We start from the raw sequence: 57671 nt of genomic DNA on the forward strand, positions 1-57671 counted from the left end.
AGAAGCTCTTTCACTTAGGGACTTATGGCACAGCCCCTTTTCCATTTATTTTGAATTATGCATATCCAAAGGCAAAGTGTTTGTAATGCTTGTAATTTTGCCAACTATGTCATACTACTTCCTTTTTGTGTTCTAAAAACTTGATATCTTTAGCTGACGAAGAAGTATATAAAATGTTACAATCCAAGATAGATAGGAAAGGGGACGCTAAGATGGCACAGATGTTAGTAGTTACAACTGAGAATATTCCAGGGAAAGAATATACTGTTTTGGGTGAAGTATTTGGGATAACAACACAATCAAAAAATGTTTTTCGTAATATCGGAGCGGGTCTGAAAAATATTGTCGGCGGTGAAATTAAAGACTATACGAAGATGCTTGAGGAATCACGCCAAATTTCTGTGGAACGACTACGTCAAAATGCTGCAGCAATGGGGGCAGATGCAGTGGTAATGATGCGCTTTGATTCAGGTTCAATTGGGCAGGATATGCAGTCAGTTGCTGCTTATGGTACTGCCGTTAAGTACACTGAAGAATAGTATAATATACAGTTTGAAATGAGGGTCAGACCACAATTGATATTTTGGCATGACCATTTTTTGTTAATCATGTATAAGCTTTGCTTGAAGATTTAAAGTTGAGCAAAAAGTTGAGGACCTCCAATATATGGCATAGGCTACTAACTCATTAAGTGTATTTAAGCATTGTATTTGTAGTTATTTACAGATTAGTTTATAAAAAAGACACGAAAAAGCAGCTAGTCAATTCAATTTCAAAGAGTTGAATTGACTAGCTGCTTTTTCTGTTTACTTATTTGATATGAACATTTCTATAGAATAATACTGTACCATATGGTGAGATTTGGAGACCTTTAACTTTATTTTTTAATAAATAAGACATTCCACCTTGATATACCGGTGCAGTAAATGCATCTGTCTTAATTAACTGTTTTTCGGCCTTAATCAAAGTCGACCAGCGTTGCGTAGGATTAGTTGCGTATGTTGTTGCCGCTTGGTTCAATAAATTACGGAAGTTACTATTATTGTAGTCATCGTCTAAATGATATTGTCCACCATCACTAATGAAGTTAACAGGATCGGCATAGTCAGGCTGCCATGTTCCATAAACAATATCAAAGTCATAATCGGTCGTTGCCGCTAAACGAGATTTCAGTGGAATAGAACGAAGACTGACTGATAATCCTGGCAAGTTTGTCTCAAGTTGGCTTTGAAGATATTCGCCAATTTGCTTGGAGTCTGTTGTATCAGAAGTCAATAATTCAATCGAAATTTTTTGCTTACCAAGCTCTTTCTTTGCTTCAGCCCATTGCTTTTTAGCTTCCTTAAGATTGTAAGTCGACATATTGCCAGCATCTTTGCGGTAATCAGCCCCGGTTTTTGTATTAAAAGCGAAATCCTTAGGAACGATCCCATTTAATGCTGAACCTGCATGCAGGATATTTTTAACTAAGGAGTTTTTGTTATAAGCCATTGCAATAGCCTTTCTAAAATGAACATTGGCTGTTGTTTTGCGATGGGTATTGAATGACATGTATCCAATCAATGGAATGGTTTTTGAATGGAAACCGGCCGTTTTTTGATATTGCTTAATATAATCTGTTGTGAGCATTGCATAATCTAACTTATTTGTTTTATACAGATTAGCAGCGGTTGAGGCATCCTTAACAACTTGAACTTTAACTTTTTTTAGTGTAATTGCTTTTTTATCCCAATACTTGCTGTTCTTCACATAATTCCACTTCAAGTTAGTCCCGTTCCAATTAGTTACAACGAAGGGGCCATTAAAGACTGTCTTAGCAGCACTTGTGCCGTACTGGCTGCCATATTTTTTAACAATTTTTTCATCTTGTGGATAGAATGGTGCACCAGTCATAAGTTCTGAGAAGTAACTGATAGGCGACTCAAGTGTAACTTGTAGTTTATAAGTGCTGAGTGCTTTAATCCCCAACTTGTCAGCTGATAGTTTGCCGGCTGCAATCGCATCACCATTCTTAATGGATGCAAAACGTTGTGAATTGGGAGAAGCTGATGAAGGATCCACCATCTTTCTCCATGCAAAGACGTAATCTTGTGCAGTTACGGCGTCACCATTTGACCATTTTGCGTTCTTTCTAAGTGTAAAAGTGTAGGTTTTTTCATCTGAACTGACAGAAACACTTGAAGCCCCAGCAAGGACTGGTTTATTGCTTGAATTAAAGCGATAAAGTCCTTCGAAAGTGTTCTGTAATGCTTCAAGACTAGTAGTATCACTATACTTAGTTGTACTAAGAGTCGCCATTTCGGCATCTGTTGCCACAGTCAAGACCTGTTGCTTTGATGTGTCAGATGATTGCTTATTTCCGCAAGCAGTCAATATAAGTGTTGTAGCTATTACGGTCCCAAATAATACCAAAAGTCCTTTTTTCATGTAATAAACCCCCAATTGATGTAGTTTTATAAAGTGTGTCATAAAGCGGTAAAATTTCGTGTTAGGCGGAAAATTTTGACTTAGACTTATAGAACACATTTATCTGGAATAAAAAAGAAGCCAGGTTAAAATTTAGCTTTTGACCCTGCCCCTCTAGACAATATGAATTAATTAAGTGACGGAGTTTTCTATAATCATGATTGATGGCAAAATAAGTATGGTTGCAGATTTGCAACATCCCTATCTTTTTTGGGCTAAAAATGTCATAGAAAGGTCGCCCCCTTAACGTTCATAGATATGCACTAAGGGTACTTGTTTATTAATGCGCTGTCAATAAACAATATTAAGTTAGTTTTAAAAGTCAAAAATACCCCATAATAATTAGACTTTTGTCTAACGATTATGGAGCACTTCAAAATTTAACTTTTAATTTAGTTTCTCTATATTATTACGAATAAATGTGTTTTGTCTGCCACAATTTATTTTCTAATAACTTTAGCTTTCTTTACATCTTCAATTGTCTTCGTTCCGGCTAATTGCATATCAATCTTTAGCTCATCGTTTAAGTGACTGATTACAGAAGCAACACCTTGAGCGCCACCAAGAGCAAGTCCATAGATAATAGGGCGGGCAAGGGCAACTAGGTCTGCTCCGCTTGCAAGAGCCTTGAAAACATGCGATCCACGACGAACACCACTATCAAAAATAACAGGAACTCGATGGTTAACTGCTTGGGCAACCTCATGCAAAACATCAATCGAAGCAGGTCCACCGTTCAATTGACGACCACCGTGATTTGAAACATAGATTCCTTTGGCACCAGCACCAATTGCAAGCAAAGCGTCTTCTGCACTTTCAATTCCCTTAACTATTACAGGTAAGTTGGTGTATTCTGCAATCCGGCGAACATCATCAGGGCCAATCTTTTGAGCAGCAGCGGCATAAATCTCCATAATTCCTTTTCCCTTGCCATCACCTTCTGAGAACTTAGCTAAGTTCGCCATTGGAATTGGAAATTGGAAGTTGTTAATGATATCAGATTCTCTGTACCCATCTACGGTTGCATCTACTGTAAGAATAATTCCTTTAGCACCAGCCTTTACAGCTTCGTCAAGCAGGCTGTAGTTGAAGTCCCAATCTTTACTCATATATAGTTGGAAGAATTGAGGTGTACCATTACCGGCTGCAGCGGTATCGGCAATTGATGTTGAAGAATAGGTACTTTGAGCCATTAGTCCGCCAACTTTGGTCAAACCTTCCGCCGTTGCTTTCTCACCTCGTGAATGTGCTAAACCTTGTGCAGCAGCAGGAGCCATCATAATAGGTGTTTTTAATTTTAATCCAAAAACTTCAGTAGCAGTGGTAGGTTGCTCAACATTGGTAAGAGCACGAGGAATGATCTGAATATGATTGAATGCACTTGTATTTTCATGTAGTGTCCATTCATCTTCGGAACCACCGCTAATATAACCAAAACCGCCAGCGGGAATAATTTTTTTGGCTTTTTCTTCAAGTGAAGATAAGTTTAAAATATCTAATTTTTGTTCACGATCGCTTTGTTCATATCCATTTATTGTTGTCATAATTAATTTTCTCCTTATTTGTTACTTTTTTTATTACAATTACATCCTAGTTCTTTTATTTTTTATTGTCAATCATTTTTTGAATCTTTTCTTTGAATGGAAATTTAATCGCCGGAACTAAGCAAAAGTCAATATCAAAAATGAATCGCCTGAAAAGTGGATAAGGTATTATTAATTTTTATAAGTGTTACTTTTTATAGTTCAATAATTGGAAATTTAATTTTTAGAAACTTTTTTAAAAAGCACAATTTGCGGATTCAAAAAAATGTGATAGCATTAATTGAAAAAGCTATCATAAAAAGCGAGGTCTAATATTTGGTACTCACAAACAAAACACCTGAAGAAAAAGTTAATTCGTTATTCGATCGTGTTGCTCCAGAATATGATTCGATGAATAATTGGATTAGTATGGGATTACAGAAAAATTGGCGTAGGGAAACTATGAAAAAGCTTGATATAAAGACTAATTCAAAGCTCTTAGATGTTTGTTGTGGAACAGGGGCATGGACCGCTGACATAGCAAGCGAATTGGGTGAGAGCGGACATGTTACAGGGCTTGATTTTAGCAAAGAAATGTTGAGACTTGCTGAAGGTAAAATGCTTAATACAAAACAAAAAGCCAAGATAGATTTAGTGCAGGGAGATGCAATGGAGTTGCCGTTTGCGGATAATTCGTTCGATGGAGCAACAATTGGTTTTGGACTTAGAAATGTTCCTGATGCAAGTCAAGTGCTGAGTGAAATGACGAGAGTTGTGAGACCTGGAGGTTTTGTGGCTTGCTTGGAGACCTCACAGCCGCAAAATGTGGTCGTGAAGAGTGTCTGGAATGTCTTCTTCAAGTTGGTTCCTGTGATTGCCAAGGTGCGGGGAAACAATTATGCAGATTATGATTATTTACAGAAAACGACTAAGGAGTTTGTTTCTGCAAATAGGCTAAAGGAAATGTTTGAAGAGACTGGATTGTGGAAAGTTACTTATCAGCAATTCAGTCTAGGCGCCGTCGTTCTTCATGTTGGATATAAAAAGGAATTATGATATAAGAAGTTGATAGTGTAGTAATTCTCAAAATTTAGCGTTAAACAGAGAATTTTGATTTATGAAACACGTTTATACGGAATAAATAGAGAGAGTGTGCCATGAGTCGGGAAAATTTGAGTACTAACTCGAAATTACGAACATAGCAGGCACTTTGCTATGAGTAATTCGAAGTTAGACGGAGAGTTTTGACTTATGAAACACGTTTATACGGAATAAATAGAAGGCTGGTCAAAAGTTAACTTTTGACCAGCCTTTCTATTTTGTTCTTATTTGGCTAGTGTAGCGTAGAAAATGAAATTAGTGTTATTTTTGATTGACCTTATTTGCCAAATTATCAGAGGTTATATAGCTATTCATTGCCTTTTGCGCTTCAACGAGCGAATTTTTAATATTGCTGCCGTTATAGATTTGTTCCATGGCAGTCTGAGTCAGGGTACGTTCTTGAATCAATCCTTGCATGAAGATACCAGAATTTGTATTATTCGGTTTTGTACGTCGCAACTGTTGTCCTGGAACTTTTGCTTCTGGTTGACTCTTGTATAATTTTTTGAGTACAGGTTCATCTTGCGAATCTTTATTCAAGGCAAGGTATCCAGTCGCAACTTGCCATGTAGCCTGGTTCTTGGCATTCATCAAGAATTTGATAAAGTTCCAAGCACCTTGTTGTACTTCACTGGACTTATCGTTTGAGATCCAGAGTGAAGCTCCACCAATTGAAACGCCATTGGATTTTTGTCCATCAGCATGTGGATAATAGGTGATACCTAGTTTATCTTTTGTACCAGCTGTTAACTGACTAATATCAGCGGATGATTGCAGGAACATTCCAAGCTTGCCTGAAAGAAATGCCGCCATTTCATTGGCAGAGGCGCTTGAACCAGCACCAAAGTTCATGAATGCACCGCTTTTAATATTTTCCTGCAGCCATTTCATTGTTTTTGTTGCCACTGTACCTGAAAAGTTAACAGAAGTTGGCACTCCCGAATGTCCATCTTCATTATTGGCCAATGACTCGCCGCCGTTAGCTAAAAATTGCTCAAAAAGCCAACCGTAGATTTCAACACTCAATCCTTTGACTTTTTTCCCAGATTTCTGATAAAGTTCGGTGGCTACTCTGGTAATATCACTGTAGCTCGGATTGACTGGAGGAGGAGTTATGCCATATTTTTTCAGAAGAGTTGCATTGTAATATAGTACTGGTTGTGAAGTATTGAATGGCATTGAGAGTTGTGTACCATTCTTGGAATAAAATGCACGTGCGACAGCTGAAATTTTGCTTGTGTCATAGCCTTCTTTATCAATGAACTTTTGAACTGGCGTTGTGTAGCCAGAGTTATAAATCTGGCTTGTTGAGATATCCATTGATTGGAAGAGCGCAGGCGAGGTACTGGTTCCATGTGTGTTCAATATTTTTTGTACAGCTTCGTTGTAGTTGCCTTCGAATTGTGGAACAACAACGTATTTGTTTTGTGAATCATTGAATTCTTTGACGAATTTATTTAGTTGAACTTGTCCAGGGCCAGTCATTTCATGCCAAAAGACAATCTTGATACGTGAGTCAGCTTTTGCACTACTTTTTTGTGAAAAAGTAAAGCCGATTATTGCAAGAAAAATAATAACTAGAGCGGCAAATATTGTTCTTTTTCTTTTCATTTAATTGCACCTTCATTAAGTCCGGATTTGAAGTAATGCTGGCCAAAGAATAAAGCGATTAACGTAGGGATTATAATGATTGCTGCACTTGCTTGAATCATCCCCCAATTATTGAATGTTTCCTGTGATTGCAGCTGTCTGAGTCCGTCTTGAACTGGGCGAAAATTATCACTGAAGGTGGTCAGCATTGGCCACAGATTGATTCCAACTGGAAAGAAAGCTGTATGCTGCGAGTGTATAAACGCTGATTTTGGAGTAAGGCATTACAACTTTATAGTAATATTGCCAATGTGATAGTCCTTCGATATCCCCAGCCTCTTTCAATTCTCCTGGAATTTGCAAGAAAGCTTGGCGCAGCATGAATGTACCAAAGGCAGCAGTCAGAAAAGGAATAATCATGACCGCATAATGATTGAGCAGACCTAGGTCACGTACCGTTGTAAAGTTAGGAATCACTTCGGCTTCAAATGGCAGCATCATTGTTGCAAGAAATACATAGAATAATAAGTCTCGTCCTTTGAATTTGAGGAAGACAAAGGAATAGGCGCTCATTGAACAAAAGATGACTTGAGCGAACATTGTTAATAAAGAAATTACAAGGCTATTAAAGAGATAACGAATAATAGGTGTCTGAGTTATCGCAGTCACATAATTATCTAATGAAATATGACTGCTCCAGAGAGCTCCTTTAGAGATATCTGCAGTCGGTAATAGGCTAGTCCAAAGCCCCAATAAAAAAGGAATGATGATAAAAATTGTTAGAATAATCAGCAATGAGTAATGAAGTATATGTTGGATTTTTTTTCTTTTCTTATATTGTGTCATTAGTAGGTCACTCGCTTTTCAAGAACTTTGAATTGAATGAATGTAAAAAGTGCAATAATAACCGCAAGAATGACAGATTCGGTACTTGCTAAGCCATAATTACCATTTAAAAATGCATCTTGATATATCCGATATACAAGTAAATTTGTGGCATTATTGGGTCCTCCTGCAGTCATCAAATCAATTAGACCGAAACTTTTGAATGATTCAATCAATGTGATAATTGAAACAAAGAAAATCGTTGGCGAAATCATTGGCAGTGTGATATGGAAAAATTGATAAGATTTAGAAACACCTTCTATTTGTGCAGCTTCATAAAGTGTGTAAGGCACAGACTGAAGCGCACCGAAGAATATAAGAAAGGTAAAGCCAAGATTCATCCAGACTGTTGAAATTACAATGGCAGTCATTGCCCAGCCTGGCTCAGTCAACCAATTAATTGGTGTCAGGTTCAACGCGGTGAATAATTGACTTAACAAACCAACGGAAGGATTGAAGATAAATAGCCAAAAGATTGCTGCAACTGATACGGAAACACCCATCGTTGCAGAGAAGATGGTTCTAAAGAAGTTGATACCAGCCACTTTTTTGGTAGCCGCCTGTGCCAAGACAAGACCGATTGCAATTGTGAAGATTGAGACTGCAATAACATAGACAAGTGTTGCAATCAGACTGTTGATATAGGCGTTCGAAGAAAATAGCGCGAAATAGTTTTTAAGTCCAACGAAGACAGTGGGTTTTCCAAGATTATTTGTTAAGAAAAAGCTTAGATAGATGGTGCGCAGCATCGGATAGAATACAAAAAGTGCCAGAATTAAAAGCGAAGGTCCTAAAAATAGTACTGCATAAAGTTTATCCTTTGCATAAGGATTGTATCCAAGTGACAGCTCTGCGCTCTTCTTTTTTTTAGATGCTATGTTGAAGTTGGGGTTCTTGGCTTGCGTTTCCATCTGTATATCCTCCATTCGTATTCAACAGCTTTTGACCGTCTTCACTAAAAATGTAATGGTTTCCTGTGACACTTACAGAGACTCGCTCAGTGGTTGATAAGTTACGAGTGCTGCTAACCTCAATTCGAAGTTCCAGTGAATTGTCCAGTTGTGCATGTACAATTGAGTGTGTTCCTAAGTATTCAATATTAGTTACTATGGCATTTGTCTTGGAACTTACTTCGTCAATTGCGAGCGCATTAGGTCTCACACCAACCAGATAGTTTCCTGCCTTTAGACTATTTGTTATAGAGAATTTTAAGTTGGTTTCAACATCAGAGGGTTGCTTATTTTCTTTTAAAATTATGGGCAGCAAGTTCATTTGTGGGGTACCGAAGAAACTTGCAACAAAAGTATTTGAGGGAGTGTCGTAAATATTTGAAGCTGAGTCAATTTGTTGTGCTTTTGCATCATTAAGTACCATAATTCTGTCAGCCATTGTCATTGCTTCAACCTGATCATGAGTGACATAGATGAGTGTTAGACCTAGTTTTTGTTGTAATTCACGAATTTCAGAACGCATTTTATTGCGCAATTGTGCATCTAAGTTTGAGAGAGGTTCGTCCATGAGACAGATTTTTGCATCGCTAGCAATTGCACGAGCTAGGGCCACACGCTGCCTTTGTCCACCTGAGAGTTCACCTGGTTTACGTTCACTAAAATCTGTTAAATTGACTAGTTCAAGTGCATGGTTAACACGAGTATTGATTTCAGAGCTGTTCATCTTACGTGCTTTTAGACCAAAAGCCACGTTGTCTTTGACATTCAAAAAAGGGAAAAGGGCATAGTTTTGAAAAACCATGGTCAATGCTCGTTCCTGTGGAGGCAGGTTGGTAACATCTTTATCGTCGATTTTTAACTGCCCATTTGAAATGGGAATTAATCCTGCAATCATACGTAAAAGCGTACTTTTACCACAACCTGACGGACCTACAATAGCGAAGAATTCCCCCGTTGCAATCTTGACGGAAATATCTGAAAGTATAAAGTCTGAACCATTATATGTTTTTGAAATATTAATTAATTCAATAGACATTGCCTTACTCCTTAGTATTTTTGATTTGAAACAACTCAAGTGTAGTTGTCGCTTGTAAAAGAATTATGTAGTAAATGTAATTGTTTTGTATTTTATATAAATTTAAGCAGAGATATTTGGAAGAAAGAAGGCGATCATGAACAAGATTCAGTGATTTTTGTACAATACAAAAAGAACTAAGTCAAAAGTTAAATTTTGAGCCAGTCCCTTTGTTGATTTCGGATAAATTGTGTTCCACAGGTTATATTTAATTTTAGGTAAAAACATGTAGTTAATAATTATATACTACATCTATCAGTTACGTATTTTGCTAGTTTGCTATTTTTAGTAAGCCTTTTCATTATAACTTTTATTGTTTTTATGGTAAAAAAGAAGATGTAAGAGGTGTAGCAATATTTTTTTGTAAGCGTATTAATAGTATGAAGCTATTTTGAAGGGAAGTAATTGGATGAAAAAGATAATTAATAGTCCTGGAGATGTCGTCCCAGAAATGATCGATGGATTGGTTAGGGCATATCCACAATATGTAGAGCGAATACCTGGGACAGAGGCCGTTGTGAGAAGCAATAAATCTTCAATGGATGGAAAAGTTGGAATCGTGAGTGGAGGTGGGAGTGGGCATGAACCCGCTCATCCCGGCTTTGTAGGTAAGGGAATGCTAAGTGCAGCAGTCGCAGGTCAAGTATTTACCTCACCAACACCGGATCAAATCTATGAGGCAATCAAGGCTGTAAATACTGGCAGAGGAGTATTTTTGGTTATTAAAAATTATTCTGGGGATGTTATGAATTTCGATATGGCAAGTGACATGGCAGAATTAGATGATATTCCTGTTAAATCAATAATAGTTGATGATGATATTGCGGTTGAAAATAGCCTGTATACACAAGGAAGACGTGGAGTTGCTGGGACGGTACTTATGCATAAATTAGTTGGTGCTGCTGCAGACCAGGGGGCTTCCCTAGAAGAAATCGAAGAATTAGCAAACAAGGCATTGCCGCATATTAGTACGATTGCAGTTGCTCTATCAGCAGCTACCGTACCTGAGGTAGGAAAACCCGGATTCGAGCTTGCCGATGATGAAATCGAGTATGGGGTTGGAATCCACAGTGAACCAGGTTATCGGAGGGAAAAGATTAAGACATCCCATGAACTTGCTGAAGAATTGGTTTCTAAAATCGATAGAGAACTAAAGCTAGATGCAACACACAGATATGCTATTTTGGTTAATGGTATGGGTGCTACTCCGTTAATGGAACAATATGTGTTTAGCCATGACTTGTTAGATGAACTTGCTACAAGAAAGATCAAACCGGCTTTTATGAAGGTTGGAAATTATATGACTTCAATTGACATGGCTGGCATATCTTTAACAATTTTTGACTTGATTGACGAAAAATGGCTGGATTATTTGAATTACCCAGTTGAAACGATTGCATGGTAGAAGGAGAGGGAAAATGATAACAGCTGAGATAGTAGATAAATGGATGAAGTTATTTTATTCAAAAATTAGTGAACAGAAAGCATATTTAAGCGAACTTGATACTCCAATAGGTGATGGAGATCATGGCAATAACATGATGAGAGGAATGCAGGGAGTTGAAGATAGTCTAGATAAGCTTTCCAATCCAGACTTAAAGACAATTCTTAAGACAGTTGCGATGGCCTTGATTAGTAAAGTTGGTGGTGCCGCGGGTCCCTTATATGGGACTGCATTCCTAGAAATGGCTAAAAATTGTGAAAAAACACAAGCGCCAGCAGAGTTATTTAAACTAGCATTAGAGGGAATTAAAAAGCGTGGTGGAGCAACAACTGGCGATAAGACAATGATTGATGTATGGGCACCAGCTGTTGCTGCACTAGAAACTGATAGTTTGTCAGTTGAAAAAATTGAAGCAGCAGCTGCTGGAACTAAAGATCTGGTAGCCAAAAAAGGAAGGGCTTCATATTTAGGAGAACGTTCAGTTGGCCATTTGGATCCAGGAGCTGTTTCAAGTCAGTATTTATTTGAGAGTTTCATTGAAGCAGGAGGTATTGAATGACAAAGAAAATTGGAATAGTAATTGTTTCACACGTCCCAGAAGTAGCTATGGGCATTCCTAAGTTATTGGAACAGGTTGCAGCTGATGTATCAATTACATCTGCTGGAGGAACTGATGATAATGAAATAGGTACAAGTGCAGGAAAAATTATGGATGCTTTTGAGCGTAATAAGGCACAGAAATTGCTAGCCTTTTATGATTTGGGAAGCGCTAAGATGAATTTGGAACTAGCTGTCGAAATGTCTGATAAGAAGGTCAATATATATGATGTTGCCTTAGTCGAGGGAGCATATACGGCGGCTACCCTACTAGAGGCTGATGTCACTCTTGAAGATGTTGAAGAGCAATTAGCACCATTAAAAATTAAGTAAGGGGGAAAAATAATGAATGGTTTTTTGGGAGAGTTATTTGGAACAGCCGTTTTAATTGTTTTTGGTGTCGGATGTGGAGCAGGGGTCAATTTAAAAAAATCGTATGCTAATGGACAAAATTGGTGGTATATCTCGATCGCATGGGGCTTAGCAGTAGCTTTTGGTGTGTATGTTGCCGGAGCATTTGGCTCATTAGGTCATCTTAATCCAGCAGTAACGATTGGGTTCGCATTATTTGGATTTTTCCCTTGGAACGAAGTCTTACCATATTTATTAGGTCAATTCATAGGTGCCTTTATAGGAGCAGCTATTGTTATATTGCAATATTACCCTCATTTCAAAGATTCTAAGACAGTTGAGGAAGGAAACACTGTTGGTATTTTTGCCACTGCACCTGCAATTAATAGTCCGGTTTTCAACTTTTTAAGTGAAGTTATCGCGACATTTATTTTCATTTTTACTTTATTAAATCTAGGTAACTTTACTCAAGGGCTCAAGCCTCTAATAGTGGGGTTGCTAATTACTGTTGTCGGTCAAGCGCTAGGTGGAACAACTGGTTTTGCCCTCAATCCTGCACGTGATTGGGGTCCTAGATTGGCATATACTATTTTACCAGTACCGAATAAAACAAACCCTAATTGGACATATGCATGGGTTCCAATGGTTGGTCCAATTTTAGGTGGAATTTTAGCAGCCGGATTAGTAGCGATGGTATAACAATAAGCTTTTTTCGTTATTGAGAAATAAAATAGCAAGGTATAAATATATATAATAATCGGCATAGTCCTTAATATTTTGACAATAATCGTGTTGTTAAAATGGGATTGGCCGGTTTTTTTATTTTCTAAATAATTACAAGATTCATTGCAAAAATCACATTTTGTTAATTATTGAAATGATAATTATAATATTTATTGTTTTCATTTACAAAGAAGGGTCAAATATTATTACATAATTTCTATAATTATCCCGTGTGAATATATTCTATAAGTCAAAACTTCCATCTAATATTGAATTGTTCATAGCAAGATATCCACAATAATTGTTGTGGTGAAGTAGTATTATAATTTTACGGCTTACGTCATACTACTGTTGTTTTTATTCCTAGTTGTTTTGAAAATCATTCTCACTTTTTGTTAATTTGATAATCATTATGTTTATAAATTAAAAAATTACGTAAAAAGTAGTCAAATATGATATGTAAAAACTTGATTATCCTTGAAAATGCGAAGTATAATGTTGATTGTGAGTAATTTATTATAAAAGGGGTAAAAATTGCTTGCTTTTTTGGATTCTATTGATTTGCATAAAAAAGGGGAGAACAAATGTGAGAAAGACAAAATGGTTTGAAAAGATATATTCGGTAATATTATCACTAGTGTTAGTACTACAGATATTTGCTCCAATTATCGAGGCAACAACGACTAATCAAACCAGTGGCAATTCAAGTTCTGTTAGGCTAGTATCTGCACAACAAGATACCAGCAATGAAAAGCAACTTGATTTGAAACTGCAATTAGATAATACAACTGATCAAGAACAAACGACTAAGATAGATGTTAGTTCAAAAGACAATGTGAAGTTGAAGAAGGTTACAAATGCAGCTCTGACTGCTAGCGATAATTCCACTTTGCTTGGACAATATCAAGTTACGGATAGCCAATTGGTTTTGTCAAGCAAAGCTAATGCGACAGGAACCGTAACTCTAAAACTAGATATAGCGGATGATTCATCCTTGACTGGTACATTGCAATTTGAGTTGCAGTCACAAGAGATTACAGCTAGTTTGAAATCGGCATCAAGTTCATCGAGTACATCAAGTTCGATTAGCTCTTCCAGCTCGGATACAAACAGTTCGTCAAGTTCAACCAGCTCTTCCAGTTCAGCTACATCAAGCTCAGCAAGTTCATCATCAAGCAAAGTAACACGCGCAGTGACAGTGCTTGCGGCAACCAGTGGCAATGATATTACACAATATTTGCCAGATACTTCAAACGGGACAATTATTAATGATGCAACACTTGGTTTTACTGACTCAGATGGTAAAGCTGTTGATCCTACTGATGTTACAGACGATACTAATTTGAATTTTAATTATAAGTGGTCGATTCCTAATGATTTGAAGGATAATTATCAGATAAAAGGTGGAGATTACTTTACTTTTAGTCTTCCAGGTGGAATTCAATACAAAGCTGGTACAGGAACGTTAGGAGACTATGGAACTTATGCTATTACCAGTGATGGTAAGGTAACTTTTACCTTCAATGATAATGTTGATAATGTCAACGATATTAGTGGAGATTTTCATTATACTTCAAGTATTTCGAGTGATTCTTCAAGCGGAAAACAAGATATTACAATTGACACGACTGATGGGCCAATAGATATTCCATATGTCGTTAAGCCAACCGGCGGCAGTGATATTGCTAAAGCTGGTACATTAACTGGCGCAAACAGTTCTGGCAATAATCCGACAGGAATTACTTGGGATGTAACAATCAATACAAGTGGTCAAAATCTTAAAAATGCAACTGTGACTGATCCTTTACCAGCAGGCACAAATTTGAGTTCCGATTCAAATGCAATCACTATTTATCCACTGACAGTTGATTTAAAAGGTAAGGTGACGGCTACGGGGACTGCTTTGACTGAAGGAACCGATTATACAGTTGATAAAACAAATGGTAAAATCACGTTTATCGGCAATTATGCAGATACATATCAGGCGTTTAAGATTGAATATAAGACGGATATTGACAGCAGTAGTTCTGTTATTCCTAATAATGGTGGCAAAGTACCTTTTACAAATACGGCAACTTTGACTAACAATGGGAAAGATTCACCAGCATCAGCAACTGTGAATGCTAATTATGGAAAACTGCTTGAAAAATCCTATGATGGACAAGATAAAAATGGTAGTCAGAAATACAACTGGCATATTAATTACAATTATGGCGAAAAGAATTTAACATCTGATCAGGCAACATTGGTCGACACTCTTTCAGATGGTCAAGTCTTTTCTGGTACCCCTACATTAACTTATGAAGATGGTACTGCTGTTCCGTCAGCCGATTATACTGTGAGTTATAGTGCAGACAACTCAACGATGACAATTAAATTTGTTAATGGATTGAAACAAGGTGTTAAGGTTGCATATCAATCGCAAGTGACAGCGGCTATTGATGGTAGTACTACCATCAATAACTCAGTTTCGAGTGATGGGCAAACAACTGATACAGGTGAGAAGACTGTTAGTCAGCAGGGTTTAACCAAGTCTCTGGGGTCTGTTGACTACAATGCAAAAACTGTTACATGGAATTTTGACATTAATATGGCACATCAAGATATGAAGAACTGGTCAATGACGGATCCGGTACCAGATGGATTGACTGTCGACTATAACTCATTTATTTTGAAGGATAAGGATACAAGCGTAACACTGACAAATGGGACTGATTATATAGTTACACCGAATGGTAATGGATTCACAATTGCTTTTAAGGGTAACTTGGCTAACAGTGCCAAGGATGAGTACACACTAAGTTACAAAACCGGTTTTGAAACGCAAAGATTATCGAATAGTGCCAAGTGGACTAACAGTGCAACCACTACCTGGTACGAGCAGTCAGGCACAGAGCATACAAATAATAGCAGTGCTGACTTCACTCCTAAAACCGAATTTAAGAATGATGGCAGCAAATCTGGCAGTTACAATGCCGTCTCAAAAAATATTACGTGGACTGTTGTAACAAACTATAATCAACGAACTTTGACTAATGCCAAGATCGTTGATCCGATTATAGGTGATCAAGATTATGTATCTGACAGTGCTAAATTATATGAAGCAACTATTAATCCTAATGGAACATATACTTTGGGTAATCAAGTTAACACTGGTGTCAGTTATGATAGCAGTTCAAAGACAATTACAGCCAATTTACCAGAAGGCAGTACTAAAGCGTACGTCTTAACATATGATACGACTTTGGCTGATAAGGTTATTGATCAAGCAACATATGATAATTCAGCAACATATACTAATAATAGTATTTCAAGTACTTTGACAGCAAAAGTTACAGTGCCAAATAGTGGGGATGTTGTCGAAAAAACTGGTCAACAGGACCCAACTGATGCAGCATACGCTACTTGGAATATCTGGGTTAATAAAGCACAGTCAACTCTAACGGGTGTTGTTGTTAAGGATGAACCTTCGGATAATCAAATTATTGATCAGGATTCCATTGTAATTTATCCAGGTAAGGTATCAGCCAATGGTAGTTTCACTGAAGATAAGGATAATCCACTACAATTAGGTACGGATTACACAATTGATATGACAACTGATCAATTGACTGGGAAACAAACATTACAGATTATTTTTAAGAACAAAATTACTACGGCATATTCAATCGATTATCGTTCTTTGATTAACTCATCACTTACGAATGATGTTCTTACTAATACAGTTTCTGTAGGTGCTCAAGGTGAAAAAGACGTTTCGGGTAACACAAATGGAACCACAAAGGTAGTAAATAACGGTGGCTCAGCTACAGGAAAAAATACAAATCTAGTAATTACCAAATCAGATGCAGATAGTAAGGATGCAATTGCCGGAGCAACTTTTGAGTTGTATGCAGATGTTTCGGGTAAAAAAGGGCAATTGTTGCGTTCAGGAACAACTGACACTGATGGCCAGTTGCAATGGAATAATTTAAAGTCAGGCAAGTATATTTTAGTTGAGACTTCCGCACCTGATGGATATGTGATCTCATCAGACTTGGCAAATGGTAAGGAAATTAATGTCAACTATAGTGATGCTAATAGTGATAATCAAGTCACGCAGTCGATTACTAATGAAAAAGGGAAGATCACGGTTGAAAAAACTGACAGTGATACTGGACATGCATTAGCCGGAGCAACCTTTGATCTGTACAAGGATGATGGAACACTAGTCAAATCAGGGTTAATGACTGACGAAAATGGTGAGATTAGTTATTCAGGCTTGAACGCTGGTAAATATTATGTGCTCGAGAAAGATGCACCTGCGGGTTATGAATTAGATCGGACCAAGCATGAGTTTACAGTCGATGGTAGTGATATTCAGCAAAAAATTAGCGTTAAAGATGCCGAAACAACTGGATCAGTTATTCTAACCAAGACAGATAGTGATACTGGTAAAGCATTAACTGGGGCGACTTTCGACTTATATAATGCAGATGGAACAAAAGTTGCGAGTGGTTTGACAACTGATAACAAGGGGCAGATCACTTATGATGATTTAAAACCAGGGGACTATTACTTTGTTGAAACCGCAGCTCCTGCTGGATATGATTTCAATAAAGATACGCATTATGATTTCATTGTTGAATTACAAACAACAGCTAAAGTAGCAACCGTTTCAGCAGGAAATGCAGAAACGACAGGCTCAGTTGTTTTGACCAAGACAGATAGTGATACAAATCAACCGTTGGCTGGAGCAATTTTTGATTTATACAAGGCAGATGGAACAAAAGTTGCGAATGATTTGACAACTGACAGCAGTGGGCAGATCACTTATGATAATTTAAAACCAGGAAATTATTACTTTGTTGAAACCGCAGCTCCTGCTGGATACAATCTTGATAGTAGTAAGAAGAACTTTACTGTTGAATTACAGGAAACAGCTAAGGTAGCAACTGTTTCAGCTGCGAATGCAGAAACGACAGGTTCAGTTATTCTAACCAAGACAGATAGTGATACTGGTGAACCATTAGTCGGAGCAATCTTTGATTTGTACAAGAAAGATGGAACCAAGATAGAGAGTGATTTGACAACTGACAATAGTGGGCAAATCAAGGTCAATGGTTTGAAACCAGGAGATTATTACTTTGTAGAGACAAAAGCGCCAGCTGGATATGATCTTGATAACAGTGAAAAGAATTTCACTGTTATATTCCAGTCTACGGCCCAAGTGGCAACCGTTTCAGCGACAAATGCAGAAACAACTGGTTCAGTTGTTTTGAGCAAGACGGATAGTGATACTGGAAAAGCACTTGCTGGAGCAACTTTTGATTTGTACAAAGCAGATGGAACAAAGATAGCGAATGGCTTGACGACAGATGCAAAAGGTCAAATTAAGGTTGATGACCTTAAACCAGGAGATTACTACTTTGTAGAAACCGCAGCACCAGCTGGATATGTACTAGATAGTAGTAAACAAAACTTTACGGTTGAATTACAGAAAACAGTTAAGGTAGCAACTGTTTCAGCGACAAATGCAGAAAAAACAGGCTCAGTTGTTTTGACCAAGACAGATAGCGATACTGGTAAAGCACTTGCCACAGCAACTTTCGACTTATACAAGGCAGACGGAACAAAGATAGCGAGTGGTTTAACTACAGATGCAGAGGGCCAAATTAAGGTAGATAACCTTAAACCAGGAGATTACTACTTCGTAGAGACAAAGGCACCAGCTGGATATGTACTAGATAGTAGTAAGCAAAACTTTACTGTTGAATTACAAACAACGGCCAAGGTGGCAGTCGTTTCAGCAGCAAATGCCGAAACAACTGGTTCAGTTATTCTAACCAAGACAGATAGCGATACTGGAAAAGCACTCGCTGGAGCAACTTTCGACTTATATAAGGCAGACGGAACAAAGATAGCGAGTGGCTTAACTACAGATACAGAGGGCCAAATTAAGGTAGATAATCTTAAACCAGGAAACTACTACTTTGTTGAAACCGCAGCTCCAGCTGGATATGATTTCAATAAAGATACGCATTATGATTTTATTGTTAAATTACAAACAACAGCTAAGGTAGAGACTGTCTCAGCAACAAATGCAGAAAGAACAGGTTCAGTTGTGCTGACCAAGACGGATAGCGATACTGGAAAAGCACTTGCTGGAGCAATCTTTGACTTATATAAAGCAGATGGTACAAAAGTTGCGAGTGGCTTAACTACAGATGCAAAAGGACAAATTAAGGTAGATAACCTTAAACCAGGAGACTATTACTTTGTAGAAACAAAGGCACCAGATGGATATGTACTAGATAGCAGTAAGCAAAACTTTACTGTTGTATTACAGACGGTGGCAACCATAGCAACTGTTTCAGCGACAAACAAGGAAAAAACGGGTTCAGTAGTACTTACAAAAGCTGATGGTAATACCGGCAAAGCACTTGTTGGTGCGGTGTTTGATTTATATAAGGCTAATGGAACAAGGATAGCAAGTGGCATCACAACTAATAATAAAGGACAAATTAAAGTAGATAATCTTAAACCAGGAGACTACTACTTTAAAGAAGTAACTGCACCTAAGGGATATAAGTTAAATTCTGATAAAATAACTTTCACTATTGAACTCCAAAATGTAGAGAAAATAGTTAAGTTAGTGGTAAAAGATTATCCTGAAGATATTCCAGCAAAAGAGCAAAATAATACTAATAGTTCAAATAAAGTAGATAACTCGGATAAGAAACAAAATAATACTGGCTCCAAAGATAAATTTGGATTACCACAAACTGGATCTGAATCTGGAATATGGTTATCTATAATGGGTAGTATTGTAATTGTTTTAGTTGCTTTGTTCGCAGTAATAAGAAGATTTAGAAGCTAGACTTTGAAATAAAAACTGTATATTAAATTTTGTTTTTGAATCATATTAATTTAATATAGAGGATATTTTGGAGCTGGGTCAAAAGTTAGATTTTGAAGAATACCCCCAAAGTTAAAGTAAAAACTTTAACTCTGGAGGTTTTTTTATTTGTCTACTAATTAATGTCTTCCAAACTATAAAAAATTTAGGTTCTACTACACGAAATTGACGCTAATTTAACATCACAATGAATTGTAATTACGAATTCACAAGCATTTTACTTATTTTTTACATTAGCGTTACCTTTTTCAAACAGAATGAATACAAACTAGGATTATCATTAACTAGTAATGAAGGGAGAGATTTAATTGAAGTTTTTAACTCTGTTTAAGAGAGCAGTTGGAGTAGTAGTTTTAATGATGGTGGCAGTATTGTTTGCCGGTTGTTCAAGTGGTAAGGCAGCCTCAAAAAAGGTTGTTCACATTTCCTACTGGCATGTTAATGCACAGACTCAAGGGGGAGCTTCCGTAGATGCGCTTGTAAAGAAGTTTAATAAAACACATAAATACATAAAGGTGACAGCAAAATATAATCCTAATATGTATCAGGGACTAATGCAGAACTTACAATCTGCACAAGCATCAGGTAAAGTACCGGATGTTGTTCAAGTTGGTTGGGCATATATGAATTATTTTGCTGATAATTTTAAATATTTAACACCAACTGATGCGCAAAGTAAGTTTGATGGCAGTAAGACTTTCATTAGTAAGAATTTTACTACCCGAACTTTGTCTTTTGCTAAGGACAGCAAAGGAAAATTGGTTGGATTGCCTTATTCGTTAAGTACACCAGTCTTGTATTATAACAAAACAATGCTTGATAAATATGGTATAAAAGCTAGCAGCCTTTCAACTTGGGAAGGTGTCAGTGCGGCAGCTAAAAAAATTAAAGAAGCAAGTGGAAACTATGGTCTTTATATCCAAGAACCAGCTGATACATGGGCACAGCAAGCTTTACAGTTAAGTAATGGTGCAAAAATCAAAGAGAATGGCAAAGCAGCGTTTGCCAGTGCTGCAGGTGTAAAAGCTTATCAATTCTACCAAGACATGGTTGTCAAAGATAAGACTGCATTACATACACCTTGGGCGCAAGGTGTCGACGATTTTGTGAATGGCAAAGTTGCGATTGCGTACACTACTGTTGCACAGGCATCTCATATTAAACAAAGCGCTAATTTTGATGTGGAAGCAATTACCTCACCTCACTTTAAGGGACATAAGGCAACTGTTCCAGTTGGAGGATCAATGCTTGCTATTACTGCACAAAGTACGGAAAAGCAAAAGGCAGCTTGGACTTTTGAAAAATATCTGTATAAGAATAGTTCTTTGGTAACTTGGAGTAAGGGAACAGGGTATCTACCACCTACTCAAAGTGCATTAAGTTCAAAAGAGTTCAAAAGTTATCTAAGTGAAAACCCAATGTTGAAACCAGCTGCTAGTCAAATCAAGACAGCAGTTGCATGGACATCATTCCCTAAGAATGGTTTACAGGCAGAACAGGCAATGATTGATGCACGTGACAAGATTTTGTCTGGCAGCAATGTGCAAGAAACATTGAAAAGTACACAGGAGAAGATCAATGAACAACAGAAATAAAAAAAATAAGGTTTTAACAATTGCTTATCTTTTTCCAACAGCGCTCATACTGTTGGTTTTTATTATTGCTCCGATAATATATACGTTCTATCTCAGTTTCTTTAATTGGAACTTAATTGCACCAACAAAAGATTTTGTGGGGTTGGAAAATTACCTCAGTATTTTTACAGACCCAGTTAATCGCAAAATTATTTTAAATACAGTTTTCTATATTCTATTATTGCTTGTCTTAAATTTTTTAGTTCCATATTTTATTTCAATAATAGTTAAATTTTTCATTAGTAAGATGCAGACAGCCTATAAAATAATCTTTTTTATTCCTAGTTTATTTTCATTGGTGGTAGGAGCGATGCTTTTTTCTTGGATTATGAATCCAGTCTCAGGACCAGTTGCTTTTTTTATGAGAAATTTGGGTCTCACCTTACCTAACTGGACTAATTCAGGAGCAATGGCCGTTGTAGTAATTTGTTTGATAACTAATTGGAAAGTCTTTGGTTACAATTTTGTCCTATTACTGACAGGTCTCGGGAGTGTACCACAAAACATTATTGATGCAACTAAGATGGATAGTATTCCCAAGTGGAGAATGATTTGGGACATTGTTTTTCCATTAAATAAAAGTATTGCCTTCTATGTTCTAATTCTGACAATTGTTCAGGGACTACAATACGTTTTTACACCGATCAGTGTTATTACTCAAGGAGGACCATATTATGGATCATCCAATGCTTTGTATCATACTTATTTGAATGCTTTCGTTCTTTACAAAACAGGGAATGCATCAGCATTAGCTATAGTTACATTTGTTATCTTTCTAGTACTTCTTTATTTGGAGATAAAATTTGTTGAAGGGAGAACGAGCAGATATGAATAAACTTAAAGAGAGTGGTTGGCATTTTCTATTGATAGTAATCTGTTTAGTTTTATTGCTACCAGTTCTTTTCATGATTTCCAATTCTTTTAAGACATTGCAAGATTCTTATCATTCTATGCTGCAACTTATTCCGACACATCCAACTTTCAGCAACTATTTGACTTTGGATAAACAAATCAACCTTTTTAGAATAGTTTGGAATACATTTTTTATGGCAACAATTGTAACATTGGGAAAAATTATTACTGGTTTATTAGCAGCATATGCATTTAAATATTTTTCATTCAAAGGCAAAAAATTTTTTTACTTTGCTTTCATTTCCACGATTTTTGTTCCGTTTACAGTAGTAATGATTCCAAACTTTTTAGTGATTTTTAAGCTTAATCTATTGAACACAGCTCTAGGGGTGGCCCTGCCGCAACTTTGTGATGCCACAGGTATTATGCTCTTTCTCAAAGCAATGGATAAAATTCCGAATAGTTTGATAGAGAGTGTGCGAATTGATGATATTCCATCATACAAGATTTTGAAGGACATTGTGGTTCCTATTTTACGACCGAATATTATCAGTATAGGAGCGATTTTCTTTATTAATTCTTGGAATGAGTATGTTTGGCCAACATTAATTTTGAAAGACAAGAATAGTTTTACATTGCCATTAGCATTACAAAACTATATTTCTAGCGAGGGGGGAACCAATTTTCCTCTAGCTATGGCATTATCAACTATTATGATTATTGTGCCATTGCTGATTTATTTGATTTTTCAACGCTATATTTTAAATAGTATTAGCAGTTCAGGATTAAAATAAGGTGGTTAATTATGAGTAATAAAGTAATTTTAGAATTAAATGATGTTACGAAAAATTATAAAAAAACTAATATAATACGTAAAATGAATTTACAAGTTAAAGAGGGGGAGTTTCTAGTAATGCTAGGTCCATCAGGTTGTGGTAAGTCGACTACTTTGCGGATGATTGCAGGGTTAGAAGCTCCAAGTACTGGGGAAATTCTAATAGATGGTCGAAATTCAGAAAAAATCTCAAGCTTTGAGCGCAACATTGCGATGGTTTTTCAAGACTATGCATTGTATCCCAATATGACGGTCTATCAAAATTTGGAATACTCATTAAAAGTGCACAAAGTTAAAAAAGAAGAACGACAAAAACGGCTGGAAGCAATTCTTGAAACACTTAATTTAACCGCATATCGTGATCGTCTACCTGGACAACTTTCTGGAGGGCAGAAGCAGCGAGTAGCACTTGGAAGAGGAATGGTTAAGCAAAGTAAGATATTTCTTTTGGATGAACCTCTTTCGAATATTGATGTACAGTTACGTGAAAAGGCACGTGACGAAATTCAAGCGTTGCATGAAAAAAACCATCAGACAATTGTTTATGTGACCCATGATCAGTTAGAGGCCATGGCTCTGGGAGATCGAATTGCAATTATCAATGACGGGATTATTCAGATGATAGATACCCCAGATAATATTTATAATCATCCAACAAATCTTTTCGTCGCACAATTTATTGGTACTCCAAAAATTAATACATTAGAAGTTACCTATGACCAAGGAAAGTTGCTTTTCAATGAAGAAGTTGTACTTTCGAATACAGAACGATTGAGAAAATTGGCTTTAGCAAGCAATCGACTTTGTTTAGGAATTAGGCCAGAACATGTAATTGTAAAGAAAGAACGGACAGATTTATTGGATTTACCTGCCCAGGTTGAAACGGTTGTTGATTATGGTCGCTATCAGCAGTTGACGTTGAATATAAAAGGAAATCAGTCCATCAAAGCAATCATCACCAATAGTGTTTTTGTTAGTGGTGATAAAGTCTATTTTTCGTTTGTTGCAGAGAAAATTTTATTATTTGATTATGAGAATAAAAAGAATCTTGAAAACTGAAGAGGGAGTTTAAAATGAATGATATAACAATTATCCAAATTTCAGATATACACTTGAGTCCAACTGGTAAGCAACCATCTTTTAACCAACAGTTGGATCCATATGTTAAATTAAATATGGTGTTTGATGATATAAAAAAAATAGCTGTGAAACCTGAATTTATTGTTCTAACAGGAGATCTTATTCATGAAGGAGTAGCAAGTGATTATGTCCATCTGAAAGAAATTCTAGCGGAAAAAGAACAACAGCTTGGAATTCCTATTCAAGTTATCTTAGGTAATCATGATAGAACCGAAGCCTTTTATGAAGGCTTTTTGCAGGAGAAACCACGAGATAAGTACTATTATAAGAAAACTTTTTCCGGTATAGATAGTTATTTTCTAGATACTACATTTGGAAATATAGAACAAGGATATCTCGATGAGAAACAATTGAAGTGGTTAAAAGAAAGTTTGCTTCAAAGTCAGGAAAGACCTGCATTGATTTTTATGCATCATCCGATAGCCGGTGCGTCATTACATTACATGCGCTTTAGTGTTTTACAAAACGGGGATGACTTATTAGAAGTATGCAATAATGGGAATGTTAAAGGAATCTTTGCAGGGCATATTCACTTTGCAACAACTTATACAACAGATAATATATTAAATGGTGTTGCAGAGTCGACAGCTTACCATATTGATTGTCGTAATCATAAAATACATTATGTTAGTGACGCAGTTGGGTATAATATTATTACACTTTCTGCAGCATGTGAAGTTGGTATTGAAAATCAACTTTTGCTTTGGAGTCCTAAAATTGTAAAGGAAATTCCAATTGAACAAACTGATTTTATAGACATGACAAAGTTAAAGAAATACTGAAATACTTTCACGAATAATTAAGCAGTTTTTTGGTAATGGAGTTTTCTGGAACATGGCTATTTGAAACAAGTGGAGGGGGCTAGGGCGAAAATTAAATTTTGACCTAGCCCTTTTGAGTCTATAAATTGATTCATACAGCAAAGAGTATCTAGCTGCTACTTTAATGACGAAAACAAATTGTAATAATGAGTTGTATCGTATAAGGTATTCTGAATTCTATTGTATAATTAATGTATAGAAATTGAGAGAGTGGGAAGTACTAATGAGTATTTATGATGATATTGTTCAAGATGAGCAGAACAAGAGTTATACTACTGCGGGACTATATCCAATTTTCTCAGTACCAAAATCGGCTAGGATATTAATTATCGGTCAGGCACCGGGAAAAAGAGTTCAAGATACTGGCATCATGTGGAACGATGCTTCTGGGGACCGGCTGCGTGAGTGGTTGGGAGTTGATAGGTCAATATTTTATGATTCTGGAAAAATTGCAGTTATTCCAATGGATTTTTATTATCCTGGGAAAGCTAAATCTGGCGATAAGCCACCAAGAAGGGGAATTGCAGAGAAATGGCATCCTAAATTGCGAGCGCAAATGCCAAATATTCAACTGACAATTCTGATAGGTGCTTATGCACAGCGATATTATTTAAATCTGGCTCCTAAGACAACAATAACAAGTACAGTTCAAAATTTTGCAGAATATTTACCTGAATTTTTCCCTATTGTCCATCCGTCGCCGCGTAATAATATTTGGTTAAAGAAAAATCCTTGGTTCTTAATAGATGTTATTCCAAAATTACAAAAGCAAATCGCAGAGATTATCCAAGTGTAGAGTAGAACTATCTCAAGGAGGAATTGAATAATGGTAGATAAGTTATTTAAGACACTGATAGTTAATAAGAGTGAGGATATGCCAAAAGTGCAGTCAGAGATGAAAAAGATAACTCTTGCTGATTTATCTGAAGGTGATGTGGTAGTAAAGATTGCGTATTCTTCATTAAATTATAAGGATGTTTTGGCTTTTCAGAATAACTCAGGGGTAATTAGAAAGTATCCTATGATTCCAGGAGTGGATTTCTGCGGAACAGTTATTGAGACGAGCAATCCTCGATTCACTACAGGTGAAAATGTGTTGTGCACTGGCTATGATGTGGGTGTCTCACACACTGGCGGCTTATCTGAATATGCAAGGGTACCTGCAGAATGGTTAATAAGATTAGACAAAAATGTGCCACTAGAATATGTTATGGCACTTGGCACCGCTGGCTTGACAGCCGCTCTTTCGGTAAATGAAATAGTTTCATTTGGGGCCAAGAGGGATTCTGAAATACTTGTTACAGGTGTTACTGGTGGTGTGGGAAGTATTGTTGTTGCCATTTTAAAGAAGTTAAAAATGAGAAATATTTCAGTTCTTGTTAGAAATAAGGACCAGCGACATAGTTATTGCAATGAGTTTAAGAATGTATACTTACGTGATGATCTTGAAACTAAGAAACTTATTGCACATCAAAAATTTGATTATGTGGTAGATTGTGTCGGAGGAACTGTTTTGGAGGCTGTATTACCTTGGGTTAGTTACAAAGGGGTAGTTACAGTATGCGGGAATATCGCTGGTAATCAGTTAAAGACTAATATGCTTCCCTTTATTTTACGCGGTATCCGATTGATGGGGATTGACTCAGTAAATATAAAACTTGAAGAAAAAGAAAAAATGTGGCAGCAGTTATTAACAGATTGGAACATCAATGGTGCATTTTCAGTGAGAATTTTTCCTTTGGATAAAGTTAAATATGTGGTTGATAACTGGGTTGAGGTAAGAAATAAAAGCAGAATTGTAATTAGTGTCCCAGATACTAAGAATGTTGAAAAAATAAGCAGATAGTATGCTTGTTTTGTTAAGTTATATGAACTTATTGCCGAGTTCTTCATATATAAATCTGCATTTTTTATAATTTTAAGTAGACGTTGGTAGAAAAAGTCACCATTGAGAAATATTTTTTATGGTTAGCCTAAAAAAAAGTTCAAATTAAGCGAACTAGGGTGTATAATACACCTTGGTTCTACTTAATAATTGAAAGGTGGTAAGTTAATTTGAGCAATAACAATACTCATGGGAAAAAGCATAAATTAGTTGAATATGCTAATGGCCCCTCGCTCGAAGAAATAAATAGTACTGTTGAAGTACCAAAAGGTAAGGGGTTCATTAGGACATTGTTTGCATACTCTGGTCCTGGAGCATTAGTTGCTGTTGGATACATGGATCCGGGTAACTGGTCAACATCTATTACTGGTGGACAAAATTTTCAGTATTTATTAATTTCCGTTATCTTAATCTCAAGTTTGATCGCGATGTTACTGCAATACATGGCTGCCAAACTTGGAATTGTGAGCCAGATGGATTTGGCACAAGCAATTCGTGCACGTACAAGTAAGTCATTAGGGATTGTTTTATGGCTCTTAACAGAGTTAGCTATTATGGCAACTGATATAGCCGAAGTTATTGGCGCTGCGATTGCCTTATATCTTCTATTCCATATACCATTAGTTATAGCTGTATTTATTACTGTTTTTGATGTTTTGTTATTATTACTTTTGACTAAGATTGGTTTTAGAAAGATTGAAGCAATTGTTGTATGTTTGATTTTTGTTATTTTATTTGTTTTTGTTTATCAAGTAGCACTTTCAAACCCATCATGGGGTGATATTTTTAAAGGCTTTATACCAACAACAAAGACATTTGCTACTTCACCCAGCGTTGGTGGACAGACACCATTAACTGGAGCACTTGGCATTATTGGAGCAACTGTTATGCCACATAATCTATATCTGCATTCAGCTGTTTCACAAACAAGAAAAATTGATCATGAGAATAACGAAGAGATTGCACAAGCTGTTAGGTTTTCTGCATGGGATTCAAATATTCAATTATCTCTTGCTTTTATTGTTAATTCACTCCTTCTAATCATGGGTGTTGCCGTATTTAAGACGGGTGCTGTAAAGGATCCTTCATTCTTTGGACTTTTTCAAGCTCTTTCTGATACTTCAACTCTAAGTAATGGACTGTTGGCTGAGGTAGCTCGCTCAGGAGTTTTATCGGTTCTGTTTGCGGTTGCCCTGTTAGCTTCAGGTCAAAATTCAACAATTACGGGAACATTAACTGGACAAGTTATCATGGAAGGCTTTGTTCATTTAAGAATGCCATTATGGTTGCGTAGATTAGTTACACGTCTTATCTCAGTTGTTCCTGTTTTGATTTGTGTTATCTTGACAAGTGGTAAGAGTGAGATTGCTGAACATGAGGCCTTGAATACATTAATGAACAATTCGCAGGTCTTCCTTGCCTTTGCCTTACCATTCTCAATGTTACCGTTATTGATGTTAACCGATAGTAATGCCGAGATGGGTAAGAGATTTAAGAATACAACTTTGATTAAAGTTCTGGGATGGATCTCTGTATTAGGATTAACGTTTCTTAACATCATTGGTTTACCTGGACAAGTAAAAGATTTCTTTGGTGATAATGCTTCGGCAACCCAATTAACAATCGCCAATTGCATTGCATATGCATTGATTGCTGGAATATTAGTATTGCTGTCATGGACGGTTTATGATCTCTACAAGGGAAATAAGGAATTTGCTGCAAAAGCAAATCTTGAGGGAGAATAACAAGATTGTTTGGTAATTGTCATGAAAGGTAGTGGCGAGATGAAAAAAATAGAAAAAATATTAGTTGGGGTTGATGACTCAGCAGATGCACTTTTAGCGTTTGACTATGCGATAGAAAGAGCAATTGCAGAAAAAGCAGAACTTATAATCACATCTGTACTTGAAAGTGATGAATTAAGTATTTTTCAAGCAATGGATAAAGATTTTATTCATGGTGAGAGATCCGCATTAGAAAAACATATTTTGGAATATCGTGATAAGGCACTTGACAGGGGGGTCAAGGATGTTAGAACGATTATTGCAGAAGGTGACGCGGGCGAATCAATTGTTAAGAAGGTTATTCCTAAGGCAAATCCTGATTTATTAATAATTGGTTCAGAATCGAAGAAGGGTATTAAGGGGCGTTTTGGTAGTCAAGCAGCATATATGGCCAAAAATGCACCAATATCAGTTTTAGTAGTCAGATAGAAATCGTAATTGTTTGAGGGAAATTTAAAGACAGGGGGGCAGGTCAAAGTTGAGGTTTGACCTGCCCCCCTGTCTTTATCTGGATAAATGTGTTTCATAAGTCAAGATTCTCCGTCTAGTTTCGAATTACTTATTGATGAGGTACTTGCTACGTTCACAAATGCACGCTAGTATCCAAATTTTACCGACTTATGTCATATCTTTTCTGATGTTTATACAGTAAAAATAACTTTTGAAGAAAGAAACAGTTTACTCACCATGCCTTTTCCCGCGAATAACGTGGTCAGCATGTGCAAGTGTTTCATTAACTACATCAAGAATATGCGGATCATCAAGCCGATAATAGTTTGACTTACCCTTCCTAGTTGCAGTTACTAGCTGATACTTGCGCAGTACTGCCAGCTGGTGGGAGACGACGGATTGCTCTATATTTAGTAATTCAACTAGGTCGCTGACATTAAGAGACTGTTGTTCTAAAATCTTTAATAGTTGAAGTCGTATGGGATTACCAAGTATTTTGAATATTTTTTGTGACTCCACGAGATGAGCGGAATCAAGTAACTGAATTTTCACTTTGCTTTTTGGATTCATCTAGCGCAGCTCCTCTTAGAATTTTATGATTATCAGGATATTTTCATTATATGATAAAATACGGCACTATATCTAGGAAATGAAGCAACTAAAAAATCTAAATTCACATCTACAAATTACTAACAACAGTTTCTGAGTAGTTCCTTATCTAGGAAAACTTCAGAGATGTTAATTGTATTAATTTGTGAGGATGTCAATTTAGATTTTTTAAAATAAGCATGAAGTTTTACAGTAAGATCCCTATGCTATAGTGAATGATCATTGTCAAAATACCAACAAGAAGATTACGCATAATTGCAATTTTAACTAGACCATTTCCTAACTTGGCACCGAGATATCCGGTTAAGGAGACCGAGACGCAAACGGCTAGGATGGTTGCTGGCCATTGAAGACCAGTTGGACATAATGTCATTGCGGCTAATGGAAAAATTCCACCTGCAGTTGCTGAAAATAGTGATGAAAAAGCAGCTGCCCAAGGGTTCATATAATGCCCCAGCTTTAAGTTATATTTAATATCAACTAGTGTTTCAAGTGGTTTTTTAGCTATCAAATCTTCAGCAATCTCTGATGCAGTTGCAGACGTAACTCCTTTTTCTTCATAGAATAAAGCAATGCGTCTTTTTTCAGTATCAAAATCATTGCTTAGTAGCAGCTTTTCTTTTGAAACTACAGACTTTTCAGTATCTTTTTGTGTACTTACTGATGCGTATTCACCAGCTGCCATTGAAAAAGCACATGCAATTAAATCGGCGAGACCAGCAATAAAAATTGTAAATTGATTTGTTGTTGCGACTGCGACACTAAACAAAACTCCAACAACGGTTAGAATTCCATCATTTGATCCAAGAACTCCGGCACGCAGAGTGTTTAACTTTTCATCAATTGTCATCTTTGATTTGTTGGTGTTCTTTTCAATGCTTTTATTAATATTCTTACTAATGCTCTTATTTTTTTTCAAAATATCTGGATTCATCTAAAATCACCTTCCTATCAGGATACCAATGCCATATGTTACAAGCATCGTTAATATACCAGAAACAGTATTGCGCATAACACTATTTCTACGATTTGAATTTCCGAGAACAGCAGCAATAAATCCCGTAATGGCAAGTGCGATCACAACGGAGATAAAAGTTGCAAACACCTTTATTGATTCGGGCAATAATGTGATTGCTAATAAAGGCAAAATTGAACCTAAGGGAAAAGATATCATTGACGATAGTGCTGCAGCATATGGACTCGTAAATTCATTGATATCAAAGCCAAAACGCTCACGTACAGATGTTAACAATGCATTTTTTTTCATCATCTCGGAAGCTGCTCTAGCAGCAAGTTCCGGCTGAATTCCCTTCGACATATATTTATTTTTGACATATGCTACTTCTCCGCTATAATTCAGCGAAAGTGCAGATTCTTGTTGAATAATTGCTTTTTTTTGTGCATCCTTCTGTGCATTTACGGATACATATTCACCCATGGCCATTGATACAGTACCGGCCAGCATACCGGCAATACCAGCTAGAAAAATAGCATAGTTGTTATCAGTTGCTCCGGCCACCCCAATAACAATACCAGCGACGGACAAAATACCATCGTTGGCCCCCATAACAGCGGCTCGCATAATGTTAATTTTTTGTGCAAGACTCCTCTTCTTCTCCAATGTTAATCCCTCCAATTGGTTTAGAATTATTCTAAACTAGTAATTATTATAGTATACATATTGAAAAATGTAAATTGATAACGAATGAGTGTTGATGTGAAAAGAAGTAATCATAAATTTTTACTTTTAATCAGTTAGTACTTATGCTAGAATTAAAAAAAATAATTGAGAATGTTTATCAATTAACTATTCTTTAGTTTTTTTATGAAAGACAGCTTAAGAAGGGTGAGAAAAATGAAAAAAGGTGTTTTATTAATTAACTTAGGAACTCCAAAAACTCCTACTCCAGCTGATGTACGTGTTTACTTAAAAAAATTTTTAAGTGATCCACGTGTGATTGATATGCCAGCATGGAAATGGAATCCAATCTTAAACTTGGCAATCTTACCACATAGGCCTGAGAAGTCCGCTAAATTATATCAGGCAATATGGTCGGAGGAACATGGCTCGCCTCTGCTTTATTACACACAACGGCAAACAGAGATGCTGCAAGAAGAATTACCAGACTATATTGTCCGTTATGCTATGAGTTATAGTGAACCCGAAATTGCACAGGTGCTCCTTGAGATGGAACAATTGGAAGTCGACAAATTGACAATTATTCCGTTATATCCGCAATATTCCACAACAACAGTTGGCTCAGTGTTAGATGATATTAATCGCTTTTATATGGGGAGAATAAAGATCCCTAGTCTAAAGATAGTCACAGACTTTTGTGATTTTGCTCCGTATATCGATGCACTGGCAGACAAAATAAAAAGGGCGATTGATGAATTTCAACCAGACAAATTATTGTTTTCTTATCATGGTATTCCTGTTAGTTATGTTGAGAAGGGTGATCCGTATGCAGAGCGGTGTAAGTTAACAACGAAACTGATAATGGAAAGATTGGGGAACGTTTCATATACTGAAACATTCCAGTCTAGATTTGGACCGGACACGTGGTTAACACCTGCGACGGATGATACATTGAGGGAATTGCCTAAAGAAGGAGTTAAACGTGTATTAGTAGTTGCTCCAAGCTTTGTTTCAGACTGTCTTGAAACACTTCATGAACTTGAGATTGAGAATAAAGAATACTTCATGCAAAGTGGTGGTACGGAGTTTAAGATGGTTCCAGCACTTAATGATGACTATTCTTTTACCCAAGTACTTAAGAGCCTTGTATTGAACCAAGATATTGGAATTGCTTCGGAATCTGATAAAAAGACTGGAAGCATACAATAGGAAGCCTTATCAATAGATTTCGAACACTATCTTACTCTATAATGTACTTAAGGGATTGCAAAGGCTTTTCTTTGTATGGGGGTGAAGGTGTGAAAAAACTAGGTTCTGGAATAGGTTTTTGGTCGAAGCTATCGCTTGTTTTGGCTCTAGCCCAATTATTAATGGCAATTTACAAAGAAATACAAGTAGCAAAAGGTGAAAAAGTCAATAATAGGAGGCAAAAATGATGGATTTAATTAAAGGATTATTTAAGTTCGTACTTGCAGTAGGTTTGATTGTCGGCGGTGTTTTAGTTGGTGGAACTATTTTTGCTTCTAAAAAGATTGATGATTTAGGTGATAAGTTACAAGAAAAAATTCATGGGAAGTAAGAACTATTCTATTAATTGAGAAGATGTAATTAGCGTATTGTGCTATGAGTACTCCAAAACAAGAGAAGAGGGCTGGGTCAAAAGTTAAATTTTGACCTGGTCCTTTTATTTATTTTCAGATAAATGTGTTTCATAAGTAAAAATTCTCCATTTAACTTCGAATTACTCATAACAAAGGACTCTTTATGTTCATAATTTCGAGTTAGTACTCAAATTTTATTGGCTCATGTTATATTCCCATTTTTAATTATATTAGGGGAAACCGTTGCTGAGTTTTTACATAAGTTTGACGTACTTTTTACAAGAATGAAACACTTAGTGTCCATTTTTTATGTAGAATCAGGTTAGTTATCCGGAAGGGAGAAAACTTTTGAAATTTACTAAGGAAGAAAAAAGCTGGATTTTATACGATTGTGCTAATTCGGCCTACTCATTGATTATTGTAACTGCAATTTTACCGGTCTACTTCAAATTTGTTGCGGGGAATGCTCATGTACCAGCAAGCGATACTACGGCATATTGGGGGTATGTGAGTTCGTTTTCTACTCTGATCATCTCGATACTTGCACCTTTTCTGGGTACATTAGGTGATTATCTTGGCAACAAAAAGCGCTTTTTTCGATATTCATTATTTATGGGTGTTATAATGACGGGAGCATTATTTTTTGTTCCTACAGATCAATGGCAGCTGTTACTTGTTGTGTATACTTTTTCACATATTGGATATCAGGCAGCAAATTTATTTTACGATGCATTCATTACGGATGTAACTAAAAATGAACGGAACAATTTAGTTTCATCCTATGGTTTTGGAATTGGTTATATTGGAAGTGCACTGCTTTTCATGGTTGCTATGCTACTAATTAATACTTCTACATTTGGTTTAATTTCTTCCACTCAGACAATCAGATTAGTTTTTATGATGACAACACTCTGGTGGCTGGGATTTTCCATCCCCATGCTGCGTAATGTCGATCAGCAGTATGGATTAGTTAAACCTCGTTCGCCCCTAAAGGAAAGCTACCATAGGATGTTGGCAACATTGAAGAAGATTCGCAACTATAAGCAAGTAACCGGTTTCATGATTGCCTATTTTTTCTTTATAGACGGTGTTGATACAATTGTAACTATGGCAACTGCATTTGGAGTTGACATGGGGGTAAAAACAAGTACACTGCTGCTTGTATTGCTAGTTCTGAATATTGTGGCTTTCCCTTGTACATTGGTTTATGGCTGGCTAGCCCAAAAATATGGAACGAAAATAATGTTGTTAGTAGCCATTGTTATTTATTTTTGTATCTGTTTTTATGCTCTTTTCATGAAAACAGTTCTTGATTTTTGGATTCTAGGACTTTTGGTAGGATCCTCTCAAGGAGGAATTCAGGCACTCAGCCGTGCGTACTTTGCACGTATCATTCCAAAAAAGCAGGCGAATGAATTTTTCGGCTTTTATAATATTTTTGGCAAATTTTCGACCGTTTTAGGTCCAGTTTTATTTTCGATAACCACTCAGTTGACTGGACATTCTCAGTTGGGTATTGCCAGTTTAGCACTGTTGTTTCTTTTAGGGGGCTTTTTCATGTTCCGTTTAAAGGAGGTGCCACTCACGCAAGATACAAGGGAGTAATGCTTTTGTATCAAGGAGGAAAAAATAATGAGTAAAGATTACATTAAAATGATCAGAGGTTTAGTTGGACATACACCGATTATTTTGAATACAGCTGCAGGTATTGTGCTTAATGATAAGCAGGAAGTTCTCTTGAATCTCAGGGCAGATACGCATAACTGGAGTTTGCCAGGTGGTTTTCTTGAATATGGTGAAACATATGCACAGGCTTGTGTTCGAGAAGTTAAAGAAGACAGTGGGCTGGATGTAAAAGTGGAGTTGATGTTAAAAACTTTTGACCGCGGAACGGTGGAGTACCCAAATGGTGATGTTGCTCAAACAATTACACAGTTGTTTTTGGTTAAACCTATTGGAGGAGCGCTGCTAGAAAATCAGACCGATGAAACATTAGGACTTGAATACTTTTCCTTTGATGAGTTGCCGGAACTGCTTAACAGACAAACTGAAGAAATGATTGCATTTGCGGGTAAATGGGTAAAAGAAAATTATGATTTATGAAACTATTAAAAATATTTGAACTTTAATTTTATCATTTGGTTGCTTACAAATGGATTCTATAAGCCAAATTCATAGTCTGATCCAGAACATATTTTTTTATAAAACCCTCTTGACTTTCAAAAATTAAAAATCCATAATTACATTAAAATCAAAAGATGAGTAAATTAATCTTGAATTAAGAGAGCTGTTGTTTTGCTGGGAAATAGTTGAAAGATTGATTGAAGATGGTCTTTGTTAAGATGATGAATTGGCGAACAAGATTAAACTGATTACGGAAATGCCCGTTATTGCATTAGAGAGGACTTAGCAATTTAAGTTTATCAAGGTGGTACCGCGGCGAGAGTCGTCCTTCATGTAAGAAGGACGACTCTTTTTATTCATAGGAAGGAAGTTAAAATATGACATTTGATATAAGCAAATTACAATTATCTACAGGAGAAATAGTGAGCGATGAAAAAATACTGGAGAACTATGGCCAGAATAAATTCACGCAAGAGATAATCACGGGGAGTAAACCTGCTGTATTGATAAATGCTAAGAGTATTGCAGATGTGCAGGAGACAGTTAGATTTGCTAACCAAGAAAAAATTGCGGTCACAGTCTATGGTGGTGGGACTTCCATTGTTAATGGCTCAGCTGGTGAAAATGGTGGAATTGTCTTGAATTTAGCAAAACTGGACAAAATTATCGAAATTAATACAGCGGATCAAACTGCCGTAGTAGAAGCTGGAGTTCTGAATGGAACTTTGGATGAAGAAGTCCGCAAACAAGGATATTTTTTTGCACCAGATCCTGGTTCAAAACCAATAAGTACAGTTGGGGGAAACATTGCAACTAATGCTGGCGGTATGAGTTCCTTAAAGTACGGAACGACAAAGCAATCAGTACTGGGATTGAAGATTGTACTGGCTGATGGAACAGTAGTAGAAACTGGTGGACGCTGCTTTAAAAATAATGCGGGATATGATCTGACAGATTTATTTGTTGGTTCGGAGGGAACGCTTGGCGTTGTAGTGGAAGCAACAGTTCGAATTTTGCCTATTCCCTTTGGTAATTCAACAACAGGTTTGGCAACATTTGCCGATATGAAGGCATTAAGTATTGCGGTTGAGAAGATATCGGCTAGTGGTTTGAACCCGTCAATGATGGAAGCATTAAATAAAACTTCAATAGAAGCACTTGATTCGCTTGAGGGAACAGATATGGGCAAAGAAGGCGCAGAAGCTTTATTGATTTTTCAATTGGATGTAACCCCAGTTGGCGCTTTAGAGGCGCTTAAGAAGACGCTGGAGCAGAATAACGCTTTGCATGTTTCAGTAACAGATGACCCTGAATATGCAAAAGAGATTGTTAAAATACGACAGGATTATTACAAAGCAGAAGCAGCTTACGGGAGACTAGTGGTCGAAGACGTTGCAGTACCACTTTCTAAGTTGCCTGAACTTGCGGAATTTGTAGATAATCTTAGTTTTACATCACCAGTAAAGGTTTTCTTAGGTGGTCATGCAGGTGATGGTAATTTCCATCCAAATATTGCAATTTCCAGAGATTTGGATACAATTCCAGAAGATGTGAAAAGCGCAATTGAGAAGATTTTTGCTTTTGCACAATCATTAGGTGGAACAATCTCAGCAGAACATGGAATTGGCGATCTCAAATATGGATGGATTGTTTCACAATTGGGCCAAGAAGTTGTTGACTTACAGCGTAAGGTTAAACAAACATTCGATCCTAATAATATTTTAAATCCTGGACGCAAGATTTAAAAAGTGGTCGTCGTTGTGATTAATAGAAAACCTTATGTATAAAATGTAGTTTTTCTGATATGTATATATAATCAGCAAGGAGCTAGGTCAAATTTTATGACCTAGCTCCTTCTATTTATTCTGGGTAAACATGTTCCATGAGCCAAAATTTTCCGTCATAGTACTTGTTGTGCTCATAATTTCGTGTTTGTACTCAAATTTTTCTGATTTATACTACATTTTTACTGGTTTACCCTGCTGAATTGTACAGGTACGTCTATAATATTTTTATTCAAAGTATTCTTCAGGAATGAACGGATGTCCTAATGTTGCAGCCATAATTGATTTGATTGCATGCATACGGTTAGCTGCTTCTTGGAATACAACCGAATTACTGCTCTTGAAGACCTCATCTGTGATCTCAAGCGACTCCAAATTGTATTGGTCCGCTAACTTTTTTCCAATGGTCGTCTTTTTATCATGAAATGCAGGTAAGCAATGCAGGATGATTGTATTCTCTTTACCAGTCTTTTCTAACAATTCACCATTTATCTGATAGGGAAGAAGCAGTTTAATTCTCTCACCGTAATCAACATCTTCGCCCATCGATACCCAAACATCCGTATAAAGGGCATCGGCATTCGCTGCTGCTTTTTGAACATCATCAGTTATCAGCAGTTCTGCACCACTTTTTTTTGCTTCTTCAAATGCTAGGTCTTGAACTTCTTTTGAAGGTTGAAGAGATCCAGGTGAGCCAATGTGAATATTTACGCCAAGGATTGCACCTGTCATCAAGAGACTATTGGCCATATTGTTGCGGCCATCGCCTACATAAGTAAGTGTCAGCCCTTTGAGTTTTCCAAAATGTTCCTTGAGTGTCATGAAATCGGCTATCATTTGTGTTGGATGCCAATCATCCGTTAAACCATTCCAGACTGGGACACCGCTTTTTGCTGCCAATTCTGTTACAATTTCTTGTGAAAAACCACGAAATTCGATTCCATCAAACATACTGCCGAGCACGACCGCAGTGTCCGCAACGGATTCTTTATTTCCAAACTGAATGTCGTTTTTACCCAAGAATTCAGGATGTGCGCCTAAATCTGTTGCAGCAACAGTGAATGCTGAACGGGTTCTCGTAGATGATTTTTCAAACAAAAGCGCAATATTTTTCCCAGCGAGATACTGATGGGAAATATTTTGCTTTTTTAATTCTTTTAAGTGAATTGCAAAATTAATTAAGAAATTAAGTTCCTTAGCAGAAAAATCGTTTTCTTTAAGGAAAGGTTTACCAAAAAAGTGATTCATATTGCGCCTCCTATAAGCTCACAGTTGCATTTTGTAGGACTTCTTTTATTTTTTTAACACCCTCCAATAATTCAGAGCTCATAATTGTCAAAGGTGGAAGAAGACGAAGAGTATTGCCTCTGGATGAAAGAGTCAGCACACCAACTTTGTGTAATTCATTGATTACCTGATTAACAGGAATAGAAGAATTAATATGGATACCAATCATTAACCCCTTGCCAGAAATTGAGTCAACACCTTCTAAAGAAGAAATTTCTTTTTCAAGGAAGTACCAGAGAAAACTAGCTTTCTGTTGGACATCGTCTAAAAAAGCATTATCTAGTGTTTCTAATACAGCACTTGCAGCACTCATTGCAAGCGGATTGCCACCAAAAGTTGAACCATGAGAGCCGGGGCCAAAAGAATCGGCTAATTCGGCTTTTCCAATCATTGCACCGACTGGAATACCATTTGCAAGGCCCTTTGCTGCAGTTATAATGTCAGGATCTAAGTCATAATTTTCATAGGCAAAGAGCTTACCTGTTCTTCCCATCCCTGTTTGAACCTCATCAATAATCAGCAATACATTAGTTTCCTTGCATTTAGCTTCGACAGCTTGCAGCCAGTCGTAATTTCCAACTACGATGCCGCCTTCTCCTTGAATTACTTCCAAGATAACAGCAGCAAATGAATTATCAATTTTTTCAATAGAATCAAAATTATTGTATGTTTCAAATTCAATATCAGATAAGAATGGACCAAATCCTTCTTTTATCTTATCGTTGCCAGTTAGCGAAAGAGAGCCATAACTTCTACCATGGAAGGAGTGATCAAAGGCCATCATTTTACTTTTCCCAGTTGCCTTACGAGCTAACTTCAATGCTGCTTCATTAGCTTCTGTTCCTGAATTACAGAAGTATACTTTTTTGTCGGCACCTTTAATTAATAATTCCGCAACGTTTTCTTGCAACTGACTCTCATAGAGATTTGAAGTGTGCCAGACTTTGTCTAACTGTGCACTCACGGCATTCTTGACTTTTTTTGAACTGTATCCCAAGTTGCAAACCCCAATTCCACTGGTTAAATCAAGATATTTTTTCCCCGTTTCGTCAAATAGAGTGACACCCTCACCTTTAACTATTTCAAAGGGAAATCTGTTATATGTTTTAAAAATAGACTGCATTTTCATTAGCTCCTTCCTGGATAATAGTTGTTCCTAAAGTAGTAAGTTGATTAGTAATTTGAACGCTTGGGACACCAAGATTTAATGCACTAAAGGCTGCTTTTATCTTTGGCTGCATTCCCATAGTTATAATTTTTTGTTCTTGTAGTTTTGCTGCAGTGCTAGGTGAGAGACTTCGGACGATTTCTCCCTCATGGAGAACTCCAGGAACATCCGTCATCAGATACAGTTTTTCTGCTTTTAGAAGGCCTGCTATCTTTGAAGCTGCGGTATCTGCATTGACATTTAGCCATTGTTGCTCATCTGTTAAAACCATTGGAGCCAAAACTGCGATATGCTTATCTAAGACCTCACTGAGTAATGTGTCGTCAACTTTATCAATTTTACCGACTAGGCCGTATTTTTTTTTGTTAAGAAAGGATCCATTCAAGATGGATTCATCCGCTGCGTTCAAACCAATCGCAGGGATTTCGGCTTTCGTTAATTTCATTAATAATTGTGGTTGTGTTTGACCTAGTAATACCATTCGTGTTAATTCAAGTGTTGCCGTATCCGTGACTCGCATACCGTCAATTTTTTTAACAGGAATCTTAAGCTTGTCAGATAATTCTGAAATTTTGCTGCCACCGCCGTGGATTATTAAAATATGTTTTTTTGCCAGCATCCACTGACGAATTTGTGAGAAAAAACTTGTGGTCAATGTTTCAATCGAATTTCCACCAATTTTAATTACAATTAAGTTCTCCATCTTGAACCCTCCTTTCCTAATGATCAACTACTGTATGTTGCATTGATTTTTACATATTTATAAGTTAAGTCACAGCCCCATGCTTGACCATCATATTGCCCATCATGTAGGTCAACAGTTAAAGTGATCACATCTTGCTTGAGGCTATCGCTGACTTCTTCTTTATCAAAATCAACGGCTAGACTTTGCTTAACGACTAAGAATTCATTGATTTTAATATCAATTGTTTCGGGATTGTATGTTGCTGGAGTTGCCCCAATGGTACTGATAATTCTTCCCCAATTAGGATCTGCTCCAAAAAGTGCTGCTTTAACAAGACTTGAGCCAACAATTGCTTTAGAAATTGCTTGTGCATCCATTTTACTTTGTGCTTCCAAGACATTTGCTTCAACTAATTTGGTTGCTCCCTCACCATCAGCAGCGATCTTTTGCGCTAATTTCTGTAAAACAAAGTGGAGTGCTTCTTTGAATACCTGATAATCTGGACTTTCATTAGTTAATGGCTCATTATTTGCCATCCCATTGGCTAGTGTAAGAACCATATCATTTGTTGAAGTATCACCATCAACTGTAATTTGATTGAAGGTAACATCGGTTAATTCGTTAAGTAATGGCTGTAAAGTATCATCGCCTACTGCAACATCTGTTGTGATAAAGGCAAGCATTGTTGCCATTTTGGGATGAATCATCCCAGATCCTTTAGCAAAGCCAGACATTTTACAAGTAATTCCTTGTATTTTGAAAGTAATACTAATGATTTTTTGTTTTGTATCGGTTGTCAAAATTGCCTTTGTAAGGTCAGTACTGGAAGTTAATGATAATCCGTCAATGCCTTTTTTGATCTTTTTCATTGGTAAACATGTCCCAATCAGTCCAGTTGAGGCAACACCTACAAGGTAAGGCTCAATATTTAATTTTTCAGCAACTAATGTCTGTTCTGTGAGAACGTCTTTTTCTCCTTGAAGTCCTGTGCAAGAATTTGCAATGGCACTATTAGCAATAATTGCTTGGAGCTTGTGGTTTTGACTGACGATCTCTTTTGTTTTAGCCGTTGGAGCTGCACAAAACTTGTTAGTTGTGTAGACTCCAGCTGCAGCAGCTGGTACTTCGGAATACAACCAGCCAAAATCTAATTTCTCATGTTTGAGACCTATATGCTTTGCATCACTATAGAATCCTGTTGGCCATTCAAAATCTGTTTCAATAAAATTATTAGTATTTATCATTTTTGATACTCCCTTTAGATTTATGTGCTAAGGAAAAACTGGTAATTGTGGTAGACCGCTAGTGGGTTCTAAGCTACAAAGAATATTGAAATTCTGAATAGCTTGTCCAGCTGCGCCTTTCATCAAATTGTCGATTACAGAAACAATGGTAATCGTATTGGTGATTGGATTGTAGTTGATTCCAATATCACAGAAGTTAGAACCGGTGACCTCTTTAATAGTTGGTAGATCATTTTCTCTGAAACGAATAAAAGGTGCATCATCATAGAATTGGTGAAAACATTCTAACAATTGTTCATTAGTGTATTTTTTAAGTGGCTTAAGATAGATTGTTGCCATAATTCCACGAGTAACAGGAATTAGAGTTGTTGAAAATTGAATAGCCGGAATATGAGAATCCCATTCATTTAATTTTTGCATAATTTCTGGAATATGCTGATGCTTATTCATTTTGTATAGCCATACATTTTCATTTATAAAATTATATTGACTACTTGAACTTAACTTTCTCCCTGAACCCGAAACACCTGATTTTGCATCAACTATAATCGAATCTTTTTGAATCATATGTTTAATGACTAAGGGTGCTAACCCGAGCAATGTAGCAGTTGCATAACATCCAGGATTGGCAATATACTTGCCAGCTTTCTCTTCCGGAAATTCAGCTAAACCATAAACAGCTTTTTCTAATAAGTCCACAGGTGCAGCTTCTTTGTGATACCACTTCTCATAGGTAGCAGGGTCTGTTAAACGAAAGTCACCTGATAAGTCAATTACCGGAAAATCGGCTGATATAAAGGGTTCCATTAAGTCTTTAGTAATTCCAGCAGGGGTCGCACAGAAAAGCAAATCATTATTTGCCATGATTTCTTTGGGGTCGAACGGCAAGATAGCTATATGAGCTGAAAAAAAAGCCGGAACTTCATTATCTAGGAAGCGAGAACTCTTGCCCCCTTCATGACCATATAGATTTATTGTTTCAACATTAGGATGCTGTGACAATAAATTATAGAGAACATTGCCGCTATATCCAGTTGCTCCTAAAATTGCGACGTGCATGAAATCACTCCTTTAAATTCATTTTTTATGAATAACAATTCATTTTGATGATGATAACTATAGCTCATTTTATTTTGCATTTCAATAGTTTTTTAATAAAAAACCAATTATTTCTTAATTTAATGAATAAATATTTTTTTATTAGCAAAAAAGTGCATAAAGCTTTTAATGACAGATGTGTAATGAATGTTTTTAATTGTTTAAAAAAAAGAAAAAAAGAAACCAGAATAAATTTTTGGAGCGATATAATTACTGTATGTTCAAGATAAATAAAAATTGGTTTAACAATTTTGTATAACTTTTGAAACTAATTTGATATAATTGAGAAAAATGAAGTCAAATACTAGCTTTTTGAGTAAAGGTGTACAAATTATGGAATTTTTGAATGTCTTGAATGATTTTGAACGTGACAAAATTGACCTATTTACAGCAATTTTGGATAATCCCAACAGTGAAATTGAACTTAAAAGTTTGCAAGAGAGCATGAATATGTCTCGTTACAAAATTGCGAATCTATTGGAGAGCCTAAATTATGATATTAAGCTATTGACGGAGTATCCAGGTATGGTTATTAATACACACACAGTTATTCCTGCCAAGAATTTTTCGCGTCATACATTAAGTATGATAAAAAAGTATTATTTTGAATTATCACCAATTCGAATTCTGATGGTAGAGATTCTTAGTGGGGGAGATTTTCCGAGCTTTCAGAAGATAGAAATAAAATATTCGTGGCCAAAAACCTTTTTCTACCAACAAAAAAATAAGTATGACAAATTGTATGAGGAATTTTCGCTCACTCGTTATGCAGATGAAGAAGCTAGTTTACGGTATTTCATCTATAATTCTTTTGTCTTTTTTGGTGCTTTTCCCCAGAAACTTGAACGATTAAGTATGAGAAATTTTAATGTTTCGCAAACTATTTCAAATATACAAAAGTTTAAGGCGGAATTAATGCTTTGGATTATAGAGAAGAGAGTACTGAACAAGAAGTTTATTTCAGATAGCAGTTTGGTTATTGCTAATGAATTAGCTGAACCTTCATTATTAAGTTTCTTACCAATATCAAGGAAAAAATTATTGAGGGAATCACTATTCATTATTCAATTTTATTATTATACGGGAATATTTAACGTTGAGAAATTAACGATAAATTCGTTTAAGAAGGAAGAACGCGAAAAATTCAGAAAAATATCGCTAGTACTTTTAAATGGCATAAAAGATTTAATTAGTGAGAATGATAGTTATCAGGACGAGGAAGCAAAACTTTGCAATGAGATTAGTTCACAAGTAATTTTGGATAAGATTTGTTTTATCCAGACGGATCAGTTTAGTTTAAACATTCAGTATTTTGCAGATGTTTATCCATTTTTAGATAACAAGGTAAGAAGAGTAGTCGATGGGATAGCCCAGCACTGGGTACTTCCCGATAAAAAAAGGGCATATTTTAACATAATGACTTTGATGCTTACCTCTAAAATTCCTTTTTCAAAGAGGGATCGAGTAACACTATGTATAGATTTTTCGGGTGGCCCATATGTAAATTCTTATATTCTGAGTCTTTTTAAGAGTTACGTGAATATTAATGTGAGTGTTTCAAATGTATTGACAAGTGAAACAGATTTATATCTAAGTGACCAGTATATTGAGTATCATCTGTTTAACCAAGTTATTTGGCTAAAGCCGCCAACACCACTTGATTGGGCTGAACTGGGCGAGAAGATAGTGGAAATAAAGCAACGTAAGTATCGATCAAGTAAAACAAATTAAGAAAACTATTATTACTGGCGTGGGGAGGGAAGCGCATGAGAAAAAAAGCTAGAATAATAAGGAAGAAAAATACTTTGGTTCTCACAAGTTTAGTCACAGGGGCCCTAATTTCTGTTCCTATTACTTCTAATATTAATGCGGCTACTCCTGAAATAAGTACAGAGGAAACAAATCCAGCAGCAGATCAATCTAATACTGATGCGTATACGACAATTTCAAAAGATGATTTCCTGAATTATTTTACACAAAATGGGAATGCGGTTAATAATTACGATAGTTCAACTGGCATACAAGTTTTTACTACAACTACCAGCCAAGCAGGAAACATTACTTTTAAAGGATTAATTAATTTAAACAATTCTTTTGAAATAAAAGGTGCAATCAATGTTGGAAAGAGTACAGCCGCAAATAAGGTTGCTGATGGCATTGGCTTTGCCTTTTACCAAGGCGATAGAAGCCAATATAGCAGCAGTAATAATATTTATGGAGGAAATGTTGGAATATATGGTGTTCCAAGTGTGTTTGGTTGGAAGCTTGACACATATGCGAATTATGGTGGGGTAGATGGTGATTCAGATGAAGGATTGCCAACACCATATGGAGCATTTGTATCAACAGATTCAACTGGAAGAGGAACAATTGATCAACAATCTGTACAAGGGATGGGATCAGATTTTGAGGATGGTCAATTGCACGATCTGGATATAAAGTACGATTCAGCAACTAAAATACTTAGTGTTGTGCTAGATAATACAACTTTCAGTGAGAGCTTAGCTAGTAAGATAAATTCCCAAAATCCACAGTATTCATTCTCAATTGCTGCTTCAACGGGCGCATTTTCGGCTGAACAAACATTTAGATTTGATTATATGAAGTATGTAGCTTCACAGAATGCGACAATCAATTATATAGATGAGAATACAGGTAAAATACTGGACTCAAGTAGTATTAGCGGAAATTCTAATTCAATAATCAAATATCCTGATGCAAAGATAGAAGATTATAAGAATGAGGGATATGAAATTGACACTACTAAAACAGATTTGACGAGTTCCTCTCGCTTTGATGTTGATGATACAAAAGATCAGACCTTTTCGGTGTATTTGAAACACAAAACAACTAAGACGAATACAGAGAAAACTGTACAGCAAAAGATCAGTTATGAGTATGAGGACGGAGAAAAAGTAGCTGCTGATAGCATTCAAAAATTGGTATTTACTAATGAAGTTATAAAAGATGAAGTGACAGGTGAAACAACGAGCACATGGACACCAGAGAATGGAACCACTTTTGGCGAAGTTGTTTCACCAGAAATTAAGGGATATACTGCAGACCAGGCAACGATTCCGGAGACTGACAATATAAGCCAAGACAGCAGCGATACAGACTATGTTGTTAAGTATTCACCAAAAGATGAGCAAATTATAATACGGTTTATTGATAGTTCGACGGGTAATGTGATTCTTGAAAAACAACTTAATGGTAAGTTTGGGACAACTTCAAGCTATAAATTAACAGATGATATAGCATTAATTGAAAATCAGGGATACTTTGTTAAGTCTAGCACCCTACCAACAGATGGCATTGAATTTGCTCAAGATGGACAACCTACAGTTTATGAAGTCAACTTATTACCAATTGAAATAAATCCTAATCCGGTGCCTGTTCCTGATTCAAGTTCAGAATCGAACTCGGAAACAAGTTCAGATTCAAGTTCAGAATCAAATTCAGAATCGAGCTCGGAATCAAGTTCGGAGTCGAATTCGGAAACAAGTTCAGAATCAGATCAAAAAGTATATCCGCAAGTTCCAATGATGAGTGATATTGACGGCTTGGATGAAACTGATGAAGATGAAGTGAGCTCAGTTGAAAAACAACAAATTGAGGATGAAACAGTAAGTTATGTTTACTTTATTAATCAAGATACAGGTAAAATTGTAAAGGCTGATATATTACCGAAACAAGATGGCTTTTATCCAATCAATGTTGTGGCCTCCACCATGCAAAAATATGGTTATCAGCTGCAAAATAATTGGAATGGAATTTATAACAATTCGGATGGAAACCAGAAAGATATTAAGGTATATGTCTCAAAGAAAACAAAATTTCAAAATTTTGTTAAACCGGCAATAGAAGATTATTATACGCAGGGAAGTAACTACAGTTTCAGGGATAATATGAGTCAAAGCCATAATGCATTACTCAATCAGTTTTTTAGTTCTTCAAGTAGTGCAGTTGATGTCAATCATACGCTGATCCCCAAAGTTGGCGGTGGCGGTGCAGGAACCGGACATGAAGTTGCTAAGATTCTTGCAGTTTTGGCGTATTCTGTCAACTTTAGCAGACGATGATGCCAATATGAAAATAATTTTTTATTAGAGTTGAGTGCCATGCTGGTTTAAGGAACGTGGTTATCCAGAATAAGTAGAGGAGCCAAGTCAAAATTTAACCTTTGACTTAGCTCCTTTTTTATCAAGTATAAACGTATTTGAGAATCACTCGTTAATATTTAAAACAATTTGGAAGATTTTGCAATTATTGTTATTCAGCATCCGCAATTGCTTTAGCTATATCATCTTTTGAGAAGTCATGACTCATGAATTCTTTATTGTCAACTGGTAAGTGCTGCTCAAGAGTATCAAATTGCTGTACTGAAACAGCTCCTTCTGCAATCTTGAAATCTAGGATGTGGCCTCCAAATAAATGATCATCAGCTAAGAAATGATTATGGAATCCTGCAACGGCTGCACCGTGAAACAGGGCTGGGGAATAGTAGCTCAGCATTGTTCCCTTGACATTTTCTGTTTCAAATATGCTCTGATTCTTTGCAGTCTCAGCGAGCGTTGAGAAAGGTCTTGATGATTTGACAACGGCTCTAGTCTTCATGTAGCTGAAGGTTCCCTTAACTAGGACTGAAAAGAAAGTATTTGAATTTGGTTTGCCTTCGAGTGCGGTTTTTTCAAAATCAGCCGATGTAGCATTGCTAATTGTACCAAGTTCAGTATAGTTAGCAAAATGGCTGTTAGCGAATGGCATGATAAAGTCATCTTTAAGTACGTTGGCACTTCCATGACTGTCCACTTGGTAGGGAATACCATTCAAAATAATGAGTTCACCGTCAAGGCCTTCACCAGTTCCAATACCAGTGTCGCCGTGAGTAAGTAACTCACCCATAGTGATTGTCCCAGTGAGAAGACCCGGAACAAGTAATGCAAGAGTTCCATGTTGGTAAAGTGTTTTTGAATTTTTTGTCATTATAATTAATAATCTCCTTATAAAAAAATCATAATATAGTCCAAAATGTCAATGACATCTCAACATTAAAATAATAACATAGATATTTTAAAATGGATTGCTTTGCGCACAAGATATTAATTTATGAATTTTTTGTGAATACCTTGAGAAATTACAAGACATATATGTGTTAAATCTTGATTTTAAGGAATTCTTTAGATACGATAGCCTTGTAGTTTGCTACAATTGACTTATAAAGTATGGTACTTTTACCATATGGTGCTTTGTAAGAATACATAACAAGGCATGGAAACTTTAATCTTATATCTGAGAGGTAAATATTATGAAAATATTAGTTGTAGATGATGATAAAGATATTGTAGAACTTTTGAGTATTTATATTGAAAATGAAGGTTACGAAGTTGAGAAGGCATATAATGGCAAGGAAGCAATTACAAAGTTAAATACTAATCCAGAAATCGGTTTGATGATTTTAGATATTATGATGCCGCAAATGGATGGCAGCGAGGTTATTAAGGAAGTTCGTAAAGATTCACAAATTCCCGTCTTAATGCTTTCTGCAAAGGCAAGCGACATGGATAAAATTCAAGGCTTGATTCAAGGCGCAGACGACTATGTAACGAAGCCTTTTAATCCGTTAGAAGTCATGGCACGTGTTAAATCATTACTACGACGTGCAGAACACATGGTTAAGAATGAGACACCGGATATTTTAAAAGTTGGACCATTAGTGATCAAGAAAGACTCACATGAAGTTGAGACAACGGATGGTACATTAATTCAACTTACAGCTTTAGAATTTGGAATTTTATATTTATTGGCTAGTCATCCAAATCGTGTTTTTTCAGCAGATGATATTTTTGAGCGCGTTTGGCAGCAGGAATCTGTTGTTTCAGCAAAGACAGTGATGGTTCATGTTAGTCATTTACGTGATAAAATTGAAGAGGCCACTAATGGCGAGAAAGTTGTTCAAACCGTATGGGGTGTCGGTTATAAAGTAGAAACACATTAGAATGGAGCTGGTTAAGTGAAACTCACCGCACGTGAAAAGAGTGAATTGTTCGGTGAAGGAGTCGTAACCATTATTTTGCTCTTACTACTTAATTTATCGATATATGTGTTGTTGGATCAATTAATAGAGTCAAATCCAGAACTTGCTAACGGAATTTTTCAAATAAAGATGTCATTAGCATTTGGTCCAAACCATATTCAATTTTGGAGTTGGGGTTGGGTCTTTTTGACAGCAATGTTGATAATAGACGTGTTTATTGTTTATTGGCGTCTACTAAGAAGATATCGCCAAATGCAGTTACAGCACGTCATATTTGAGTTACACTATATTGCTGATGGGCACTTGGATCATCGAATCCCTTTCCGATTACAAGGAGATATGCAGCGTGTTATTTCAAGTATTAACGCACTCGTTGATAGTTCATTGCGGGCAATGGAAGAAGAGCGCAAGATCGAGCGGTCAAAGGATGAGCTTGTAACGAATGTTAGCCATGATATTAGGACACCTCTGACCTCGATAATTGGATACTTAGGATTGATTGAGGAAAAACAATATCATTCTGAAAAAGATATCTTGAAGTATACGCACACGGCCTATGTTAAGGCAAAACAAATGAAATTACTGGTAGAAGATTTATTTGAATATACAAAGGTAAGGCAGACGTCTACGCCACTTAAGTTGAGTCAGATTGATTTGGGACAGTTGCTTGAACAATTGGCTATATCTTTTGAGCTAGAGGCAAAAAAGAAGAATGTGGTTATCCAGACTGGAAAAGTAGAAAGCAAATTATTAATGGATGCGGATGCAGAAAAGTTGGTACGTGTATTTAATAATTTGATTACTAATGCTTTGAAGTATGGAGCGGGTGCCAAAACAATTTGTATTGATGCAAAGAAAGTATCCGAGAAAGAAATTGTTGTCAGTATATCTAATGATGGTAAGGCAATTCCTAAGAAGGCCTTGGCACAACTTTTTGATCGCTTTTATCGGGTAGAAAGTTCGCGTTCTAAGGAAACCGGTGGGAGTGGCTTAGGACTTGCGATTGCCTTGAGCATTGTTGAATTGCATCATGGGTATATTTATGCTGAATCAGATGATAAGTTAACAAGCTTTATTATGCATTTTCCAGTTAACCAGGAGATCGAGTTGCAGCGGGAAAAAGTTGAAGAAAAGGACTAATCGTTATTGTCACATTGGTCTTTTTTGGGTATTCTAGAATAGATCTAAAATTTGAAAGGACAGAAAAAAATGTTATTTAAAAGAACAAAAAATTTTTTCCTAGGCTTAGTAGTTGCAACTACGGCCTTTGCTGCAAGCGCAGGAATATTTGGTGTACCACAAGTTAGTGCGGATAGTACCAATGTACAGGATTTGAATTTGGACGTTAAGTCTGCAATTGCTGTGGATGCAAAGACTGGCCAGATTCTGTATGCAAAAAATGAAAATCAGGCTCTGCCAATTGCATCTATGAGTAAATTGATTTCAATTTATTTGGTATTACAGGCAATTAAAGAAGGAAAACTATCATGGAATCAGAAGGTCTCGGTTGATAGTGATTCTTATGAGGTGAGTCAAGATACGACAATGTCAAATGTGCCATTATTGAAAAATCATACATATACAGTTAAACAGCTTTATCAAGCAAGTTTGATTTATTCGGCTAACGGTGCAGTCATGACACTTGCCAATGCGGTGTCCGGATCACAAAAGAAGTTTGTTGATAAGATGAGGTCTTTAGTTAAGAGCTGGGGTATTAAAGATGCTGAATTATATACTTCATCGGGGCTCGATAATGATCAAGTAGGCAATGCTAAGTATCCAGGTGCTTCATCGGATGCAGTTAATAAGTTGTCTGCAAAGGATATGGCACTTGTAGCAGAGAAAATCCTGAAGTATTATCCGGACATCTTAAAAACGACAAGTATCACAAAAATGAAGTTCAATAATGGTACTAGTGAAACTGAAATGGAAAACTGGAACTGGATGTTGAAGGGATTATCGAGTGCGTACACTGAATTGCCAGTTGACGGATTGAAGACAGGAACGTCAGATTCCGCCGGAGCCGATTTTACCGGAACGGTTCACAAAGATGGCCACCGGATAATAACTGTTGTAATGGGTGCTCAACATACGAGCGATACAGATATGTCCAGATTTACCCAAACACAAAAATTGATGTCGTATGTGTATAACAACTTTACTTATACGAAGATTGCTGCTAATCAGACATTTAAGAAAGCAAGTTCTTTACCTACATTCCATGGTAAAAAATTAACTGCTAAGGTTGTTAACCAGAAGTCTACTAATATTTGGCTTAAGAATGGTGTATCATCCAAGAACATCTCAGCGAAGTTAGCCGCGAATAAGAAATTATATAAGAACGGTGGTTTAGAAGCACCTTTGGCGAAGGGTAAGAATGTAGGTACTTTATCGCTTAGTGTTAAAGGACAGCAACTAAGTTTCTTAAACGGTTCAACCAAATTGAAGCTAGCAGCGGTGAATACACAAAAGATAGAGAAAGCAAATATCTTTGTTATCATGGGTCGCTCAATTAAAAACTTTTTCAGTAATTTGTTCTAAATAGTTTATATACATTGAAAGCTAGCCTTATAAAGAGGCTAGTTTTTTTGTGCATTTCAATTGATATTGCTAATTTATTAAGAAATTCATAAGGTTAATTAATGAAAAGGACAAGTACATGGTATTCTTGTTTTTCGTGGATGTTGAGTGTATATTATAGATTGTTGAAGTAGATGATTAAAAAATGTAGAGGTGAGAGAAAAGTGAATATGATTAAAGAAGAGTTCAAAAATATTTTGAATCACAAGTTGCTTATTGCTACCATTTCAGCAATTATGTTCATACCATTTTTGTACTCAGTATTCTTCTTGAAATCAGTATGGGATCCTTATGGCAATGCTGGGGACTTGCCTGTTGCTGTGGTCAATGAAGATCAGGCGGTCTCATACAACGGAAAGAAAATGCAAGTTGGGGACAAACTAGTTAAGGAATTAAAGAAAAATGACTCTTTGCAGTGGCATTTTGTATCTGCAAAGAAGGCTTTGGATGGGATGAAAAACAAGAAGTACTATACAATTATTACTATTCCAAAGAATTTTTCGAAAAATGCAACAACTGTCTTGAATAAGAATCCTAAGAAAATGAGATTAACTTATAAGACAAATGACTCTCTCAACTATATAGGTAAGGTTATTAGTGAAGAGGGGGCAAAGCAGCTTAACACTAAAATCAATGCGACTGTGACGAAGGCTTATGCAAAGACAATGTTTGCAACAATCAAGAAGGTTGGAACAGGTTTTACAACAGCTTCCAAAGGAGCTAATAAGCTAAAGAAAGGTTCAACGACATTATCAGATGGAATTAACACATATACTGCAGGTGTTAAGAAGATTAATGATGGTGTGATAGAGCTGCAAACAGGTGTCGTACCACTGAGCCAAGGTGTGATTAAGTTAACAACTGGGGCAACTGCGTTACAAAGTGGTGTATCAGAATACACAGCTGGTGTGGCTAAAGTTAATGATGGGACACAGAAACTGAATAACAGCACGGGTACACTTGCAAGTGGTGTCAGCAAATTAGCAACAGGTTCAAACACGTTAGCAAGTGGAATTTATTCATATACAAGCGGAGTTACCAAAGTTAACAATGGTGTCCAAACTTTGAATGGAAGTACAGGTACACTTGCAAGTGGTGTTGGTAAGTTAGCTACAGGTTCAAATACGTTGGCAAGTGGATTAGGGACCTATACGAGCGGTGTTGGTACACTATCAAGTGGATTAAGTAAACTTTCTAGTAATTCAGATACACTTAATAGTGGGATGCAGTCTTTAGCAAGTTCGACTTCACAACTACCAACAGCGGCTGCAGGTTTTTATGTCATGAATAATGTGTTGGCTCAGGATATTGATCAGATAAATAGTGCTCTTCAAGCAAATAAAGACAGTGTTTCCACTATGGCCAGTTCAATGGCTAAGGTAAATGAAGAGATGAATAGTACTGAATTTCAGACGCAGTTAGCTACATTGAAGGATTTGGCGGGGCAGACAAGTAATATTAAGTCTATGCTCGCAGAGTTACAAACGACATTGTCAACTGTAGCGGCTGCAAAGACAGAATTTAGTACTAGTTTAACAGCCAGCTTAAAGCAAATTGCAACTAATTCATCAACTGTCTCTGCACTTGCTAAAAGTATGCAGTCTGAAAGTAATATGACGGATGCAGATAAAGCAAAATTAGCACAAATTATAGCTTTGTCTGGTAGTGCATCGGATAGTAGTGCAAATACAAGCACTACAAGTAATATTGCTGAAATTAGTAATATTCAAGCAGCTGCGACAACATTAAGTGAAAAGACAGATTTATCATCACTTTCTGGTAAATTAGAACCAATGAATAAATTGGTATCAAAGATGGAGTCGTTGAGTACGGCTGTGGATAGTTTAGATAATCTAGTGACAACAAGCAATAGTTTAACGGATAGTGATGCACAAACAATGGTTAAATCAATTTTAACCTTAACTGATAAAGTAGCCGAACTAAAGGATCTATCAGATACCGCTGCAAGCAGTGCAAATACATTCAACTCAGAAATTAATGCAAGTAGTCCAAGTATTGATGCAACATCTTTAACTTCATCAAATGCTATTCAAAGCAAAGTTGCATCAATTGCAAGTACTTCCACTTTAAGTTCTGAGATTTCAAAATTAGTTAGTGGTGTATCAACTTATACAGCTGGGACTGATCAGGCAAGTTCGGGTGCAAGTAAATTGAGGGCTAATAATTCATCTCTTACGAGTGGAGCATCACAGCTTTCAACAGGTTTAGGAACGTTAAACAGCAATGTTCCAACTCTTGTCTCAGGAGTTAGTCAGCTCGCTTCTGGAACAGGTCAATTAGTTGCCAATAACAGTTCTCTTACAGGTGGAGCATCACAACTTGCAACAGGTTTAGGTACACTTAACAGCAATGTTCCAAATCTTGTTTCAGGTGTAAGTCAACTAGCAAGTGGGACAAGCCAGCTAAATAGCAATAGTGCTACTTTGAATAGCGGAACAGCACAGCTTGCAAGTGGTTTGAATCAACTTAATAGTAAAGTTCCAACACTTTCTTCTGGTGTTAACCAATTAGCAAGTGGGACAAGTCAGCTCAATGATAATTCTTCAAAATTGATACAAGGCTCATTGAAGTTAACTGATGGTAACAAGGCTCTTGCTAAGGCATTGGGAAAAGGTGCTAAGAAGGTAAATGCAGTTAAGACATCTAACAAGACAGCAAACATGTTTGCTACACCATCTAAACTGGCTCATAAGAATTATAGTACTGTTCCAAACTATGGGTACGCACTTGCACCATATATGCTTTCAGTTGCATTATATGTTGGTGCCCTAGTATTTAACTTAGTATATCCAATTCGTCGCCTGTCAACACCAGATGGTACAGGAACTGATTGGTTCTTGAGCAAGATTAGTATCGGTGCAGTGGTTGCTGTTGGGACAGCACTGGTTGAAACCTTGTTGATGATAGCAGTAGGGCTTGTACCTGACCATCCTGTACAAATGATTCTAAATGCAATAGTATTCTCGCTAACTGCGATGTACTTGATAATGTTCCTATCGATAGCAGGTGGAAATCCTGGGCGATTTGTTGCAATGATTCTCTTAGTCATTCAACTTGGGGGCTCAGGAGGATCGTTCCCAATTAATATTACAAATGGGATGGATGGATTCTTCCAGGCAATTAATCCATATCTGCCAATGACTTACTCAATTCTTGGGTTCCGTGAGGCTTTGACCTCTGGATTAGGTTCTGGTCAAGTTGTATTCTCGATTGGAATAATGTTTATTTTCATAGTGGTCTCATTATTATTACTATGGATAACAATGGTTACAAAAAGAAAGAATGGTTCGGTTAGTTATGCGGAACCAGCAACAGATGAAAAAGAATAACACAGATAATGGCCCCACTATTAGTAAGACACAAAGTGGGATAAAAAGAGTCTCTTCGGAGCTCTTTTTTTTTACAATAATAACAGTAATTTAAAAGCCTGGCGTCAGCTATGAACTATAAAAAAGTATCAGTTAGTGGTGTGATCATTAAGATACACTAAAAAATCAAACTTCAATAGAATATGTGAAGTTTGATTCGATAACAGTTATATTTTTAACAAATTTATAATATAAAATAAAATTGTAGAAGCATTTTACTACTTTATATGCCGATTTCTTGTTTATTCAGAAAAATCAACATCTTTTGTCTCTTTTACTGTCAGAAGTGAAATCAGGCAGGCAACAGCCATTATACCAAGGTAAAGCCCAACAAATTTTATTCCCCAATTAGCTGCTAACCAGGTTGCAATGGTAGGTGTAAATGCTGCCCCGACTATCGCTGCTAGATTGTAGGAAATCCCAGCACCAGAGTAGCGAACTTCTGTCTTGAATAGTTCGGGCAATAAAGCTCCAACTGGTCCAAAGGCAACTCCCATCAGGGTAAAACCAACGACCAAAAAGATAACAGCACCAGCAAAGTTACGCTGTCCTTGTAAGAGGTAGGGAAAGAGTAGAGAAAAGACAATCAACGCACTTGAAGAGGCTAACAAAACTCGACGGCGGCCGAAGACGTCAGCTAGTTTGGAAGCATATACGATTAAAAGCGCAAAGACAATAATAGCACCCATCAATAAAAATAAATATTCACGATTAGAAAAACCTAAATTGGTTATTGCATAAGTTAAAGACCAAGTTGCTAATGTATAGAATAATGTGTATGTCACTGCAACGATCAGAGTACCCTGAATAATTTGACGCCAAGATTTTTTAAACACGAGTACCAAAGGAGATTTAGAAGTTAGTTGTTTAGCTTGTGCTTGTCTAAATAAAGGAGTTTCTTGCATTTTTGTTCTGACCCAGAAACCAACAATTACTAGGACTGCGGAGGCGAGAAAAGGTACGCGCCATCCGAATGCAAGCATCTGACTAGGAGTTAAGAAAGACTCAAGCAGGAAGAACAAACCATTGCTTAAAAAGAAACCAAGTGGAGCTCCTAGTTCGGGGAAAGCACCATAGAGTGCACGTTTATCTTCTGGTGCATTTTCTGTAGCAACGAGTGCAGCACCCGACCATTCGCCTCCAAGTCCGATTCCTTGAATGAATCGACAAACACAGAGTAGGATAACAGCAAGTAATCCAAGAGTATTGTAATCAGGCAGCAGTCCAATTAATACAGTCGAACCACCCATGAGCAGTAACGAAACAACTAATGTCTTTTTGCGTCCAACCTTGTCTCCAAAATGACCAAAGACAAATGATCCGAGCGGTCGTGCAACAAAGGCTACACCGAATGTTAGCAAGCTTAGCAGTGTGGCAATTGTAGTTGTTACTTCAGGAAAGAAAACTTTTGGAAAGTATGTAGCAGCTGCTGTTCCATAAGCATAAAAATCAAAGAATTCAATTGCAGTGCCAATCATTGAAGCTAGGATTACTGTTTTGACAGAATCACGTGCCAAGGTTGGATGATTGAGATTTGGTAAGGTAACACTTGTTTTTGTAGCAGTAGTCATTATAAATATCCTCCTAAAATTATGATTTGAGTAATCACTGTTTTTTTATTTAACAATTTATTATGACATTTTAAATTCCCCCTTTTTAGAACAAAGAAAAAAGCCAAGAGCTTAAACAGCTCTTGGCTTGACCGAGGCTGTCCGCATTTGCGGACAACAAAAAGCAGCCCGCATTAGTTGATAATAATCGTGCTGATAATAATTAAAATTGTAATGTAAGCTGTCTCAGTCATTTTTAATCCTTCTTCTTTTTTTATTAATTGTGAATATACACACAAAAAACTTTTTTGTCAAACTTTTTTACAAAAATAATCAGATTATAAATTTAAGAAAATTAAAAATACCCTTGTTATAGGGTTTTAAGACTTAAAAGAATAATAAAATAAAATTGTTTAGAAACTTTTTTTGATTTTTATGAAAAAAGTGGGTTGACTAAAAAAAAGAAGGCGCGTAGTATAACTCTCGTGAAATGAATTTATACTCAGGTAGTTTTAATTATTAGCTTAGAATTTATTTAAGTAACAGTTGTCTTAACTTGTATGCAACATGTCACTTTTACTCTAACTTAGTTAGTGGTTGGGGGGATGTTCATGGAGTTAAAGTACGAGATGCAGGTATGTTGTAATTGTGGCATGGTCGTACCACAAGGTAATTATTGTGTTGAATGTGGCAAAAAATTTGTAAATACTTTAGACAAAAGAGAAGAAATTGCAGTTGGAATTTGTGTTAATTGCGGTTCTTTAACGCCTAATAGAGAGTATTGTTCAGCATGTGGGTATGACAAGGATTATACACAATTATTTTAATTAATATAGAATTTTAATTTGTAAGGAGGTTGAATCACATGAGCATGGGAAAAATGAATAGAAGTTACCTAGTGAACATTATTATTATTAGCTTAGTCATTATTAACACATGCGATTGTGATTTGATGTCTAGGTAATTTTTAGTTGCCTAAGAAATTAGAAATCCATCGCATGAACTAATGTAGTGTGATGGGTAAGAAGGAAACATCCATCACGGAAAATGATGGATGTTTTTTTATGTAAAAAAGATGATAAAGGGAGGTGATTCAAGGTTTTTCATAATCAATTTTAAGTGGAGGTGATGATTTGTTAGGACAGCTAAGAAGAAATTCTACAGCAAATTCTACTAAGAAAATGGGTGCCGACCTACTTTTGGATGAACTTGTGAAACAAAAAGTAAAAGTTGTGTTTGGTTATCCAGGTGGTGCGGTTTTGCCCCTCTATGATGCGATCTACCGAAATTCATTTCACAATATTCTAGTGCGTCACGAACAAGGTGCGGTTCACGCTGCAGAAGGTTTTGCAAAGTCAACGGGTGAGGTTGGGGTTGCTTTTTTAACATCAGGACCGGGAGCAACAAACGCAATTACAGGAATTGCAGATGCAAAAAGTGATTCTGTTCCGCTTGTAGTATTTACTGGACAAGTTGCGACTACTGCTCTAGGAACAGATGCCTTTCAAGAAGCCAAGATTATTGAGATAACAAGGCCTATCACGAAAAGAAGTTGGCAAGTTACAACTGCCAAAGAATTGCCTGAAGTAGTCCGCGAAGCATTTAAGTTAGCTGCAAGTGGAAGACCTGGTCCAGTTGTTGTGGATTTGCCAAAAAATGTTATGAAGGAATTTGCCAGCACTTCAACTAGTTTAGCGAAAACAGGCAAGGATTCATTAAAGATGGGTAGAGTAGCAAGAGAAAAATTAGTTGAGAAATTACGGAAGTCTAAGAAGCCGCTTTTGCTTATAGGAGGAGGAATTGTCAGTGCCAATGCAAGTCAGGAAGTTAGGAGATTTGTAGAAAAACACCAGATTCCTGTTGTTTCAACAA

At 36.5% G+C, this 57671-nt stretch carries 45 protein-coding genes, 1 pseudogene and 1 other annotated feature (1 of these 47 running past the window's edge); of the genes and pseudogenes, 30 read left to right on the top strand and 16 right to left on the bottom strand.

Going from position 1 to position 57671, the window contains the following annotated elements:
* The first annotated feature begins 212 nt into the window (after positions 1 to 212).
* Positions 213 to 539 carry a heavy metal-binding domain-containing protein gene (locus tag GSM_RS08575; RefSeq protein ID WP_003689166.1) on the top strand — a complete coding sequence of 109 codons (327 nt, stop codon included), beginning with the start codon at positions 213 to 215 and terminating at the stop codon, positions 537 to 539.
* A gap of 271 nt (positions 540 to 810) precedes the next feature.
* Here GSM_RS08575 and GSM_RS08580 read toward each other — a convergent pair whose 3' ends face one another.
* Together GSM_RS08580 and GSM_RS08585 are read right to left on the bottom strand one after the other, a co-directional pair.
* Positions 811 to 2427 carry a peptide ABC transporter substrate-binding protein gene (locus tag GSM_RS08580; RefSeq protein ID WP_010078125.1) on the bottom strand — a complete coding sequence of 539 codons (1617 nt, stop codon included), beginning with the start codon at positions 2425 to 2427 and terminating at the stop codon, positions 811 to 813.
* A gap of 479 nt (positions 2428 to 2906) precedes the next feature.
* A complete protein-coding gene (locus GSM_RS08585) occupies positions 2907 to 4010 on the bottom strand; it encodes a lactate oxidase (RefSeq protein WP_004563414.1) in 1104 nt (367 codons plus the stop codon).
* A 315-nt stretch (positions 4011 to 4325) separates the two neighbouring features.
* Here GSM_RS08585 and GSM_RS08590 point away from each other — a divergent pair, with 315 nt between their 5' ends.
* On the top strand, positions 4326 to 5045 hold the full coding sequence (locus GSM_RS08590) for a demethylmenaquinone methyltransferase (protein ID WP_004563413.1): 720 nt from the start codon (positions 4326 to 4328) through the stop codon (positions 5043 to 5045).
* A gap of 306 nt (positions 5046 to 5351) precedes the next feature.
* Here GSM_RS08590 and GSM_RS08595 read toward each other — a convergent pair whose 3' ends face one another.
* The 4 genes and pseudogenes from GSM_RS08595 to GSM_RS08610 form a co-directional block, all read right to left on the bottom strand.
* Positions 5352 to 6701 carry an ABC transporter substrate-binding protein gene (locus tag GSM_RS08595; protein ID WP_004563412.1) on the bottom strand — a complete coding sequence of 450 codons (1350 nt, stop codon included), beginning with the start codon at positions 6699 to 6701 and terminating at the stop codon, positions 5352 to 5354.
* Positions 6698 to 7526: pseudogene (locus GSM_RS14200) on the bottom strand (carbohydrate ABC transporter permease). The gene GSM_RS08595 and the pseudogene GSM_RS14200 overlap by 4 nt, the downstream one beginning before the upstream one ends.
* Positions 7526 to 8476 carry a carbohydrate ABC transporter permease gene (locus GSM_RS08605; protein ID WP_004563411.1) on the bottom strand — a complete coding sequence of 317 codons (951 nt, stop codon included), beginning with the start codon at positions 8474 to 8476 and terminating at the stop codon, positions 7526 to 7528. Before GSM_RS08605 ends, GSM_RS14200 begins: the two are co-directional and overlap by 1 nt.
* Positions 8433 to 9551, bottom strand: a complete 1119-nt coding sequence (locus GSM_RS08610; RefSeq protein WP_004563410.1) for an ABC transporter ATP-binding protein — start codon at positions 9549 to 9551, stop codon at positions 8433 to 8435. The genes GSM_RS08605 and GSM_RS08610 overlap by 44 nt, the downstream gene beginning before the upstream one ends.
* A 448-nt stretch (positions 9552 to 9999) precedes the next feature.
* On the opposite strand from GSM_RS08610, the gene dhaK reads away from it, so the two are divergent.
* From dhaK to GSM_RS08680, 14 genes are all read left to right on the top strand, one after another.
* Complete coding sequence (gene dhaK / locus GSM_RS08615) at positions 10000 to 10995, top strand: dihydroxyacetone kinase subunit DhaK (protein WP_004563409.1); 996 nt, start codon at positions 10000 to 10002, stop codon at positions 10993 to 10995.
* Positions 10996 to 11008: 13 nt separating this feature from the next.
* Complete coding sequence (gene dhaL / locus GSM_RS08620) at positions 11009 to 11593, top strand: dihydroxyacetone kinase subunit DhaL (protein ID WP_004563408.1); 585 nt, start codon at positions 11009 to 11011, stop codon at positions 11591 to 11593.
* Positions 11590 to 11964: a dihydroxyacetone kinase phosphoryl donor subunit DhaM gene (dhaM, locus tag GSM_RS08625; RefSeq protein WP_004563407.1), complete on the top strand. Its 375-nt coding sequence runs from the start codon at positions 11590 to 11592 to the stop codon at positions 11962 to 11964. The genes dhaL and dhaM overlap by 4 nt, the downstream gene beginning before the upstream one ends.
* A 12-nt stretch (positions 11965 to 11976) precedes the next feature.
* On the top strand, positions 11977 to 12681 hold the full coding sequence (locus GSM_RS08630) for an MIP/aquaporin family protein (RefSeq protein ID WP_004563406.1): 705 nt from the start codon (positions 11977 to 11979) through the stop codon (positions 12679 to 12681).
* A gap of 610 nt (positions 12682 to 13291) precedes the next feature.
* Complete coding sequence (locus tag GSM_RS08635; protein ID WP_010078126.1) at positions 13292 to 19564, top strand: SpaA isopeptide-forming pilin-related protein; 6273 nt, start codon at positions 13292 to 13294, stop codon at positions 19562 to 19564.
* Between the two features lie 347 nt (positions 19565 to 19911).
* Positions 19912 to 21198 (top strand): ABC transporter substrate-binding protein, encoded by a 1287-nt coding sequence (locus GSM_RS08640; protein ID WP_004563403.1) that lies wholly within the window; start codon positions 19912 to 19914, stop codon positions 21196 to 21198.
* Complete coding sequence (locus GSM_RS08645) at positions 21182 to 22072, top strand: carbohydrate ABC transporter permease (RefSeq protein ID WP_004563402.1); 891 nt, start codon at positions 21182 to 21184, stop codon at positions 22070 to 22072. Before GSM_RS08640 ends, GSM_RS08645 begins: the two co-directional genes overlap by 17 nt.
* Positions 22065 to 22883, top strand: a complete 819-nt coding sequence (locus tag GSM_RS08650; protein WP_004563401.1) for a carbohydrate ABC transporter permease — start codon at positions 22065 to 22067, stop codon at positions 22881 to 22883. The genes GSM_RS08645 and GSM_RS08650 overlap by 8 nt, the downstream gene beginning before the upstream one ends.
* An 11-nt stretch (positions 22884 to 22894) precedes the next feature.
* Positions 22895 to 23983: an ABC transporter ATP-binding protein gene (locus GSM_RS08655; RefSeq protein WP_004563400.1), complete on the top strand. Its 1089-nt coding sequence runs from the start codon at positions 22895 to 22897 to the stop codon at positions 23981 to 23983.
* Positions 23984 to 23997: 14 nt separating this feature from the next.
* Complete coding sequence (locus GSM_RS08660) at positions 23998 to 24846, top strand: metallophosphoesterase (protein ID WP_004563399.1); 849 nt, start codon at positions 23998 to 24000, stop codon at positions 24844 to 24846.
* A gap of 262 nt (positions 24847 to 25108) precedes the next feature.
* Positions 25109 to 25681, top strand: a complete 573-nt coding sequence (locus GSM_RS08665) for a uracil-DNA glycosylase family protein (RefSeq protein WP_004563398.1) — start codon at positions 25109 to 25111, stop codon at positions 25679 to 25681.
* Between the two features lie 30 nt (positions 25682 to 25711).
* On the top strand, positions 25712 to 26731 hold the full coding sequence (locus GSM_RS08670) for a YhdH/YhfP family quinone oxidoreductase (RefSeq protein ID WP_004563397.1): 1020 nt from the start codon (positions 25712 to 25714) through the stop codon (positions 26729 to 26731).
* A gap of 209 nt (positions 26732 to 26940) precedes the next feature.
* On the top strand, positions 26941 to 28515 hold the full coding sequence (locus tag GSM_RS08675; RefSeq protein ID WP_004563396.1) for an Nramp family divalent metal transporter: 1575 nt from the start codon (positions 26941 to 26943) through the stop codon (positions 28513 to 28515).
* 39 nt (positions 28516 to 28554) lie between these two features.
* Positions 28555 to 28983: a universal stress protein gene (locus GSM_RS08680; RefSeq protein ID WP_034541876.1), complete on the top strand. Its 429-nt coding sequence runs from the start codon at positions 28555 to 28557 to the stop codon at positions 28981 to 28983.
* Between the two features lie 249 nt (positions 28984 to 29232).
* Here the strand turns inward: GSM_RS08680 and GSM_RS08685 are convergent, their stop codons facing one another.
* From GSM_RS08685 to GSM_RS08695, 3 genes are all read right to left on the bottom strand, one after another.
* Positions 29233 to 29574, bottom strand: coding sequence for an ArsR/SmtB family transcription factor (locus tag GSM_RS08685; protein WP_010078127.1), 342 nt, complete (start codon positions 29572 to 29574; stop codon positions 29233 to 29235).
* Positions 29575 to 29800: 226 nt separating this feature from the next.
* Positions 29801 to 30463: a VIT1/CCC1 transporter family protein gene (locus tag GSM_RS08690; RefSeq protein WP_050901469.1), complete on the bottom strand. Its 663-nt coding sequence runs from the start codon at positions 30461 to 30463 to the stop codon at positions 29801 to 29803.
* Between the two features lie 90 nt (positions 30464 to 30553).
* A complete protein-coding gene (locus GSM_RS08695; RefSeq protein ID WP_010078129.1) occupies positions 30554 to 31234 on the bottom strand; it encodes a VIT1/CCC1 transporter family protein in 681 nt (226 codons plus the stop codon).
* Between the two features lie 234 nt (positions 31235 to 31468).
* Here GSM_RS08695 and hemH point away from each other — a divergent pair, with 234 nt between their 5' ends.
* The 6 genes from hemH to GSM_RS08725 all read left to right on the top strand — a co-directional run bounded on the left by hemH (position 31469) and on the right by GSM_RS08725 (position 36722).
* Complete coding sequence (gene hemH / locus GSM_RS08700; protein ID WP_010078130.1) at positions 31469 to 32461, top strand: ferrochelatase; 993 nt, start codon at positions 31469 to 31471, stop codon at positions 32459 to 32461.
* An 89-nt stretch (positions 32462 to 32550) separates the two neighbouring features.
* Positions 32551 to 32688 carry a hypothetical protein gene (locus tag GSM_RS15285; RefSeq protein ID WP_169790342.1) on the top strand — a complete coding sequence of 46 codons (138 nt, stop codon included), beginning with the start codon at positions 32551 to 32553 and terminating at the stop codon, positions 32686 to 32688.
* Positions 32685 to 32831 (top strand): hypothetical protein, encoded by a 147-nt coding sequence (locus GSM_RS15210; protein WP_162097658.1) that lies wholly within the window; start codon positions 32685 to 32687, stop codon positions 32829 to 32831. The genes GSM_RS15285 and GSM_RS15210 overlap by 4 nt, the downstream gene beginning before the upstream one ends.
* Before the next feature lie 370 nt (positions 32832 to 33201).
* Positions 33202 to 34458 carry an MFS transporter gene (locus tag GSM_RS14205; RefSeq protein ID WP_010078132.1) on the top strand — a complete coding sequence of 419 codons (1257 nt, stop codon included), beginning with the start codon at positions 33202 to 33204 and terminating at the stop codon, positions 34456 to 34458.
* 27 nt (positions 34459 to 34485) lie between these two features.
* Positions 34486 to 34956 carry an NUDIX hydrolase gene (locus tag GSM_RS08720; RefSeq protein ID WP_003689157.1) on the top strand — a complete coding sequence of 157 codons (471 nt, stop codon included), beginning with the start codon at positions 34486 to 34488 and terminating at the stop codon, positions 34954 to 34956.
* A 138-nt stretch (positions 34957 to 35094) separates the two neighbouring features.
* Positions 35095 to 35310: a binding site (T-box leader), on the top strand.
* 44 nt (positions 35311 to 35354) lie between these two features.
* Complete coding sequence (locus GSM_RS08725) at positions 35355 to 36722, top strand: FAD-binding oxidoreductase (RefSeq protein WP_003689155.1); 1368 nt, start codon at positions 35355 to 35357, stop codon at positions 36720 to 36722.
* A 267-nt stretch (positions 36723 to 36989) separates the two neighbouring features.
* On the opposite strand, the gene argF is transcribed toward GSM_RS08725, so the two are convergent.
* Genes argF through argC form a run of 5 tightly spaced genes read right to left on the bottom strand, consistent with a single transcriptional unit; the run spans position 36990 to position 42204 of the window.
* On the bottom strand, positions 36990 to 38009 hold the full coding sequence (gene argF, locus GSM_RS08730) for an ornithine carbamoyltransferase (RefSeq protein ID WP_003689153.1): 1020 nt from the start codon (positions 38007 to 38009) through the stop codon (positions 36990 to 36992).
* 10 nt (positions 38010 to 38019) lie between these two features.
* Positions 38020 to 39171 carry an acetylornithine transaminase gene (argD, locus tag GSM_RS08735; RefSeq protein WP_003689152.1) on the bottom strand — a complete coding sequence of 384 codons (1152 nt, stop codon included), beginning with the start codon at positions 39169 to 39171 and terminating at the stop codon, positions 38020 to 38022.
* Positions 39155 to 39919, bottom strand: coding sequence for an acetylglutamate kinase (gene argB, locus GSM_RS08740; protein WP_003689151.1), 765 nt, complete (start codon positions 39917 to 39919; stop codon positions 39155 to 39157). Before argB ends, argD begins: the two co-directional genes overlap by 17 nt.
* Positions 39920 to 39942: 23 nt before the next feature.
* Positions 39943 to 41145 carry a bifunctional glutamate N-acetyltransferase/amino-acid acetyltransferase ArgJ gene (argJ, locus tag GSM_RS08745; RefSeq protein WP_003689150.1) on the bottom strand — a complete coding sequence of 401 codons (1203 nt, stop codon included), beginning with the start codon at positions 41143 to 41145 and terminating at the stop codon, positions 39943 to 39945.
* A 27-nt stretch (positions 41146 to 41172) separates the two neighbouring features.
* A complete protein-coding gene (gene argC, locus GSM_RS08750; protein WP_003689149.1) occupies positions 41173 to 42204 on the bottom strand; it encodes an N-acetyl-gamma-glutamyl-phosphate reductase in 1032 nt (343 codons plus the stop codon).
* Positions 42205 to 42576: 372 nt separating this feature from the next.
* On the opposite strand from argC, the gene GSM_RS08755 reads away from it, so the two are divergent.
* Together GSM_RS08755 and GSM_RS08760 are read left to right on the top strand one after the other, a co-directional pair.
* The gene (locus tag GSM_RS08755; RefSeq protein WP_003689148.1) at positions 42577 to 43974 is read left to right on the top strand and encodes a hypothetical protein; all 1398 of its coding nucleotides are present in this window, start codon (positions 42577 to 42579) and stop codon (positions 43972 to 43974) included.
* Between the two features lie 35 nt (positions 43975 to 44009).
* Entirely contained in the window at positions 44010 to 46325 is a 2316-nt protein-coding gene (locus tag GSM_RS08760; RefSeq protein WP_003689147.1) for a lectin-like domain-containing protein, read from the top strand.
* Positions 46326 to 46515: 190 nt separating this feature from the next.
* Here GSM_RS08760 and budA read toward each other — a convergent pair whose 3' ends face one another.
* Complete coding sequence (gene budA, locus GSM_RS08765; protein WP_003689145.1) at positions 46516 to 47229, bottom strand: acetolactate decarboxylase; 714 nt, start codon at positions 47227 to 47229, stop codon at positions 46516 to 46518.
* 322 nt (positions 47230 to 47551) lie between these two features.
* Here budA and croR point away from each other — a divergent pair, with 322 nt between their 5' ends.
* The 4 genes from croR (at position 47552) to GSM_RS08785 (ending at position 54210) form a co-directional block, all read left to right on the top strand.
* Positions 47552 to 48241: a response regulator transcription factor CroR gene (gene croR, locus GSM_RS08770; protein WP_003689142.1), complete on the top strand. Its 690-nt coding sequence runs from the start codon at positions 47552 to 47554 to the stop codon at positions 48239 to 48241.
* 15 nt (positions 48242 to 48256) lie between these two features.
* On the top strand, positions 48257 to 49420 hold the full coding sequence (locus GSM_RS08775; RefSeq protein WP_003689140.1) for a sensor histidine kinase: 1164 nt from the start codon (positions 48257 to 48259) through the stop codon (positions 49418 to 49420).
* Between the two features lie 69 nt (positions 49421 to 49489).
* A complete protein-coding gene (locus tag GSM_RS08780; protein ID WP_003689138.1) occupies positions 49490 to 50821 on the top strand; it encodes a serine hydrolase in 1332 nt (443 codons plus the stop codon).
* A 209-nt stretch (positions 50822 to 51030) separates the two neighbouring features.
* The gene (locus tag GSM_RS08785; protein ID WP_010078133.1) at positions 51031 to 54210 is read left to right on the top strand and encodes a YhgE/Pip domain-containing protein; all 3180 of its coding nucleotides are present in this window, start codon (positions 51031 to 51033) and stop codon (positions 54208 to 54210) included.
* Between the two features lie 281 nt (positions 54211 to 54491).
* On the opposite strand, the gene GSM_RS08790 is transcribed toward GSM_RS08785, so the two are convergent.
* The gene (locus tag GSM_RS08790; RefSeq protein ID WP_003689133.1) at positions 54492 to 55820 is read right to left on the bottom strand and encodes an MFS transporter; all 1329 of its coding nucleotides are present in this window, start codon (positions 55818 to 55820) and stop codon (positions 54492 to 54494) included.
* A 590-nt stretch (positions 55821 to 56410) separates the two neighbouring features.
* Here GSM_RS08790 and GSM_RS08795 point away from each other — a divergent pair.
* The gene (locus GSM_RS08795) at positions 56411 to 56626 is read left to right on the top strand and encodes a hypothetical protein (protein WP_003689131.1); all 216 of its coding nucleotides are present in this window, start codon (positions 56411 to 56413) and stop codon (positions 56624 to 56626) included.
* Between the two features lie 354 nt (positions 56627 to 56980).
* A protein-coding gene (gene ilvB / locus GSM_RS08800) for a biosynthetic-type acetolactate synthase large subunit (RefSeq protein WP_050901471.1) crosses the window boundary here: on the top strand, positions 56981 to 57671 show its beginning. It continues 962 nt past the right edge of the window; only the first 691 of its 1653 coding nucleotides appear in the window; it begins with the start codon at positions 56981 to 56983; its stop codon lies beyond the right edge, outside the window.

This window comes from Liquorilactobacillus mali KCTC 3596 = DSM 20444 (assembly GCF_000260415.1).
GTDB classification, from domain to species: Bacteria; Bacillota; Bacilli; order Lactobacillales; family Lactobacillaceae; genus Liquorilactobacillus; species Liquorilactobacillus mali.

What these genes read in the sequence shown, in the direction of transcription:
- GSM_RS08575 (WP_003689166.1), top strand. Translation starts at nt 213, where the DNA reads ATGGCACAGATGTTAGTAGTTACAACTGAGAATATTCCAGGGAAAGAA.
- GSM_RS08580 (WP_010078125.1), bottom strand. Translation starts at nt 2,427, where the DNA reads ATGAAAAAAGGACTTTTGGTATTATTTGGGACCGTAATAGCTACAACA.
- GSM_RS08585 (WP_004563414.1), bottom strand. Translation starts at nt 4,010, where the DNA reads ATGACAACAATAAATGGATATGAACAAAGCGATCGTGAACAAAAATTA.
- GSM_RS08595 (WP_004563412.1), bottom strand. Translation starts at nt 6,701, where the DNA reads ATGAAAAGAAAAAGAACAATATTTGCCGCTCTAGTTATTATTTTTCTT.
- GSM_RS08605 (WP_004563411.1), bottom strand. Translation starts at nt 8,476, where the DNA reads ATGGAAACGCAAGCCAAGAACCCCAACTTCAACATAGCATCTAAAAAA.
- GSM_RS08610 (WP_004563410.1), bottom strand. Translation starts at nt 9,551, where the DNA reads ATGTCTATTGAATTAATTAATATTTCAAAAACATATAATGGTTCAGAC.
- dhaK (WP_004563409.1), top strand. Translation starts at nt 10,000, where the DNA reads ATGAAAAAGATAATTAATAGTCCTGGAGATGTCGTCCCAGAAATGATC.
- dhaL (WP_004563408.1), top strand. Translation starts at nt 11,009, where the DNA reads ATGATAACAGCTGAGATAGTAGATAAATGGATGAAGTTATTTTATTCA.
- dhaM (WP_004563407.1), top strand. Translation starts at nt 11,590, where the DNA reads ATGACAAAGAAAATTGGAATAGTAATTGTTTCACACGTCCCAGAAGTA.
- GSM_RS08630 (WP_004563406.1), top strand. Translation starts at nt 11,977, where the DNA reads ATGAATGGTTTTTTGGGAGAGTTATTTGGAACAGCCGTTTTAATTGTT.
- GSM_RS08645 (WP_004563402.1), top strand. Translation starts at nt 21,182, where the DNA reads ATGAACAACAGAAATAAAAAAAATAAGGTTTTAACAATTGCTTATCTT.
- GSM_RS08650 (WP_004563401.1), top strand. Translation starts at nt 22,065, where the DNA reads ATGAATAAACTTAAAGAGAGTGGTTGGCATTTTCTATTGATAGTAATC.
- GSM_RS08655 (WP_004563400.1), top strand. Translation starts at nt 22,895, where the DNA reads ATGAGTAATAAAGTAATTTTAGAATTAAATGATGTTACGAAAAATTAT.
- GSM_RS08660 (WP_004563399.1), top strand. Translation starts at nt 23,998, where the DNA reads ATGAATGATATAACAATTATCCAAATTTCAGATATACACTTGAGTCCA.
- GSM_RS08665 (WP_004563398.1), top strand. Translation starts at nt 25,109, where the DNA reads ATGAGTATTTATGATGATATTGTTCAAGATGAGCAGAACAAGAGTTAT.
- GSM_RS08670 (WP_004563397.1), top strand. Translation starts at nt 25,712, where the DNA reads ATGGTAGATAAGTTATTTAAGACACTGATAGTTAATAAGAGTGAGGAT.
- GSM_RS08680 (WP_034541876.1), top strand. Translation starts at nt 28,555, where the DNA reads ATGAAAAAAATAGAAAAAATATTAGTTGGGGTTGATGACTCAGCAGAT.
- GSM_RS08685 (WP_010078127.1), bottom strand. Translation starts at nt 29,574, where the DNA reads ATGAATCCAAAAAGCAAAGTGAAAATTCAGTTACTTGATTCCGCTCAT.
- GSM_RS08690 (WP_050901469.1), bottom strand. Translation starts at nt 30,463, where the DNA reads ATGACAATTGATGAAAAGTTAAACACTCTGCGTGCCGGAGTTCTTGGA.
- hemH (WP_010078130.1), top strand. Translation starts at nt 31,469, where the DNA reads ATGAAAAAAGGTGTTTTATTAATTAACTTAGGAACTCCAAAAACTCCT.
- GSM_RS15210 (WP_162097658.1), top strand. Translation starts at nt 32,685, where the DNA reads ATGATGGATTTAATTAAAGGATTATTTAAGTTCGTACTTGCAGTAGGT.
- GSM_RS08720 (WP_003689157.1), top strand. Translation starts at nt 34,486, where the DNA reads ATGAGTAAAGATTACATTAAAATGATCAGAGGTTTAGTTGGACATACA.
- GSM_RS08725 (WP_003689155.1), top strand. Translation starts at nt 35,355, where the DNA reads ATGACATTTGATATAAGCAAATTACAATTATCTACAGGAGAAATAGTG.
- argF (WP_003689153.1), bottom strand. Translation starts at nt 38,009, where the DNA reads ATGAATCACTTTTTTGGTAAACCTTTCCTTAAAGAAAACGATTTTTCT.
- argD (WP_003689152.1), bottom strand. Translation starts at nt 39,171, where the DNA reads ATGCAGTCTATTTTTAAAACATATAACAGATTTCCCTTTGAAATAGTT.
- argB (WP_003689151.1), bottom strand. Translation starts at nt 39,919, where the DNA reads ATGGAGAACTTAATTGTAATTAAAATTGGTGGAAATTCGATTGAAACA.
- argJ (WP_003689150.1), bottom strand. Translation starts at nt 41,145, where the DNA reads ATGATAAATACTAATAATTTTATTGAAACAGATTTTGAATGGCCAACA.
- argC (WP_003689149.1), bottom strand. Translation starts at nt 42,204, where the DNA reads ATGCACGTCGCAATTTTAGGAGCAACTGGATATAGCGGCAATGTTCTC.
- GSM_RS08755 (WP_003689148.1), top strand. Translation starts at nt 42,577, where the DNA reads ATGGAATTTTTGAATGTCTTGAATGATTTTGAACGTGACAAAATTGAC.
- GSM_RS08760 (WP_003689147.1), top strand. Translation starts at nt 44,010, where the DNA reads ATGAGAAAAAAAGCTAGAATAATAAGGAAGAAAAATACTTTGGTTCTC.
- budA (WP_003689145.1), bottom strand. Translation starts at nt 47,229, where the DNA reads ATGACAAAAAATTCAAAAACACTTTACCAACATGGAACTCTTGCATTA.
- croR (WP_003689142.1), top strand. Translation starts at nt 47,552, where the DNA reads ATGAAAATATTAGTTGTAGATGATGATAAAGATATTGTAGAACTTTTG.
- GSM_RS08780 (WP_003689138.1), top strand. Translation starts at nt 49,490, where the DNA reads ATGTTATTTAAAAGAACAAAAAATTTTTTCCTAGGCTTAGTAGTTGCA.
- GSM_RS08785 (WP_010078133.1), top strand. Translation starts at nt 51,031, where the DNA reads ATGATTAAAGAAGAGTTCAAAAATATTTTGAATCACAAGTTGCTTATT.
- GSM_RS08790 (WP_003689133.1), bottom strand. Translation starts at nt 55,820, where the DNA reads ATGACTACTGCTACAAAAACAAGTGTTACCTTACCAAATCTCAATCAT.
- GSM_RS08795 (WP_003689131.1), top strand. Translation starts at nt 56,411, where the DNA reads ATGGAGTTAAAGTACGAGATGCAGGTATGTTGTAATTGTGGCATGGTC.